The sequence below is a fragment of the Paenibacillus sp. RC73 genome, from assembly GCF_044908085.1.
Taxonomy (GTDB): Bacteria; Bacillota; Bacilli; order Paenibacillales; family Paenibacillaceae; genus Paenibacillus; species Paenibacillus terrae_A.
Genome location: NZ_JBIYCV010000008.1, coordinates 1 through 57,671 on the forward strand (window position 1 = coordinate 1; position 57,671 = coordinate 57,671).

The following is a 57,671-nucleotide window of genomic DNA, read 5'->3' on the forward strand; positions in this document are numbered from 1 at the left end:
CGTTGTTTTGGCATTGTAGAGATTCGCTCCTTAACATGATAGGTTTATTCTACAAGCCCTTATTTTTTCTGTCCAACTTAGTGTATCTGATCCAGAAACGATGAAGCTAAAAATAGGGGCATGTCATGAGAAGATGAAAGGCATTTTCGGCTATCGGAGGATGCAGGTTTGGCTAGAACGAACCTATTGCATACACGTGAACCATAAGCGTGTACAGAGGCTGATGGGCGAACTTGGAATTCGGGCTGTCATTCGGAGAAAAAGATCGTATTACGGCAAGAAAGAAGCTTATGTCCTCTCGGGAAATCATCTCAACAGAGAATTTATAGCGAACCAGACGAACCAAAAGTGGGTAACATGGATTGTCAACACTAAACTAGACAACTTTTTTATGGTGCCTCTGCTTGAATTCAGTAGGACTCAAGTAATCCAGAGAACCGTGAATCCGAATATGGTTAAACCAGTGCACATAGTCATGTAATTCTGTGGTTAGCTCAACAAGACTTTCAAAATGACGTTTCTTCACAAACTCCGTTTTGAACATTTTAAACGTGGCTTCCGCAACGGCGTTGTCATAGGGGCAGCCTTTCATGCTTAAGGAACGCTCAATCTGAAAAGCCTCCAGCGCATCGTCGATGAGCTTATTCTTGAATTCATTGCCTCGGTCGGTGTGGAAGAGCTGAATGTCATTCAGATTGACCTTAATCGAAGCCAAAGCACGGTAAACCAGCTTGGCATCCTTGTGTGGCCCCGCACTGTAACCGATAATTTCGCGGTTAAACAGATCCACAAAGAAGCATACGTAATTCCAATATGAACCTACTCCAACGTACGTCAAATCGCTTACGACGGCAGATAACGCCTGCTCTTGCTCAAATTTCCGGTCCAATACATTCGCTTGCTTGGCTTCATTGCATCTCGTGGGATGAGGCTTGTACTGAGCGACTGTATACGTGGAAACTAACCCGAGTTCCTTCATAATTCGTCCAATTCTCCGTCTGGATACCGTAAAGCCTTGCTGGTACAGCTCTTTTTTAATCTTACGCGTACCGTAGTTGTGGCGGCTGCTTTGAAAGATGTCCATAATCATGGAGGTAAGCTCATCCTCCGATGTCACTTCCACTTTGTTTTCTTCATAATAATAGGTGCTTCTAGGGAGCTTTAGGACGTCGCACATTGCTGATACCGAGTATTTATGTTTATTCTGGCGAATGACATTTACTTTCGTCCCATGATCAGCGCGGCTTGCTTTAAAATATCATTCTCCATGAGCAGTTGCTTGTTCTGTTTTCGAAGCTCGATCAGTTCTAATTCCTCTGGAGTTCGGTTGTCTTTCTCTTTGAAGGATCCAGATGTAGAACTCTGTTTCACCCATTTATCCAGCGATGAAGGATTCAAATCATACTCTTGAATGATATCCTTTCGCGGTTTACCACTCTGATAGAGTTGAACCATTTGTGTTTTAAATTCAGCGCTAAAGGTACGTCTTTCTTTTTTAGTCATCGTCCGTCTGCTCCTTCTAGGTTGGTCTGTAGTCTACTATATTAGACCACAATTTTTCTGTCTAGAAGAGTGTAGCCGATCCAACAGATATTACCTATCTCATGTTCAACGGACAAAAGCTCTATCTCTCCGCCATCAAAGATCTCTACAATAACGAAATCGTGGCCTATCATGTCAGTCGCAGAAACGACTTAAAGCTGGTGTTGGATACGTTGAAAAAGGCAAGAAAACGGCAAAATATCTCTGGGATTCTCCTGCACAGCGACCAAGGATTCCAATATACCTCTCGCCAATATCATAACCTGCTCAAACGATACGATATCCGAGCCAGCATGTCCCAAAAAGGAAACTGTTGGGACGATGCATGTATGGAAAACTTCTTCAGCCATTTTAAAACAGAGTGTTTTATCTTCACTCCTTTCATTCGTCAAAGCAAGTGAAGCACGCTGTACAACAGTACATACATTTCTACAACCATGAACGTTTTCAAAAGAGACTAAACAACCTAAGTTCCTACGAATACAGGACTCAGGCTGTTTAAATATGACTTTTTAATAACTGGCTACTTGACGGGGGTCAATTCATAATACCGAGGGCCTAATATTTCTAAATCTAAAGTAGGACTGAGTTTATGAGTTTATGAATTTTTGATCGCCTGATACTTTTTGAACATTCAGCTTAGTAAATCCCCATTACCGATGATATATTTGTATTAGAGCTACTAGTTTTTCAGGGGTGATCTTATATTTAAAACCATCACGTATTTAAAATCCGGTAACGAAATTCAGCACCGAGCGTTCAATGTAATTAATGATTTGGGAATCCCAAATGATTTGGCTCAATATAATCCTGTCCTATGTGGAACCATACCAATTTCAATTGATGTGGATGGTTCCGACTTAGATATTATAATGGAGATTCACAAATTTGAAGCTTTTAAACACCAGATTCACTCTCTATACTGTAAGCATGATAAATTTGTTTTAAAAGAAAAGAGGATACGAAATACACTAACAATCAAAGCGAATTTTGAATTTGAATTATTTGGTCAGCCTAGGGCAGTTGAACAACAAAATGCCTATCTCCACATGATGGTTGAGCATCACCTATTAACAAGTTACCCTCGCATAAGAAGTGAGATAATTCGTCTAAAAGAACAGGGAATTAAAACTGAACCTGCCTTTGCCCAAATTTTTGGATTAGAAGGCGATCCCTATGATGAGCTTCTTGTTTTAGGAAGAAAGCTAGGGATAATAGATATACCAACAGTACAGTAACAGCCAACAACAAAAAGAGGGGTTCGTCATCCCTCCTTACTATTTCCGCCAATATATCTCTAATAATCTTCCGCACTGACAGCACGTTCGATTCACATGCCTTGTGAATGAAAATAATATATATACCTCACTCAACTCTAATGCAATTTTTTGAATGCAGGAACATATTCAAATTCCCCTCAAACCCTCGTACATCAATACTTCTAATCTCGATATATTACTACCACGCACTCCACATGTGTCGAGACGGTGGAAAGGATATAGTTAGATCAACAGATAGTATGTTTATTTAAAAATTGAAGAATAGAATCATTTATGAATTGGGGTCTCTTTCTAAGCATATGCGGTCAATGACTACAATCCGGTGCAATCAGATAACGTGAGTCTCAGACAAGCAAGCATAAATCCTTTATCTGCCCTTCTGTAGCGAAATCATCATGTTCACCAGCAAAGATGAATACCAACTTCTACAAGAAAGGTTATTTTCATTTACACATAATTCTTGACGCTACCGTCTAAACTTATTGAGAAGGAAATTCCTAATCAAAACAATTATAACTTCTGGTAGAAACACAATAAACATAAATAGGGGTATGATGAGTGGTAAATTTGCAATGAAAACTTCTGCCCCCTGCCCCCCCTCAATCCAAAACCAAATTGGTACTGATAAAATCCATAATAATGCATTAGAAATGATTAAATATCGAAGGTTTTTCCAAAGAAAACAAAACAATACTGCAATGACTGCTGGTATCCCCCATGAAACTATCTTAGCACCATTACTTAATACCACAAATGCCGTAATAGGATAGAGTATTACTATTAATATCTGAACCAATCTATTATTATAAAAACTCAATTTTTCATCTCCCTCCTCTTATTTCAACAAACTCTCTTTTAGGATAATCATACATTATTATTCTATTTACTTCCAGTATTCTTCGTGTATAATAAGTATTGTATTTAAATTTATGGAAAATGGCGGTGTATTATGAAAAATTTAAAGATTTTTTTACCTGCTCTACTAATACTTCTCTTCTTTACTTCTTTTCTTGGTGTAACTTCTGTAAGTGCCTCTGAAGTTAATCCTTCTGTAAGTGCCTCTGAAGTTGATCCTTCTGTAAGTGCTCCCGAAGTTGATCCTTCTGTAAGTGCTCCCGAAGTTGATCCTTCTGTAAGTGTTCCCGAAGTTGATCCTTCTGTAAGTGCTTCTGAGGCCACATATGGCTTTGCGCCATCAGCGTTAGAGCCAGATTCAACCTACCCAGGAACCAATATCAGAGTTAGGGTAGGAGATGTGCTTTATTCATCAAAAGCATTAGGCGGAAGTGCAATGATTGTCGGACATGTTGGAATTATTGGACCTGATTATATGGTTTATCATGTAAATGCCGTAAATGATAATCAAGGGGAAGGTGGAAAAAGGGATACCATTTCTTATTACCAATCGAGGCATAATGCTAATGAATCAATCGCTGTCTATAGAGCGACTCACGGCCTTAACGCAGCTTATTGGGCAAAAAACAATTACTCTTCAGTAACAAGTTACTATATACCTTGGGCTTCTTGGGATAACTTTCAACTTAAAACTATAAACCCTAATTACTGCTCTAAATTTATTTGGCAAGCCTTCTATTATGGAAACTATAACACAGACTTTATTATGGGGCATTATACTCCAAATAAAGAGGCTTTTGTAACTCCAGGTCAAGTCATTAACAGTAATGATCTTACATATGTGGGTTCATTCAAAAGTCGTAACTAAAACATAAATATGCATTTTCAAAGCAAACGAAAAAACGTATTTTGTCGAGTAAACTTAAATACGTTTTTTTGTTTACACAGCTATTCGATCAGGTGAGTAATGAAAGTATTGATAATGACCGCCACTGTCCACAACTTAACCCCCTTCCATACCTCCTGTTTCCAGATATACACATTGAAAATAACCCAACGAATGGGGCATTCTGTAAACTAAATCTCTCTTTTAACCGATAAATACATATGCTGGACTGTTATTTAAATATCACATCTCGTAACTTTGTACCCAACTAACTCAGTGATACATATGGGTCTTAAAATGCTGCACTTTACTTTTGTAATCAGCCATCACATCTAGAAAGGAGTTATGAACTCACTTGAGCCTATTATCAGATGGGATCGGGTATGAAAGCCTACGCTTTTATGGTCCCTTTCAGCCGCAACACATCGATCAACTTCAAATCACACGTACCGTCAACGATCATAGCTTTTTACATATTAGTGGTATGCTCTCCGAAGAACAAGGAGCCGCATGTATCGGTCAAAATATGGAGCAAGAGCCGATTGTGATTCGTCAGTTGGATGATCAGGGACAATCACTGAGAAGATTATTCCATGGGATCGTTACGCAAATGTCTATGAATTGTACGCGGGGAGTATATACCTTTGAACTGAAGGCTGCTTCGCATTCCTATCAAATGGATATCAAGCTGAAAAAACGTTCCTATCAAGATATTCACCGCACTTATGATGATCTGGTCACCTCGATGGTTCGTAAATATGAGTATGGAGACGCCATTGATACCGTAACTAATTATGCCAAACTGGATACTTTTGTTTTACAATATGAGGAGACCGATTGGGCATTTTTAAAACGTCTCGCTTCCCGCTTTGGCTCCGTGCTTGTGCCAGAGGTAACCGCAGCTTCACCAAAGGTCTTCTTTGGGATGCCAGAAGGCAAGCAGTATAAGGTGGAACGAGATGTATTTTATCGGGTACGAAAAACGTTTCATGAGCTGGATACAGAAAAGCCCGGAGAACAACGTGCTGGCTCGTATGTCACCTATACAATTGAAAGTCTGCAATACTACGCGCTAGGTGATCTCATCACGATAGCCATTGGACAAGGTAAAGAACTGGTCGTCGTTCGGGCAGTGACACGGTTAGAGGATGGCTTACTGCGTACCCGTTATGATCTTCAAGCGGAACAGAATATTCGCTATGCCCGGTATGAAAACGATCAAGCCACCGGGATTTCGCTGACAGGAACGGTGCTCAAGGTACAGCAGGATTTCGTACAGCTTCAACTGGATATCGACCCGAAGCAAGATCCTGCCAAAGCCTGCTGGTTTCCCGTGGCGACAAGATATGTAGCCGAAGAACATAGTGGTTGGTACGATATGCCTGAAATCGGGGAACAGGTGGAGTTGTATCTACCTACACACCGCGAACAAGATGCCTATGTAACGGATTCGCTCCGACAACAACGCCACGCAAATGGACAGCCGAATGTGAAGGTATGGCAACATGTGCAAGGTAGCGGCGTAAAAATGTCTGAGCAAGAATTGACCCTTTCTACCTCGGATGGATTTTCAATTACACTAAATGAAGATGGTGGAATTACCGTTAGCAGTCTGGGGAATGTGCAGATTCAGGGTGGTCACGTGAAGCTCGATGCAGGTGAGGAACTGTCGCTGGAAGCTGGAACGGCGCTGTATCTCAAAGGTGGAGAAAGTAGCATGGTGCTGGATGGTGAGACAGATACCAAAGCTCCAGTGATATATCAGGAAGGGACGGTGAAAGCTCCCATTTTTGTAGCTGACCTCCCTCCTGTGCCTGAGCCACCATTGATGAGTATCAAAGCATATGAGGCCGCACAAACTGCAACAGCCAAGAGCAGCCAAGCCCCTACTCCTAAAGCAAAAATTACGACTCCAGCAGCACTTCAACAGGCCAATGCTTTGATGGGGACGATATCCAAACTGTTAGGTTCTATTCCCGTAGTTGGAAACATAGCCAGTGTGATGTTGAATGCTGTTGGTGGGCCAGCAGGTAAAGTAGCAGCAACGGTGTTACAAGCAACTGGAGCCATCCCTATTCGTAGTAAAGGAACGCCAACGGTTGGAGGCAGTAAAGAAACGGGGTTGCACCCGCTCAAACACTTGGCTGGTTTAGCCATGCAGGGGTTGATTAGTGAGTATGAGCATGAGCGAGCGAGACAAGCCTACTATAGCAAGTGGATTTTAGGAAAAGCATATACAAGTGCGCGTCATGTAGCGAATTCTGGAGGCCCACTGGAGCTGATTCAGAACCTGCTGAAAGAGTCGAATGCTATGGCTCATGCCTATCAGCAAGTTCCTGTAGATCTGAGACAACGCTGGAGAGCAAATTATGACAGCTACATGGCACAACAACCGAAACCACAAGTTGAGGAGCCTAAGTCCTTATGGGATCGCTATCTAGATCATACGGGTAGCAGTGCGATGATAAAAGGCCAAATAGCAATGGAACAGGCACATACAGTACAAAATGCGTCTACAAAATCAGCAAACAGCCTAGTTGAATTATACAAAGGCATAGAGCAGGCTAATAACGTAAGGTATCAAAATGCAGGAAACTCATTTGGTGAATTTTTAGATTATTGGTCATTTGGAATACCTAAAGGATTGTATCAGGCTTATATGGAGCGTGCACGTAATCAAGGTAAATCTGGTAGTGACGCTATCAATTTTGCTACATTCGGAATAACAGAGACTATACGTGGAGCGTTGACACCTAAAGATCCTTTGTCATCAGAGCATTGGTCCAATATCATTGGTGTAGCAGGGATCGTTGAGGGAGCCGGTTCATTTTTCAAGCCCAAACCTACACTAAAATTACCAGGTAAAGAGCCGGTTCATTCAAGTCCTAAAATCATAAATGAAAAAACAGAGTCACCCCAACTTCCAAACACAAAGCCCAATAAAGAGATAGAGATTGAGAGGACGGGACAAGGTGGTAAGCCTGTTGTAGAGAAAGAGAAATGGCTTGAAAGTCTACAAAACACAGAAAACTTTAAACAAGGGACTAAAGAAAATGGATTAAACCATATTTTTGATGGTGAAATACTCAAAAATGGAAATGCCAATGGTTTTCATTATGAAGGGATGCCGAATAGTAACGGTAAAATTGTCGGAAATATTGACCCACCTAATGAGTTTGGTGTCTATCAAGCCAATATTGAAATTAATGGAGTATTAAAAGGACCTAAATCCACATTTTTTCCAAAGGAATGGACACCACAACAGGTGATAGAATCAGTAAATGAAGCTTTTAAAAATAAAGTAATTATAAAAAACAATAAATATATAGGGAAAACAAGCACTGGAATGGGAATAGAGTTTATTTTAAGAAATGATAAGATAATTTCAGCTTATCCAGTATATTGAATTGGAGGGTGTTCGAATAATGATTAAATATAAATATAAATTGAACTATATGGACGAATTCAATATAGTTGTATTGGATTTTGACGAAGAAAAATCACTGGAGTTCGCAAATATGATAAGTGATCCCTTAGGATCTGATATACCTTGGAGATTTAAAGATTTGAAAATTGATATTGATAATTATGTTGATTTATTAAGGGGAAATATACCCGAATATAGACATGGAGGAAATGCATCAAGCGTTATATCCTATAGAGACTATACAATAATTGAAGATCCATTTTATGACGAGGAAGAAGATGAAATTGAACCGATCTGTAAATTAGAGACAGTTGAATTTGTGAAAATTATATTAGTATGGGCTTATGAAACTTATAAATATAAAAAAGAGAAAAAAGTGATTACTCAAGAAGAGGCAGAAATGGTTATGAATTGGATTGAACTAAAAATGGTAGAAGTTAAGAGTATTGAAAGTAACGGATAGACATAATAAATAACTGAAAAGCTTATTCGGGATTGTCAAGTATTTTGTGTGAACTCGTTTACAGACCCAACAACAAGATCGTACAATACAATCAGCAAACCAAACACAAAATGATTCAAACACTTGATAAACTTTCAAAGCTTATTCCAAACTTGAACCTTAAGCGAGGAATGAGCTTTTTGGCATGCCCAAGCTCAAAGGAGGAAGAAATAACCCCAATACTCTAAAACAATGACTTGCCATCCCTCTCCATCAGAGTTAACATACACACACTCAAACAACGGGAGGGAAATGTACCATGTCAAATTGGCCAGATTGGTTTCAGGAAGCATTACGCCAACGTTTTTATCAATTAGAACTAGCCAGTGAACAACAGGCTTCATGTTTATCTGAGGACAAAAATCTATTCACTCAAATGGATCAATTCAAAACCAACCAAAACGAAGATATCCAACGTCTGTTATCTGAATGGGAAGAAGCCATAGGCTATCAGCTAAGTCAGGACAAACAGTCCATCTATATGGAAGGAGTTAAAGACGGGATTCGATTGATCCTTCCCGTCATACAACCCACAGCTACTCGTTAGCCTACTGATAATGTTATCCTATGGTTTCGTTAGTCCAGTATTTCGTCTATGTCCATTCCACTTTTCAAGGTAAAAACAAAATGCGCTGGTGAGAGAATGGTTATCTTCTCCACCAACGCATTAAATAGGTTATCATCAAATTGTTCCAGTACATCCTGCTGTGTGCTTAGTACTTGGATGATTTCATCTACACGCTCCTTGATTTTCGCTTGCTGCTCATGCTCCTGCTCCAGTGTCAGCATCTGTTGCCGTAGCTCATTTAGCTCACTGGAAAGTCTGTTCGTTTCTTCATCATATACCGTTTCATCAATCTGATTCCGTAGCTTGAGATTCACTAATTCCTTCAAGTCGGATTTCAATTGTTGCATCTGTCCTTCGATGTCCAATAGCGGTTCTTGCCCTACTTTGCTGGAATGCACCGATTCAATATTGGCTTTCAACGTCTTCATGAATACTTTCTTATTCTCATACATCCGGTTGAACAATCGTACAAACGCGGAATGTAAAATGGGTTCATCGACTGATTTGGCATCACAGGCTACTTTACCTTTATTGACATACGTTTTGCATTGCCATACTACTTTTTTGGATGGATTATTGCTGTTCCAGGTTCGGCGTTTAAAAATGGCCCCACAGCATCCACAATATACTTTGCTACTGAGTGCATATTTACTGGAGTATCTTTTACTCTCCCCCATCACACTCCCTTTCAGCTTGGCCCTCCGTTCCTTTTCCTTTTGCACCGCTTCAAATAGTTCCTTCGAGACAATCGGTTCATGGTTGTCCTCAATTAAATATTGCTGCTCCTGTCCTTTATTCCTGATTCGTTTGTGGGTTAGAAAATCTACCGTTACCGTCTTTTGCTGAAGCAAAGCTCCGTAATATTTCTCGTTGGTCAGAATTAAGGTAATGGAGGAATCCCACCACGTATCGCCACCCGTGACTGTTTTAATGTGATCTCGCATCAATCCTCTGGCTATCGCCTGATAGCTTTTTCCATCCAAATACTCCTCGTATATTCTGCGTACAATCTCGGCTTCTGACTCGTTAATCACCAGTTCCCCCTGCTCGTCCTTATCGTAGCCGAGAAAGCGAGTGGTGTTGCAGAAGACTTTACCGTTTTGGAAGCCACGCAATATTCCCCATCGGCTGTTTTCAGAAATATTCCGACTCTCGTCTTGGGCAAGGGAACTCAGGATGGTCAGCAATACCTCACCTGTGGTATCTAGCGTATTAATATTCTCCCGTTCAAAGAATACAGCAACTCCGAGACTTTTCAGTTCCCGTACATATTTCAATAAATCCAGTGTATTTCTCGCAAATCTCGAAATCGACTTGACCAGTATGAGATCCAGTTTACCGTTTCGGGCATCCTGTATCATGCGATTAAATTGTGTTCTATTTTTAGTGGTGGTTCCGGTGATGCCTTCATCTGCGTAAATATCAGCCATTTCCCATTCCAAGTTGTTTTGAATGTATTGGGTATAATGATTGACCTGATTGGTATAGCTTTCCTTTTGCTCCTCGGAATCGGTACTAACCCGGCAATAGGCAGCGACTTTCTTCTTTTGAATCGATTGAATTCCTTCTACGATGTCCATCGTTTTAATGGGAACAACGACGACTTTTTTTGCGGTTGCGGCTTGTGCCATAGGTGTTTCTCCCTTCGATATCTTCTTTATACGGTCACATGGTATAATGCTTGCGGCACATCATCAAGTCCATTTCTGCCCATGTTATAGCTACTTGAAAGATTTTTTATTACGCTGGTCAATCGCTATAAATTCTTCTTCTGTAATGACATGTTGTGATCTCAATTGCTTCAACAGGCTCAGACTGAGCAAGTAATCAATAGATTTTCGTTGCATATGTATATGGCTCCTTTGAAATAAAATGGCTCACCTCTAGGGCAAGCCGATAGATATAATGCTTAGAATAAATTTTTAAGGCTAATGGTCTTTTCTATGGTCATGCTAGGATCGCTTACTAAGGTGGCTGTCAATGTTAAAGCTTTGTTGATCGTTCCACTACTGCTTCCTGCCTTTATGGTTACGCTATTTCCTGTGCTGGCTGTTATGCTTCCCATGATCGGAATTGAATCATCTTGATTCCTTAGGCTCCACTCTACAGACTGGTCAAACACTTCTGTTCCATGATCATAGATATGACTGACGTATGAGGCGCTTTGGCCTGTTTTGAGGATGGGATTACCAGTAATGGCTATCGAATAGATATGCGTTCCCGTTTCGACGACTCTCATTTCAATCGTACTCAGTATCGTAGGGTGATATGTTAATTTTACGGTGATACTTGCTTGGCCCAAAGCGATGCCCATAACCCGACCTTGCTGATCTACACTAATCACACTCGGATCACTGGATGTATAGGTAATCAGCGGATTGGCTATCTCATCCCCATTATCCGTAGCCGTTACTTCCAAAGATAACGTTTCGTTGAGCAGCACCTGAGCTATCGTTCCCTGATGAATATGTAATGCATATGTATGAGTAATCTCGTACTTCCATCTGTCAGCGATGTTATGTTCCACGTCATCATTAGCTGTATTTATGCTATCCAATGTGCAGCTTAACTGGATGATGCCATTCATCGTACGGTCAATTCCAACTATTTTAAACGGCTGATGAGTCATATAGAATCGTTGGTTCAATGCGATGTTTCGCGTGTCTGCATTGTCTTGTACAGTAACCAGGATGTTTCCCTCTGGCATGGAGATAACTTTACCTGTTTCCGTTGAAAACGTTCTGGCTTCTACCACAGCATCAAACCATTTCACCTCTCCATTCCAGTTCAAAGCCAGCCGTTGATTACACTTTCTCATTCTACCTCGACAAGACTGTTCATTTTGATCCACCTGACTGGTGATCAGATACCGTTCATCACGATAGTCCACAATATTACCTGTGTGTAAGGGTGTTGCTGCACGGATTATTTTTTCATCGGTCATTTGAATGGTATTTGTCGCATCCTGAATTAGAGCAAGCTGTCGCATACCATTCATATGTACAAGCTCGCCCTTCTCTCGCAGAAAGAAATCTATCATCGGCTCTAGGCTCCTCGTCACTCCTCCACCTCCAAACCAAAATCCTGCTTGCAGCGATACAGGTACAACTCCACATAATCACTCCATTCCTTCATATCCAAAATAATAAAGACATTCTTACTAATTCGAACATATCCATATAATTGCAATAAGGTTTCCAGTGGACAGAAAGCTCGATATGTTGTCTCTAGTATGTAACCATCTTCAAATGAAAAGCTTTTGCGATAAGGTTGTACATCTGCCATGATCAACTGGACAGGTTTCAAATCAGCATCATTCAAAATTTCCAGCTTCGTATCATAGAACATTAATCTGTCCCGACCTTGATTTTAGGTAAAGGAAGAGCAAGCCGGATACTTGTCGGAATGCCTGTTTCATAGGTGGCTGAGCGTTCACCTTCCTGCTTATTCATTAGGCCAATCGAATCCCTATTTTTATATAGATACACGGCATAATCGACCATGACATGATCGTATTCCACAGACAGTGTCGCCGCATTGCAATACCCAAGAATATTACCCTTGGCTTTATTCAAATAGTGGATCAGGATATCATCCTTAGATATGTCTGTTGGTTCCATGCCTAATAACCGTTTAAGTAAAATCAATGAATCACTCATGTGCCGATTCCTGCCCCTCCTTTACCTGTGCCTTCTTATTACGCTTCATGTTCTTGGCAGCTTGAACTTTCGTTACAGGTTCATCTTCCTTAGTCTCATCTTGTTGAGGTTCCTTCACTTGCTCATAATGCCCACTGACCTGTAACCGCAGCATTAACTCCTGATCTGTGACTTCCCATATACATCCTGTTTCCTGATTCAAAAACCACATCTTATTACCCTCCAAAAAAATAAAATAGGGCATCCAAAACGGACACCCCGAACGTGTTTCTTCTATTATAATGTGTTCTCATATCATCTACTTTCAATTAAGACTTATTCGCTGTAAGTACAGTGATGGCTTCGGGCTTAATACATTTGGCTCCGAATACTTGCAACCCTTTCACTGCATCCTTGTTTCTCTGGTCTGAATGCTTCCACCGAATCCACTTGCCCGGCAAACGAAATGGCACTTTTATGACCTGCGATGATTTTATACTTGGCTCCTTCTGTATTTGGCACATTGTTGGATTTATAAACGGTCATGCCATCGATATCCCCTACATAACCTGTGCGAATGATATTTGGGTCTTTCGTGAAACGAGCATCTTTCAGCAGCAAGCCATAATACCATGCAGGAACCACCACAAATCGTTCCGTTTCAGGCACATTATTTTCGTCCAGCAAAACGCCCAAATCAATCAGCATATCATAGGCTGTATCTTTTGTAGGAATTATCGGCGTTGCATCGTTACCCATCGTATTTTCAGCTTTGACCTCCGTATAAAATCCAGCCAGATACTGATCCACCACATTAGCAAGCCCATACGAAGCTTCCACGATCCCACCATCGAGTAGATTTACATTCGCTTGAGCAGCATCTACATCATCCACCTGAAAGTTGAAATACTTCGCCTGATCGATCACCAATGTTTTTTGTGTAGCATCCAATTCCTGTGGATTCCCGATTCCAGCTACCTTGTCATAATTTCCAATCGTCACCGCTCCAATCGAATTGATTTTTACTGTGGAGCCTTGACCTTGAATCTCACCTTCATAATCGGTGTTGACCACATTGCCATACACCAAATTCTTTTTCAGACTTTCATTTAAACGTGCGCTCCAAATGGTAGGAATAAAATGTTGTACTGACATATCTAATCACCTTGTCCTTTTCGTTTATTATTGTTTGTTTTGTAATGCTTGCTTGACTTGATCCCAATGCTGATTAATTTCGTTTGGCGACATGCTTTTAATCGTATCCAATGTGAATGTGCTACTCGTTGAACTAGCTGGGGGTGTATATCCATCCCCTTTGAGCCGTTGCTCCACTTGCTGTTGAATTGCCAATTGTAACGATTGTTCCAACATAGCCAAATTCGCTGTCGTCGCTTCTTCATCTGCACCAACAAAAAAATCCACTAACGGGAGTGGAAGTTTCTTTTCACTGGCAATTTTAATTGCTTGGCTGGTTAACCGTTCACGCTGCTTCTCTAACTTCATGTGCTCTACTTCAGCACGTAGCTTCTCAACTTCAATTTCTTTTTCATCCTTAGCCGGGAATCGCTTCTTGATCTCAGCATCCACTACACTTTCCAAATGATTGGCTTTCCACGTTTCCAGTGATTTAGCGGATCGTTTGTCCACAGTGCTATCGAACCAACTTTTTGCTTGCTGATTAGATTGAATAAATTGCTCCATCCCTTCTACGTTATACGGATTCAAACCCTGAAGATACGTTTGCCATTCCTCGTTTGTTTGGTTTTCTTCAATCAACTGCTTCATTTGTTCCAATTGCATTTTCATTTAATCTCCTTTATTGCCCATTCGACTCTGTAGAACCGAACACGCTTATGTATGTATGGAGCCGTTTAATGTCATGCTCAGGACAGTGTTGTTACGCTTTAGGAATCACAAAAACGAGGAAAAGGTACAAACATACCCACTCCCCACTTCTAGGTATTTTTAACCCTTATTTCATTTGGATTTTTGACAGCCTAAAGCGTAACACCGAGTCTGTTTGGGTTCGAGCTTTCGAACACGCATATGTATGTTGAATTCGTTTAATGTCATATCTGATACAATAATGTTACGCATTAGAAAACGTAAAAACGAGAAATAGATACAAACATACCAACTCCTCATTTTGGGTTGTTTTTCACCCTTAGTTTATTGGGCTTTTTAAACCTCTAAAGCGTAACATCAAGCCTGTTTTTTCCTCATCTGACGCATCCGTAATTTCGTCTTTTCGTTTGCATTCTTGTCCCTGCATTTATCACAATATTTCTGCCGATTCGAATTTGCTGAAAAAGTAGCCTTACATTTCTGGCAGTTCACCCTCGGTTGCACTGTTTTAAATTCAGATTCTATATTCCGCTCAGACTTATATTCTCGTTCTAACTTTTCATCTATGGGTAAAACCCCATTTTCAAAATAGCTACAACGGGGAAAAGAATCATCTTGAGCAAAAAATACACATGGGCCATCTTGTAAACAGCAATAGTTTGGGATACCATACTTCGCTCCCAAATAGCATGCACAATTATTCTTCACGAGCCGCTTAATCCTATTTTTATTCTGCATTTGATACCTCCTTATCCGTACCAACTAATCGTTGCTGCTCCGCATGAAACTTATTGAATTCCAGCTTTGGATTCTCAACAAACGGAAGCAACGTCAGCAACGTTTCCTGAGATACCACTTGCTGCAATTTAACGATTACATCTGCCATCCCAACCAAGTCTGTTGGCAAGTTTCTTGTGAATTTTACGGCGATATCCCGGTAATCATATTGCACGCCTTCTTTAATGTGCAGAAAGGTAAAGAAGTTGCGCAGACGTTGCTTGATTGCCTTTTCCATTAAGGCTTCACGCATAGCTACTCGATTCTCCAAATTCAGCAGCTTATTTCTCAGCGCCAAGGAAGACGTATTGCTGGCCCAGTTTTCATTGAAGTTGACCTGATCCATCATGTCGAAGATTTTGCGTTCAATATTGTCCAGCTCGTTCTTTACAAAAGAATCATTAATCTCCTTCGTAAGCCAACTCACCTTTCCCCCAGTTGGAACTTGAATAATGCCCATCTTCTTCATATTCAACAAGTCTTCAGCTTCCAGCTTGGCATTCTCAATCACGAGATAGGCATTGCGATGATCTGCGATTTCATTGACCAAATCAGAGTTCAAAGCGTTATAGGCATCAAATAAAGAAATCACATCATGGAAGCCACTTTTTCTCTCCGTATTGGCTGGACAGGAGATAAGCGGGACTCTTCCAAAGATGTGATTATGTTTGCCGATATATTTTAATTCAGGTGCTTGATTTTGCTTCATTTGATTACTTTTATCATCGTTGCCCATTGTATAGTGTAGGATTTCATGATCGGTATACACGTCCAAATATATTTGCTTATCAAATCGTCTCGTGAATTTATGTAGTCCTAATAGTACATTTCTTTCTGCCGTACCGTCCTCCAACACATAGGCATTCAATGGGGATAATACAGTGGCTGAAAACTGACCATCCGAGTCGATATAGTTCAATTCAATACTTTCACCGAATATTTCAGATTGTTTCCGAAGCTGTAGATTATGCTCTTTGTCCCAATGACTCATATGTACGTCTATATTATGTATGGCTTCATCCTGATCCGACTTGGACACATAATTTACTGGCTTGCCGAGCAGATAGCCCACTTCGTTATCTACAAACTTACGTGGAAAGTTGAAAATGAGCTTTTGGTTGCTGCGGCTTTCTTGCATCGCATAGTTCTTCAGAATGGCATGCTGACCATTATAGTAATCTGAATATTTTTGTTTGGCTATTGCAGCCGATTGGAGTTCGTTTAGACATTCTATAATGATCTGTTCGGTTATTTGCAAATAGGTTCTTCCTTTCAAAATAGCAAACTTCGATCATAAAATTTTAAACTTTTCACAGACTGAATCAATTGAACAGCCCCATATAAACTATCTGGTGCATCATCATATGTACAATTTCGATTATAATCCTTTATCTGATTATTATATCTAAGGTTATCTGCATTGAATAGAATATACCCCTTCTTCACTTCCGGCTCCAAGCTAATAATACGTTCATGCTTCTGCCCCTTGGATTGCACACTTTCTACGGGTGTATGTATATTCGCCTTCCATAACTCTTCTTCAAATTTCTGCTTCATATAACTCTGTGCCTGATTGACTTCAAATCCTAGCTTATCTACAGGATAAAGCTTTAATTTTTCAATCGCTACTTGAAACAAACTATCCGGCAACAGCTTATAAATATTACCGTCAACCACATACATCTGCTTTGTCTTCCTGTGTTGCCCAATAATTGAAATAGCCGAATAGTCATTTTTCTTCCCAGCTTTAATGGCTGGATCAATGTACATCGCCATTTCCATTTCCTCAAACTCAGGCAACCTATCCCAATACATGAGATTCTGAAATATGTATTCGTCTGTTGAACGCGGATCATTTTGTAATTCTTTATAGAAGCTTTTTTCTCCCATCGCTTGCTTCTTGCACATCAAATAATAATAGCCCAAATACTCGCTCCACAGGATTTTCGTACCCTCCAGCATTTCTTTTTCGTGAGCTATAAAAAAAGACAAGGCCGTATTGATCCTGTCCTCATCCTGCAAGTTATTATATTGTCGCTCCCACTCTGACCATAGATCATCACGCTCTGAAAATTGAAGCACTGCTGCTTTACGAACACTTCGCACACCTGGGATTTTACCCTTGAGCAAATCGGCCATAATATCTTCTTCATTCAAAATGGTTCCACAGATCAGAATATTCGTATCCCTTGTGCCAATAGGAAGAATGACATCTGTAAAGGTATTTTTAATCTGTTCTCGTTTGGCTTCGGATCGTGCTGTATCTTCCTTGAGCAAATCATCCATCAATACCAGCGTAGGACGATGATGCTTATAATGGATACCTCGCAAACTACCGTCAATCCCACGAATCATAATGCAGGAATCCAGTCCACCTTTACTCTTAAGCCATATTTCATTGTTGTTCCAGCGGCTCCCCTTATGAATCCCAAAATCCTCAATCAGCATCTGATTGGTTTCCAGCTCATCTTTGATCATATCCAAAAACGGCAATGCAATTTGTTCTGTCGCTGATATGATTAATGTAAACTGTGATTTATCATATAAAGTCGCATACAGCGGAAATAAAAAGGAACTAATCGTTGACTTTCCATGCTCCCTTGGGAGTCCAAAAGCCGTAATCAGTCCAGTATGGGCAAGCATATGCCTTAATTCCGTGAATAGCTCTTTGTGGAACTGTCCGAATGCTCGATCAAAATATTTAGGGAAATAGGCTAAGGCAAAAAATTCAATGTCCATCTCACCGATTAATTTACGAAGCTCAGAGAAAGAGAACGTTTCGATCAGTTGTTTCATTTTGGGCGGCTTGAAATGCTTCTCCATATACTGCTTAAGCAGTTCAGCTTGTCGTTGCTCTTCTTGCTTTATTGTTTCAATCGGTATAACTCCTTTCTCATATGTACCGTAAAATCATCACAAAAATTTCTGCACCCTTTGCTGGCGGCTCTTTTTCTACAAATAGAAGAACCCCTCCATCCGCAACAAAAAGAGTGGCTCATTACCACTCGATATTTGCCAAAGCTTCAGCCATATCCTGCTGCGTTGTTAGCGTATAGATATTCGTTGTCGCTACGTGATCATGCCCAAGGATTTGCTGGATGGTCGTCAAAGGAGTCGTTTTCACCAGCTTATAGCCAAGCGTATGTCTGAGCATATGGGGTGTCACCTTTACATTGACCCGATTTCCGTATTTGTTCAGGATCAGGTTAATCCCATTCCGTTCCAAAGACCCTCGCTGGCCAATACATAAATATTCTGAATCAACCTGTGGTCTGACTTCAAGATATCGGGTAATGGCTTTTCGTACATCCTTATTCAATGGTATGGTACGGAAGGAGTTGCCTTTTCCGAATACCTTCAGTATTCCCTTTCGTTCGCTTATTTTAATATCCTTCAATTGGATGCCAACCAATTCGCTTACTCTTATCCCCGTTCCCAGTAATAATTCAATCATACAGATATGCATTCGATTACCCATACGGTGAATTTCATTTCTCAGCTTCCACAAATCCTTTTCCGCTAACCCTTTGTATTGCCGAACAACCTTATTCCTGACCGCTTCGATATGTATTTCTTCCTTAATATAGCCTTGCCAGTGCATCCACTGTGCAAATACGTTGATACTGGCAATCTTGCGGTTGATGGTGAGTATCGCTTGGTTAGTGCTTTGCAGATATTTCTTGTATTCTACGCCATCCAACTCAATCCACTTGTCCAGTCCATATTCCGTTTTCCTTTGATACCAGACTATGAATTGCAATACGTCCCTAATGTAACAGGAAATAGTGTTCTTGCTTCGATCCTTGCTCCGTAAATATGCTTCAAACCCTTGAATATACTTCATATTCGCCCCCACCCTTCGCTTGTGTGTCACATCATACCGTTGATGTGGGGCAAAGTCCACTCCATACATAACCTATCTTATGCACTGATTCTGGCTACTTTTGGGGCTAATTCAGGGCTGAAACTGGCGTTTATCTATACAAATACTGACGGCATAACGTTATGACTGCGAATCATCCGGCTCTATGTATCCTTCCTCAATCTCTACAGATTCCTCAATAGCTTCATATTCGGCATCCACTACATCGGCTTCGATCATATCCAGAAATAGCTGCTTCCGTTCCTGTTCCAGTGCCTTCGTATTCACCACCAACTCACGGCGATCATTCCACTCGTTAGGTGCGCGGTTCTTCAAATAGAAGATCATCGCTGTTGGATTCGGGGGCTGATATCGTTTTACTTTTTCGATGCGTGTCTTCTTTTTTCCATTTTTGTCCTCTTCAATAATCGTTTTTATTTCTTCATATTCATACCCTGTAGCAGCTTTCAAAAGTGAATTTTCCACGTGTGAAATAGGGACAGATCTGCTCCATTTGACTAGTTCAGCCAGCATCGGATGTTTATCAATGTACTCGTACCAAGTCGTTTTACCTATGTCTAGTTTCCTAATAATGTCCTCTGCATTCATGCCTTCTTCGAACCATTGCTGAATCTCCGCTAGTCTAGGATATACATGGGTCTCCCACTTGGTTGGACGTTCCAATGCTTCAGCAAATTTGGGATGTTTCCTTCTATAATCGCCTAATGTCCAAATGTGGATATTTAATCGCTTCGCAATTTCCTCGTCTGTGGCTCCTTCACGTACCCAAACGGGAATATCCCTGAGTCTTGGCACAACAAATTGATCATACTTGGTTAGTATCTTTGGCTTGTTTCTTTTGGGATTGTCACTATTTTTGCTCATTCTGTTCACCTCCAGCACGAAAAAAAGGAACAGCCAACTATCGACCATTCCCCATATGTATTCTAGCTTACCCTTCTAACTCAGCCTCGTAAAACAACTTGATATCCTCAATCACCTTCAGAATCAGCCTATTGTCCTCCATAGCTTCCTCAGTTCCCAGCACATTTACCTTTTCGGCTTGCATGCCCTTTAGGAATCGAATCACCATATTCACTTTTGCCTTACCCAATTCAATCACCCTTTCGGTTTAGTCAGCACATGATACCTCTGACCTTGCCGACTCAGCAACAACTTCTTGATAGCCATATTGGTTACCATTTCTAAACTAAATAGTTGTATAATATTGTATAATGGGGTTACATCGAATAATACGATATATGAAGTGGAGGAATTTACCTATGCCTAAGAAAATGGATATGTATAGAATCCTTAGTCTAATACTTGCTTTAGCTGTTGTTATCTTATCCTTATGGTCTCTCGTTTATCCCGATGAAAATCATAGTCCATACAAACTCGCACAATTTTTCCTCGGTCTCATGTTTTTATTTACTGGCTTCTCTGAACTTAAGGCAAATCGAAAAACTTACGCAATAGTTTGCTTCAGTGTCTCCTTGTTTTCTATTTTGGTATTTATAACTACACTTCTTTTCAGAAAAGGTTAACTACGCGTTCTCTAATTCTGTCTCAGTAACAATTTCTGAATAGCCCACCTTCACTCCATCCCGAATTAAATACACGCCGCTATTATCGCCAACATGGGCAATATATCGCTTCATAATCACATCTACATACTTAGGATCAAGCTCACTGGTATAGCAAATCCGATCCGTTTCCTCACAAGCAATCAATGTTGAACCTGAACCACCAAATGGATCAAATACGATATCACCAAGCTTGCTCGAATTTTTAATTGGGTAGCTAATCAAGGGAATAGGCTTCATCGTGGGATGAAACTCATTCCGGAAGGGACGATCAAATTGCCATAATGTCGTTTGCTTCCGATCACTGTTCCAGTAGTGTCCACCTGTCGGTTTCCAACCGTATAATACGGGTTCATGCATCCAGTGATAATCTTGTCTACCCATTACCATCACTTGCTTTGCCCATATACAACATTGTGCCAGTTTGAATCCAGCTTCGATAAATGCCTTTCTAAAATTCAAGCCTTCACTATCTGCGTGGAACACATAAATACTTGCTCCGTCATCTGCTGCTTCATACATTCGAGTATAAGCTGCCAATAGGAAATTATAAAACTCGTGATTGTCCATTTTATCGTTCTCTATTTTCAATGCATCCTTGGTTTTACCTGTATAGTCCACATTATAAGGTGGATCGGTCACAATAAGCTGAGCCTTCTTACCATTCATCAATGTTGCGATATCCTGTGGATTAGTCGAGTCACCGCAGATTAGCCTATGCTTCCCAAGTAGCCAAATGTCACCTTTACGAGTGATCGGATGTTCAGGTAATGCTTCTTCTAGATTAAAATCATCTTCCTCATCCACGGATTCTTCATGCAATGTATCCAGCAACTTCTCCGCTTCAGACCAATCAAAGCCGGTTAGCTCAATATTATAATCTGCTTCTTTCAACTCATCTAATAATGCAGCCAATGCTTCAAAGTCCCATTCCCCTGTAATTTTGTTGAGTGCTATGTTCAGGGCTTTCTCTTTTGATTTGTTCACATCGACTATGACGCAATCGACTTCATCGTATCCGAGTGCCTTCAACACTTTAGCCCGTTGATGGCCTCCTACAATGGTATAATCGCTATTACAAATAATTGGTTCACAATAACCGAATTCTACTACACTATTCCTGATCTTTTCAAACTCTGGATCACCCGCTTTTAAATCCTTCCTTGGATTATATTCAGCATGTACCAGTTGATCGATCTTCAATTTCATCCATTTCATTTATATCACTTGCTCCTTTATGTCTACAGCTTTCTCATTATTTCTGGCGTTTTTTATGTACGGAATTAACGTTTCTACGTTTACGAATTTGATTTCCGATCCACTTGATCCCCCTTTCTACCTTCATTTTTAAAAAGACTGCAATCCAAATCCAGATGCAAAACACAACAACTGCTGTGACAACTCGTGATATTTCTATGATTATTGCTTGTAACATTAATAGCATTCATATTTCTCCTCTCTAAAATGAAAAGGAACCCTAGCCAGCAGCCAGAATTCCCGTGTAGCCTAATTTGTAATTGTAAAACTGCTCATTGTGTCACGTGACACATTTCAAACTTTGAAGGTTCAAGTCCTCAATTCGTGTAGTTTAAAATTTTGCAAATAATAGTCCAATTCAGCAAGATTAATTTGAATATGTAAATTGAAAATTTTTAAGTGGTAATCCTAGTCAATAACATGATTCTGATTATGTATATAATATTTGCTGAATCTATAAATAATCTATTTGTGGGATAGGGGAAACTCTCCAAATATTTTCCTTCGTTTCGCTTGAGCTGCACTTCGGACAAATATTTGCTGCCGCCGTTTCCCCTCCCACACCCAACCCCATTGCGGCTTATTAAGTTTACTTTTGCAATTCCAATCATCCCTTTACTCTCAAATTCATAGCTGGACAAATGTATCTAATTCCATCACTTCCTCTCTACGGGCTGACAAGCCCACCATATAAACTCGTATACAAACATGTTTCCTATTCTCCGTCCGTTTGTTTCCAATTTTATAATGCCGAATTCCTATCTTCGCTTCAATTTCTCCAATATAATAGCGGATTTTTAAAAGCTGTTTCCATGTTTCCAGTTTTGAGCACTCCTTATCACATATACACTCTTCACCAGCACATAATATTCGATCAAATATTATTTATATGTATTTCTCTCAAGAGTTAAAAAAACAGGAAACATGGAAACAAACTCAATATTCTCTATGTAAACAAACTATTTTTCCGTTTCCAATTGTACTCAAAACAGAAAACGGATAGGAAACAGGTGCATCAAACAGGAAACATTTATATTTTGATACCAAACCAACACGGAACTGAATTTCCACTTATTATTTTGGCCTTCTTCCGGTAAATCTTATCCTTAAGTTTTGCATCGAGATGCTTATTAAATTTAGTCGTCGTTTCAGATTTAAATCCACCTTGTTTACACCATGCAGCATACTTGGCATACAACCTTTTGCATTCGATTCGGCTTTCATGTTGTTTTGAAGCTTCACTTTCAATTTCACATTCCTCATCTATGAACAGCATAATGGTATCCGATTCCATTTGATACGTTTTAACTTGATCCTTAATCGTTTGTGAATATGAAAATCCACCTTGTTGTTCGAGTCGTCTTAAGCCTTCAAGTGCATAATTCAATAATGTCGATAAAGCGGATGGAGTCGTCAGTTTATGAATTAATTTCGTATCCTTTTGTTGATCCGTAAATTTTCGAGTAAAAGGAAACACCGTCAGCCTTCTAAAAAATCCGTCACTGTTATCACTACTTTTCGGCAACTCATTGGCGCTGAACAACAATTTACAAAATGGCTCAAAGTTAAAGGGATCTTTCCCCTTTTTCTCTGCGTTTAATCCTTCACCACTGGCAAGCACCTTGAGGTTCCCTGTAGAGTTCAATGCATCCGCAGGGATATCTGTAAAGCAATTCAGCACTTTTCCATACAACTCGGCAATCTTGAACCTTGATCTGTCTCCTTCTAAATCTTGAATTTTAACTTTGGATATATTCGCTTTGCCTATCATCGCTTCAATCGTTTTAATCAATACCGATTTCCCGTTGCTTCCCGTACCTGTGAATAAAAATATTTTTTCATACTCCAAGGTAGGAATCAGAAAATAGCCGATCATTTCAAACAATGTTGTATGCGTATCCTGTTCCAGCACAGATTCGATAAACTGAAGCATGACAGGGTCATTGGCCATAGGATCATATAGGACAGGAAATTGAATAGTGCTCCGTCTATCAGGCGTATGCTCCCTTAACTCTCCCGTTTTCCAATTCAACAGACCGTTTTTAACATTAATATAGTCGTCCAACAGATTTATTTCTGTTCCTGCAATATAACTTTGGGCCTCTATGTAATAACGTGCTTCCTTAATCCGACTATAGCGAAACTCATTGTCTAGCAGGGTAACGGATAATTGCTCCAGGTGACGCTCACCATCATTGACATATACCCCCTGATCATACCGATACAAAAACGTACCATCAAAAAAACATTTCATATGCTGATCTATAATATCTTTACCATACCAGATAGGCTGGAATTTCTTCTGATTCCCATTCATCTCAAAGTATTTCCTATAGTTAGGCTCAATCGAAGGTGGATTCTCCTCTGCCGACTTTTCGTCACCTTTGAACACATCTGAAATATCCAAATAAGATGTAGGCTTAGAATTACTTTGACTCCGGTGATATTCTTCCTCATGAGCTAACCAATCTATATATTGTTGGGTAATCCACTCTTGATACTCAGGATCATTCGCTTTCCGTTCTTCCTCTTCAATACGTTGTTCAAGTTCCCAATTCTCAAAAAACGCGATCTCCTTCTTGAAATACGCTCGTTCCGAATCGGTCATATATTTATCGTCCGTATATGTCCACCACGTTTTACCACCATTATACGAAAACTCCAACTCATATGGAGAATATTCAAACTGTATCCGATACTGCTTATCCACATCTTCCTTGGTGATCGGCTTCCAAATGCCATCCATCCAAGCTTCTACTTGCTTGCTATTCCTATTTTTCCGTACATCTACTCGTTTCCCGTTGATAGTGAATTGATCGGTATAACACATGTGCTTATCATCGTGCATTTGTAAAGCTGTTGTCATATTGTTATGATCCCCCTTATTAATAGATGTTATCGACTACATGTTTAAATTCGTTATATTGCTCCATGGCTTTCCTCAACGGAGGCGAATCCTTGAATATAAATACTTTCCGATTCGAATCCTTTAAATCTACTTTTTCATCCATTTTATGAAACCGATTAAACATCAACCATCCTGCCATTCGAGACTGGGTAATGACAATTGTATAGCTATCCATATCTGACCTCCAAATATATTAATGATTGGAATGTGAAAGGTAAATCTCCCACATCCCTCTCTACCGGCTGACAAGCCGCATAGTTAAGCTTGAAGCACCTTTTAACAGGTGTCACCCAAGCGCCAGTGTTAACAGGCGCCTATCATGACAGACTTATGAATCAATTTATTCGATATGGACTATCGCCTTAAAGCTTGATTTGTTTACTTTCTCAATCCTGATAAATTCAATTGTCGCTCCGTCAAAATCCAGTAAGGATAACCCCTCATCTCGACGAATGGCCTGATCTCTCGGAATTATACATTTCCTTTCTCCATGCTCATCTATAATATGAACATAGCAATGCTCGACCACCTGAATCCGCAATTTCTTGCCTAATATCTGGTCAGCAACCAACTGCGATTCTTCCTCCGACTTTTTTAAAGTGCTGAAACCAAGCGAGTAATTCCTCAATGTTCGTCTTGTACTTTTCCCATCCAGTAGAGAAGACGTATTACTGGTTTGTACTACGCTTTCCCGCTCAGCTTCATATCCAATAAAGAATTGTCCCATGATCTCAAATAATGAATAAACACCGTCCGGCACATGGAATTCGTCGCATTGAGAATAGAATCAACTTTTATTTTCGTAATGTCCTGTATCACTATAGTAAATGGCTTATTTAAAATACCTCTAATGAATTGATAATCGTCAATGATGGCTAATGTTTATTACTCGGAAGACGCTGAGATATACCTGCATCTTCTAATCTCTTGTTCCACTGATATAAGGTTTCATCCGAATGTGAAGCCAATAACCATCTATATAACATGTGGTCTGGCGTCATTTTCCATTGATGCCCAGCCTTTGAAATAAAGTCATCCGCATAAAACTGATGTAAATTCAATCCAATACATAATGCCATAACCGTTGGTAATTCTTTTGTTAACGCTTCGTTATTCCTATACTCACTAATAATCCTCGAACTTAATCCAGAACGTTCAGCTAGAATCTCATTGGTTATGCTTCTTCTTTTAATATGGTATCCCAGTGTTTTTGAAAAGCTCCCCGGCATATTCATTAGTTCATCCGAAACTTCTTTGGAGAAAGCACTTATTTTTGCGGTCTCCTCTGCACGCTCTTGTGCAGTTTGATTATCTATATAATTTGGATTGTACGTTGCCTCAACAAAATTGACAGCATTAACATCCCTACAGAGAAAGCACCTCCTATAAAAGGAATCATCGTACAATTTGCTGATTCGATTTGTTCTATCAAAGATCAAACAGCACTCATCAACATGCTCTAATGCATACTCAGTCAACTCAATTGAGCCATCTTCGTACCGTATTACGTAATGGGGATCGTTAATGCAAAACATGGCATTTACATAAACAACTTTATCTGAGAACACCATTTTCGAAAGCTCTTGCGACATTTTTGCTTCATTAAAAGCATTCATCTCATCAATTACAAATGTTTGATTCTTTCCTAATGCGCCACTTCGGAAGGAATATGGCGGATAGTATCTACCATCGACATATACAAAAGTCCCTGCTGCCTGCTCAAACCCAACGTCAATCGCTCGTAGTTTTGCTGCTAATTTGGATACGCCAAAAAAACTAGCGAGTTCCTCAATTGCAAGCTGCAGATTCTCAGCATTTCGCAGATTTTGCTTTTCATTGTGTAACCGTACCAATATTTCATTCAGTTTCTGTTTTGTAGTTTTTAAAGGCATTAAGATTCTTGGTGTTAGAACGTTTGCCTGCCATTCCATCCAGTGTAAAGCTTTATCAATCCCTACCGTATCCTTTCCGTATTCCTCAACTACTTCGCAACTTATTGAAATTACGTCATTATTCAGCAACTTCTGTAATTCGAAAAAGTTTGCATGGAGATCGTGATGAACACACTCATGAACAATTGTATTATTTTCAGAACCAATATTTCTCATAAAAAATACTTTGGGATTTACCAATATGGTTCCAACATCAATATTTTCTGTTCGCGTGTGTCTCATATCCTCCTCGAATACTTCCACCTGAGCCTCACCAAAGTATGACCTACCGAAAACGTTATCCGGCAAAGGTGCATAATGCATAGTTAGACACATATTGTCCATCAGCTCGGCCATGTCTAATGGCATAGGATTCTCCAGTGCTTCTGGATAATACTTTTGCAAGAATTTTTCAGCTTCATTATCCAGGTCTTCCGAATATAAATAAGGGACCAGGTACTTTGTTAGTGCGTTTTCTTTGCTAAATCTCTCTTTGCTGTAATCCCTAACATCAATTATCATGACTTTTCGAAGGCCTGATATTAGATGTCCGTAGAAGGATAGAATAAACCATTTAGACTGCCTATCAGCTTCATAGTCACGTTTACCCATCCCTTTTAAAACAATTTCAGCATTGATAGTAGCATTGAAAAAAATTTGACGGTGTTCGATACCATAGAATGTTATGCTTCTTACACGGATGTTCTCTACCTCAAGGTATGAGGGATCTAATACAGTATAAGAATTAAAATCAATCGATCTTCCTTTTTGAAGGATGGAGTTTGTTATTGCTCGATGCATTTCATCATAATAAATGTCTTCGAGGTAAGCTTCGAATGAATTATAGTTATTATGCACCTTATCCCCCCTACCGGATTCTCATCACATCTGGTCTCCGAATTAGTAATATTGCTCAATGTACTGATAGGCTTTATCAAAGACTTCTTTGTCTTTAATTTTGTATTTGACCCAGACAACACTCCGAAGAGCTTTCTTCACTTCCTGTTTTCCTGCAGTTGTACCCTGCCAACCATCGAATCGTACAATCTTAACGATATCATCTATATCGCCAACAATTCGTTCGACGATAATTGGTGTCTTTGAATTCCTCAACCCATCAAAAAGCTCTGTTAATGCCGCCTTGCCTTTATCCACTTCTTCCTCGGGAACTACTTCTTGTTCAGCTTCTGCAGCTTCCCGCGCAAGCTCTAATAGCAGTTTTAGAAACTCAATACTGGTTATTAATCCTTGTTCATGTTTCTCGCGGAGATTCTCAAGTTTTTCTCCTAATTTTACGAATTTGATATCATTACTATGTTTTCGAATTCTTGCGACCAAGTCAATTTCAACTTTGATCGTTGTCTTTCTCAAATCTTTTTGTTTTTCAATAAATTCATCGATTAAATCTGCATCCATCGTAAGAATTTCCATATCATCATGTACTTCTCCGACTTGCAGATTCTCGTGAACTAGTTCCAGTGTTTTCGCCCCAAGAGAAGCCCAAATCAACCCGCCTCTTCCATCAGTAGGTTTCACTGATTCGAATACTCTTGTCAGCCATTGATAATCGAATTTCATTGAATTCAGAAATGGATCTGGCGATAGCGCATCCCACGCTCGGTTGAGCACTTTATAATCGGCTCCAAATTCGTCTTTGATTTTATTGTTTGGCAAACATTCTTGTGCAGCAATTAAACCTTCCCAACCATCTATTGTACGGTCTACTCCCATGAAATAACTCAAACACTTACGCATTAGTGCAGGGATCTGCTTTTTGACTTCTTCAATATTCGAGATGACCTTTTTCATACTCGATTCATCAAAGTCCAAAGCTGTTGCTACATTATCAAAGATACCTATATAGTCAACAATCAAACCATGAGTCTTACCTTCATCATAGGTTCTGTTAGTACGGCAGATGGCCTGCAGCAAATTATGATCTTTCATTGGCTTATCAAGGTACATAGCCTGCATTATAGGTGCATCGAAACCAGTGAGAAGCTTTGACGTTACAATAACAAGCTTCAGTGGGTCGTTAGGTTCTCTAAATCTATCTAAAACCTTTCCTTCTGCGTCCCTATCACGTTTATACGCTTTATACTTATCCTCTTTGTCATTATTGGTGTCCATCACAATGGTAGTTGCTTCCGGACCTAGCAACTTATCAAGTTCTTCTTTATACATAAGACAGCATGCTCTGTCATAACAAACAACCTGACCTTTATATCCATTCGGTTCAATTTTCTCCTGGTAATGCTTCGCTATATGCTCACAAATCTTTCTGATACGCTTGCGGTCATACATAATAGCTTTCATGTTGACCCTTCGAGACAACTCTGCTTTATCTTCGTTAGATAAATTCTCTGTTAATGATTCAAATTCAGCATCGAGCTTCTCTCTATCCACATGCAGGTCCACTGGTACCGGTTCGAAATTCAATGGTAGCGTCGCATTGTCACGAATTGAATCAGAGAAGGAATACTTGCTCATATATCCACTCTTATCCTCAATTGCACCAAATGTATTGAAAGTATTTTTATCAATACGATTAATCGGTGTACCTGTAAGGCCAAAGAAAAACGCATTCGGAAGAGCAAGACGCATCTTACTACCTAGATCTCCTTCCTGAGTTCTATGAGCTTCATCCACCATAAGTATGATATTGTCTCTTGGGTTAAGTTCCTTTTTAACATCACCAAATTTAAAGATTGTTGTAATTGCAATCTTTCTCTGGTCCCCTAAGAAGAAGGATTCTAAGTCGTCCTTTGAGCCAAGGCTGACAAGATTAGGGATATCAGATGCATTAAACGTTGCAGTTATCTGCGTCTCTAAATCTATTCGGTCGTCAACTATAACTATTGTCGGATTGTTTAGTTCAGGTATCATTCTAAGTTTCTGTGCTGCAAAAACCATAAGTAACGATTTACCCGAGCCCTGAAAGTGCCAGATAAGACCTTGTTTTGGATATCCAGCCTTTACTCGTTCCACAATAAGATTCGCACCCTCATATTGTTGATAACGACATATGACTTTATATTTACGATACTTTTTATCGGTTGCAAATAATGTAAAGAACTGAAAAATGTCCATGATCTTCTCAGGTATAATCATATCTTCAACACTGATTTTCACATCGGCAAGACTTCCTTCACTTTTATGATCCGGAGTATGCCATGGACCCCACATTCCAACCGGCATGCAAACTGAACCATATCTGTAACATTTGCCTTCTGTAGCGAAATTAAATATGTTAGTTACAAACATGCCCGGTATGCTTTTTTCATATGCAGCTATATCACCAGCAGCATCCAACCATGTAATAGAATTACGAACAGGCGTTTTCAACTCACCAATCGCCACAGGGAATCCATTAATCAATAGAACAATATCTAGTCTCTTACCGTTCTCTTTTTGTGGATATACCCATTGATTGCTGACAACATATTCGTTCAACACTAGGTCTTCTTTAGTCATTGTTCCAAAGAATCGAATGGGAATCATTCGTCCATCTTTGCCGAATGGGTAGGAATTCTCTTCAAAAACCATCTTTTTAAACATTTCATTCTGCGTTACTAGGTTGTGCGGCTGAACCGTCAATATTAACGTACGCAGTTTATAGATAACTTCATCTGCACGAGATGGTTCTTCAGCAATTTCAGGGTTAAGGCGGATAAGCGCCTCTTTAATCATAGTCTCAACCATTACGTCTGAATATTCACGTGGCAATTCTTCGGCAGGGATATACTTCCAACCATTGTTTTTGAGCGATGTAAGAACCATATTCTCAATCGTATTGTCTTCATTAAACATCAGGTGGTCCTCCAATCTATATAAATATATCGATATAGATTACATGAAAAATCTTTGCTTTCGTAGTAAACGTCTCCTACGAGCTGATTAAAAGAAAATCAAATAGCATTACATGTCAGCCAAGATTCTCGGAAATAATTTTCTTGTAAGTGGAATCCAGCTCTTTAAGCGCCTGTTCCAGTTCAAATTTTGATTTGTCGCTCTGTGTAATAAATTCAGAAAATCTCTTTTGAACAGTCAAATTCTTTGGTAGAAGCATTTTCATATGTTTTAAATGAGACGGCCCAAAATGCATTTGAGCGATACCATGCATATTTGTCATTACCTGTGACTTAAAGAAATCTGATTTGAGAAATTCTCTAAAATAACACAAAGTTAAAAATTCTCTATTTGGCTTAAATCTGATTATTCCTGTATTCAAGCAGTACTTGTTATCTTCTTGAACAACAACTACTTTTTTGTCAAATTTAGCAGGTTCTATGGCAGATGTTACGGCCAAAATATCATTTTCATTACAAATAAAATGTTGATATTTCCCAAGTGAAAGTTCAGTGGATATAAATCGGTCACTATTATATCCGAATGATATTTGATTATCATTGATATTCGAACCAGTAAGAAGAATTGTACCACTTGCAGCAAAATCAACACTTCTTACTCCAGGACCTTCTTGAAACCAAACATAATCACTTAGCAGAACGTTTTCACTTGAACCCACAAACATCTCGATAAATTGAGACTTCACTAGCTGCTCGGTTGCAGTTATTAATTTCCTGTAGCTCTCCAGCGTAACGTTTACTGCCCAGAGGACCTTAGCTAGTTTTCTTTGTTCTGCTAAATGTGGAAGCTCGAATTCAAGAATTTTTAGATCACGCCAATTTATAGTTGGCGAAAGAGAGCCCACAGAAATCTTTATAGCTGCATCCAAGAAGTAATCCGAGCTTATAAACAAAGGGAAAAAATCTTTATCGATGACATCCTCTCTAGGTCTCAAAACCATGCCATGAGCAGAAAATATTCCAGCAAAAGGAGAAATAGCTACTTTCTTTTGATAAGCTCTACGCTTTCCGAAAAGAACATCTCCTTCTTTCATAACTAGCTTTTCACCTGTTGGAGCAACATCAGATCCGTAGCGTGTTACTTTCAAACTTCCTGGGTCGAGATGTTCAAGACCAATATAGCTAAAGCGATCTTCTTCAACAGGTTTTTTCTTTTCGGTGCTGTTGTATGCAATCTCTTCAAAGCGATATTTTGCCATTACGCATACCTCCATTTATCTGAGATACGAGTGGGAAAATCCAACCATTAAAGAGCTCGATAAATTGAGATTTTACCAACTCATCTGTCTTCTGCAGCAATTTTTGGTAAGTCTTTTTAGTTGTATCTATAGCCCATAGGATTTTCGCCAACTCACGTTGCTTGTCCATACCTGGCAGCTCAAATTCAGAATTTTTAAGGTTCTCCCATTTGACGCGCGGCGGAAGAGAACCAGCTGACTTTCCAACTGCAAAGTCGAACAAAGCATCGTTCTGAATTATGAAAGGAAGCAATTCCGGATGTATCCTTTCAGGTATTGACTCGATAACTGTGATATCTCCTGAACAATTGCCATCAAACGGGGCAACCGCAGCTTTTTTTAGATAAGCTCTACGACGTCCAAATAGAATGTCACCTTCACGAAACAATTTCGAAAAAGTATTCTCTTTTCCTTCATCCCACGCTGTCAATGCAATCTCTTCTGGTGTCAGATGTTCAAGGCCTACAATCGGGTATCCATCTTTACTGCTCTTGCAAGTTTCTCTGCGTTCTTTAGCAACATCACCTAAGAGTACCCTACTCATTGCCTTCGCCCCCCTTCCCAATCATTTCATTCAATTTCATGTATCGAAGTTTCATAATCTCTGAAGCGGTTCTCCAGCCTTCATAGTGTTCCTGTAAATTTCGCTCATCAACTTCAACACCCTGTCCTGGGTGCTTTACATATAGTGGAATACTCAATGAAAAGTTGTTTTCTTCCAAATCCTGAATTGTTACAACACGAGCAAAATCGCTATCCGTATTATAATCGTCGTAAATTTTAGCAATTTTTCGGATGTGCTTTTCCTCCAAAAAACTCTGTGCGTTTTTGCGTTCAACTTCTTTGACTGCATTGATGAAAAGAACTTTGCCGCGACGCTCAGGGCGCTTATTCATTCGACAAATGATGATACAAGCCTCCATTGGAGAGTTATAGAACAGATTAGGTCCTAACCCTATAATGCATTCAAGCATATCATTGCAAACGAGATTTTCTCGCATCGAGCTCTCTTCATTTCTAAATAGCACCCCGTGAGGGAACAGAATTGCACAGCGACCGGTTTCTTCATTAAGGCTCTTGATTATATGCTGCAAGAAAGCATAATCAGCGCGTCCTTGTGGAGGTACACCAAGGAAATTTCGACCGTATTTATCGCTAGCGAATGCTTCACGATCCCATTGACTGATAGAGTAAGGTGGATTGGCAAGGATCAAATCAAATTGTCTCAGCTGTCCCTTTTCAATAAAAGCAGGTGTTTTTAACGTATCACCGTTGACAATGTCAAAGTCTTTCACGCCATGAAGAAAAAGATTCATCTTGCCAATGGCGGATGTAAGTGCGTTAATTTCTTGTCCAAAGACTGATACATTACGCCATTCTTTCTTCTGATCCTTTAAGTACGCAATTGCTGAAATCAACATCCCAGCACTGCCGCAAGTAGGATCATATATGGATTCGCCAGACTCAGGTTTTAGCATTTCCGTCATCAAGTGTACTACCGTACGGTTCGTATAAAATTCCTGCGCGGTATGGCCGCTGTCATCAGCAAATTTTTTTATCAAATACTCATATCCCTGTCCGAGTTCGTCCTCCGGACAATTCTTAATAGAGAGTGTTTTAGTACTGAAATGTTCAATCAACTCTTTCAGTAATCGATCAGGAAGACGATTTTTATTCGTCCAGGCACCATCACCAAAGATGCCTTGCAGTTTGTTAGCATTTGCATTTTCTATTTTTCGAAAAGCATTCACAATTGCAACTCCAACATTCTCTGTTACTGCTCGAACATCACGCCAATGAGCACCTTCCGGCACGATGAAACGGTGATTCTCCTCCCACGTTAAAGCTTCTTCGTCCCCATTGTATTCTTTAAGAATTTGTTCGCATTCCTCATCATAAACATCGCTGATACGCTTGAAGAACAACAGCGGGAATATATACTGCTTATATGCTCCGGCATCGATATTTGTACGTAATAAAACAGCAGAACTCCAAAGGTAGGACTGCAATTCTTCAATTGTAATACGCTTACTCATTGATATATCCTCCTTCCAGGAGTAGTTTCATCATTTCTGCTTCGGCTTCAACCATCTCGTCAAAAGCTTTAAAATACTCTCTTCGAACCTCTACGGGAGATACAGTTTCTTGTTCTTTCTTTTCAATATAATTGTTGATTGCCAGTGTATAGCCCTTACCGCGAATATCATCTATATTGACGATCTTTACATATTCAATTACATCCTCGTAATCAGTGTAGTAATCAAACACCTTCCGAATGTCGTTTTCAGTCATAATGTTCTGTGCTCGCTGTGGAGTATAAATGCTTGAAGCATCAATCATGCATATACGACCTTTATGTTTCTTCGGCTTTTTATTATTCAGAAGCAGGATACAGGCTGAGACACCCGTTGAGTAGAAAACGCCTCCTACTAATGTAATAATGCATTCCAACTTATCAGATTCAACAAGTTCTTTTCTTATCTCGCCTTCTTTACCGCCACGAAACAATACACCTTGAGGAAGTACAACTGCACATCTCCCGTTATCTGTATCCATAGATTTTACCATGTGCTGCAACCAAGCAAAGTCTGCATTAGAGTCCGTAGGGCATCCCCATAAATTGCGACCATATATATCCGAACTAAACTGTTCAGCACCCCAATTCTTCAAAGAAAATGGCGGGTTCGCTATGACACAATCGAAGGTTCTCAGCTTGCCGTCTTCCAGGTAATTTGGCGATCGAAGCGTGTCACCTTGAGAGACCTTAAAATCATGCGCTCCATGAAGGAAAAGGTTCATTCTGGCAATGGCAGAAGTGGCGAGGTTCTTCTCTTGACCATAGATACGCCCATAAGTAAGTTTGTCACCCTTCATATATTGGATAGCTTCAATCAGCATCCCACCAGTGCCCGCCGCGGGATCGTATACGGACTCACCAACTTGAGGAGCCAAGAGCATAACTAGAAGCTTTACAATTGAGCGAGGGGTGTAAAATTCTCCAGCATTCTTCTTTGATAAGTCCGCGAATTTTTTAATTAAAAACTCATAGCTGTCTCCCATAACATCAGCAGAATAATTGCTATTTCCGACCTTTATTTTCGACATATGTTCTACAAGGTCCTTCAATCTTTCATCCGACAACTTTGTCTTGTCTGTCCAGTTTGCGTCATCAAAACTAGAAAAAACTCCATAGAGTGTATCCGGATTAGCACGTTCAATGCCATTCATAGCATTGATTATTGCAACTCCAACATTTTCGCTTACTTCACGAACGTCCTGCCAATGACATCCATCGGGAATGATGAATCGATGGTTTTCGGGAAAACTAGCAAATTCTTCATCACCGCCAGATTCCTCTAATGCGGCTTGTGTTTCCTCGTCATAAACGTCAGATAGACGTTTGAAAAATAGGATTGGCGTTACATAGCTTTTATACTCATCCTGATTAATTGGGCCGCGCAATATATTGCAAGCTTCAAAAAGGTGAGAAAAGAGTTTTTGACTTGTTGTTTCCTCAGTCTCTGAAGTACTGTTTTTTAATGCTTCATCAGCAGCATCCATTGCTGAATGGATCATTTCTTCTCTACCTCCCGTTTTTATTTTGGCTCCTACAGACTCTTCTTTAATGCTGACGCTCCCTGAAGACTGTACCTTTTCCATCTTTGCTGGATATATGTTTTCAAACTCAAGCAGTATCTTCAGAAGCCGCTCATCAAGAAATGTCAGTGCGTGCTTTCTGATATGTGTCGGCACTCCGTAGTAGGCCTCTGCCACACCTCCCGTAATTGCAGCCAACGTATCACTATCTCCACCAATAGAGACAGCGTTCCGAATTGCGTCTTCAAAATTGAATGACTCGAAGAATGCAACAAGTGCTTGCGGAACTGTTTCTTGGCAAGTCTCGTTAAATTGGTATGTTTCCCGAATTCCGTCAATCGTGAAATTCATGGGGTAGTAGTGCTTATCAATGTAATCGCGAATTTCTAAGATATTTTTTCCGCTACGAGCGAGATAGACTGCAACAGCAATAGCCTCGGCGCCTTTTATTCCCTCCGGATGGTTATGTGTTACAGCTGTCACTTTGTGCGAAAGCAATTTTGCTTCTTCGATAGAATTAGCAACATAACCGCAGGCGCTTACTCTCATTGCAGCACCGTTACCAAAACTGTTGTATGGTTCAGGAGAATCACTATATATCCATTTATAGAACATTCCTCCATACCCGCTACTCGGGTAGGGTCTTCCAATAACTTGCATGGATTTAACAGTTTGATCACTCAAGTCACTAAAATCACGTTTACAGATCATAAGTGCTTCACATATCGCTAATGACATTATCGAGTCATCAGTGAAAAAACACTTATATGTTAAAAAATCAAAATTTTTCGAGCGATGATTATCCCATTCAAATCTGGAACCGACAATATCGCCAATGATAGCCCCGATCATGCAATTTCCTCCCTGGTGCCGGGCCAATACTTTTAGTGAAGCCTCAGCATGCATACAAACTTTTTAAATAAATCCCCATTACAACACAGTTATTTATGTCAACATTTTATTGTTTCACATTCATAATAGTTTTTTGAAGACGTTCCATAACTTCATTCCATCTACCCTCAGCAAGACGAATATTTTCTACATATCTGGAACGTTCCTGCTCATATTCTTCTGCGATCACCTTTTGTTCATCAACCCTGAGCAACGGGATTTCTAGCGTCTTCAAGTCTTTATAGCTAATATTAATGACGACTGTTCCCTGCTGTTTGCCTGCTAAAACTTTGTTCCCCATCGGGCTATCCAAGAAAACTTTTAGGTACGTCCCTAAAAGCAGCTTTTCATTCGGTCTTATTACAATAATGTTTGATGACGCGATGCAAGAATACTTCTGTTCTTTAAAAACCGCTATTCTGATCACTGTCCCCCGTGCTGGCAATAATAAATCCCCATCTCTTAGTAAGTAATTCGCTACTTTACGCTCTTCCTCTTCGATGTGATCAAGACCCGCATAATCAATATCATAATCATTAAGGTTCGATATATTTACGACTCCAATGCTACCATTAGCATCTTTTTTGTTGATCGCCTTACCACGAAAAACTTCAGCAACATTACCTAATTCTTCTTTTTTAATACTTGAGTTCTGATAACGCTGCCAATCTTCATCCACCATCCCAAAGATATGATCAACATTCCAGTAACCCATTTCCATTAACTCTTCCAGCATAACAAATGTATCATCTATGAGAACCAGTTCATTGATTCCATTTTTTTTAATGTTGCTTGTAGCAGCATCGTACCTCTTAATCATTACATCTTCTGTTCGGCCAGTTGTGATCGTAAACATATACGTCTTAATAGCGGTAGATGCAAATATCCCAGTTGGCAGCTCAGCTATTTCCTCCAATTTATACATGCCTTGTATAAATTCTCTTAAATCTTTAATCGAGCCCGCAGCAAAAGTTATCCGAGCTGGAAGTACAATTACCAATACTCCCGAACTATTCAAGTGTAAGAGCAAGTTTTCTACAGCTATCATTTCATATTCCCTACAAATGAAATCTCCGTTGTCTTCTCGCCGTTCTCTTGCCCCAAATATAGGTACCGCCAGAATTAAATCAAACTTCCTTGCTGAGAACTCGTAATCATAAATACTTGTCTGCTCGATATTTACATTGATATGCTCTTTAAACATTTCATCGAGAAGAACTTTACTCACGCTATTCATGGTAGTTATGAAGAATTCACAATCAGAATGTCGGCTTACTAATTCAGTAAGGTACGGTACAAATTTTTCAGCTTCAGGAATCAATACCGTCTTAGTGTTTGGATTAAAATGTTTTTCAAATTCGGTAATTAGCACTTTCGGTATATAAAACATCTCTTTATGATCTGCAGATGCCAGTACCATTTCCCAATCAATATCTTCATCATCCATAGCCATAAAAGCACCAAAAAACACCTTTGAATCCGGGTATGGATTTTTCATTCCGTAACTATTCGATATTGAAATCATTACCTCATAAGCTTTCTGCTCAGTAGGTTTTTTTGAATTTGATGCAAACTCATCTTTTGTCTTCTTCAAAAGGAACAATGCACTAGGCAACTCTGACTGAGCAGTATATCCCCTCAATGCATTATATCGACTCCAAATATGGTTCATCCGCTTGTCGTTACGCACCTTTATCCCCCCTTTGCAAAACAACTCACCGTTATTATTATACATAAAATATAGCATCGCACATGAGTCGCGTCAAATGATATTCCATTTTGGTATGCGCATACCAAAATGTAATGCACTATTATATTATCTGATTTTTATTGTTTCATACGCCACAATCAAATAAATTTCGAGAAAACATGAAGTCTGACTTCGTGTTTCTTTTCGAGCATTATCAAAGCTCTTTCAAATAAACAGTATTTTGTTTATTTGAAAGGGCTCATTTTTTGTCCAAATACCATGAAGTCCGACTTCCTGTTGGGACAATTATGACTGAATTACTATTAATACATAGATTGAAACCTTCACACGACAGCCACCTGCAGGGTATTCCGGTGTTGTGTGAACTACAACTAAATATTTGCAATCGACCACCGGAAGTGAGGTTGCAATTCGAAATGGAGAAATCCTATTGAATTGCTACCGACCATCTGTGGTCTGGCTTGTAGTATCAAAAAAGCTCTCCATTTCGGCTCAAACCGAAGGAGGGCTTTTTATATGTCAATCAAAGAAAATCAGAGTAAACCAAAGAACAGTAATTATTACGAAGGTGAGTGGCACGTATTTATCGACGGCCAGCAAATCCCCGCTTCCGAAGAAGTCTATCGAGCCTACAAACGTCCGGCGTGGGCAGAACATAAGCGCAAGGAGCGAGAAATGCGCTGCCTAGATGAAAAAGGCAATCGTTGCACCAAAAGCTGTCGTGAATGCGATTTAGAGCGTGCGGAAAAAGGACTCCCGCCAATAGAACGGACAAGCAGTGTCCTTTCATTGGACAAGTTCACCGAGGATGGCTTCGAAGTATCCACCACAGTCGATATCGCTGAATTCGTAGCGAACAAGCTTCTGCTCGAAGAATTGTTCGCAGCCCTGGAGGAATTGGACCCTGAAAACCGCAGGATTATGGAACTCTTCAGTAATGGTAAATCCGAGCGGGATATCGCCGCTGATATTGAGCTTTCACAGAAAGCGATTAATAAGAGGAAAACGAAGCTGTTCGCCCAACTGAGAGAACGCTTAAAAAATCTTCGCTAGTTCCGGTACTCAAAACGACCTCTTCTGTCCTGTGGATAGTGAGGGGAGCAATCCCTACCATTCATTTTCAGAAGGTTCAATATGAATAGTGAAGATTATATGAAGACTCAGATCGCCCTAGGAAAGGAGGAATACCCAAATGAATATACTTCTTGATATCATCCATTGGATCACAAATAACGTAGATACACTTCAGCAAGTTCATGATAATACAGTGGACGAGTTGATAAGATACTACGAATTATATGTAGCGTACCGTCAAGTCCGCGAAACCCATCAAGAACCCAGTCCATCCGACCAAGAACAAGTGGATTCTTCCGAGAATGACGTCAACAAGAATGACAAGGCTTAAGTAAGCAGCTGCAATCTGTGAAGTCACTCAGCTGAACCTTAAAACTATTCGGTGGCTTGTAGAACTGTTAATTCCACGAGTCACCGATTCCCCTTTGTCTTTATTATGAGCTTTACCCTAGCAGCAATCTAAATAATTACGCCCCTGCTTGTGGGACTGGTCTACTCACTACAGTGCACCTGGTAGTAGGGGGCTGTCTGTAAAACTGGAATGTAAAAATAACTTCGACGCATTCCTATTAAAATGCTATTTCCACGCTCATCATAAATTATAGAGTGACAATGATATTTCTAGCTATAATCAATGCGCGTCAAGGTCTACATATCAAGGGAAATGGAAAATATCCCCTAACTGAAGGGGGACTAACACCGATGTATCTTGTATTAATTTTCCCTCACAAGCAGTGAACAACACTCCACATGCCTTATATATGTAAATAAAATATGTTCCCACACTCAGCCGTAAAGCGTTTTTTGAATGCAGGAACATATTCAAATTGCTCTTAAACCCTCGTACATCAATGCTTCTCATCTCGATATATCACTACCACGCACTCCACATGTGTCGAGACGGAGAAAGGATATACTCCCTCTTACCACCTATTATATGCTTTTTTCTACTCTACATTTCCCTCCCATATCACCTGCTTCCAAAAATACACATAGTAAATACCCCAATCAATGGGTCATTCTGTAAAGTTAATCTCTCTTTTAACCGATAAATACATATGTTGGATTTATCAATAACAACATTACTAGCTGGGGATCTCATAATAACATTTACCAAAAACAACTATAGAAGGAGACACCTATGGAAAACATCGTGACGTACGGTCATATCGAAATCATGCCTTATGAATTCGTTCGCCTTCATGAGCTTAAAATCTTAAAAACAGTCAATGATCATGCCCGAATGATCTGTACAGGCATCATCTCGGAGAAAAAGCGCGAGTTGTATGTACGTGCTTCAGATGAAGAAACTCAGGTCAAAGCTTTTGTTACAGACAAAAATGGCAATCGAAAGCCCCTTTTTCGAGGTATTGCCTTGGATGTGGAGGAAAAAGTCGTTCACGGCGTTCATTACCTGACCGTCGAAGCCATATCTCATACCTATGAGCTAGATATTAAGCGGCATCAACGCTCTTTCCAGAACCCCAAGCTCACCTATACGGGTCTGATCGAAAGTATTGTATCGGACTACTCCAAAGCCGAAGCCATGGATGTTGTGTCCCATAAAAAGCCCATCGGCACCTTTATCATGCAATATGATGAAACCGACTGGCAATTTTTGAAACGGATGGCTTCCCACTTCTACTCTCCACTCATTCCTGCGGTGGGCTATGGAGTGCCGAAGTTTTATTTTGGCTTGCCTATGGGCCTGAGCAAAGGAGAAATACAATCCACCAATTATAAGGTCACCAAACGGGTTGCGGATTTTCAAACCGCCTCTGAAAACCATATCCCCGGCGTGCGTGATGCTGATTTTATCCAGTATGAAGTCGAAACAGAGAAGCTGCTAGAGCCAGGCTATGAAGTAACCTTTCAAGGTCATAAGCTGATCGTAGCTGAGGTGCTAACAGAGATGAAAGACGGGGTGCTGACCCATACTGCCAAGCTGTCGCCACGAAGCGGCTTACGTCCTATTAAAGACTACAATCGCTCCATTATCGGTGCTTCCATTCATGGCAAGGTACGGAGCGTTCGTCGGGACAAGGTTCGCGCCCAGCTCGATATGGACGATCAGCAAGATCCGAACACGGATTACTGGTTTCCCTACTCTACCATTTATGCATCTGCGGATAACACGGGCTGGTATTGTATGCCTGAGGACGGAGACAGCATCCGTATCTATTTCCCCAGCTATAAGGAAGAAGAAGGCTACGCGATCAGCTCGGTTAAAAGAGAACCGCAGCCTTCCGCGGGAAAATCTTCTGCCGCTTCTGGACATGCGACTGCTTCTGCTTCGTCTGCCGGAGCAAAGTCTTCTTCGGCAATGTCCGCAGCAACTCCTGCGCCAGATCGAATGGCTGACCCTGCCATTAAGACACTGCGAACCAAATATGGAAAAGAAATCATGCTCGCCCCGGATCAAATCGTCATCTCCGGAAACGGCATGTCCATTGTCATTAACGATAAAACGGGCATTGATATTGTAAGCGGAAAAAATGTGAGTATTAGCGCGGCCTCCGATATCGTTATGAGTTCCGGCAACATCCAGCTTTCCGCCGGAAAAATTGAGCTGTCTGGTAAAGGCAACACGATTACGCTGGATGACAAAACCACCTTCTCCGGCACGGAAATTAAGATGAACTAACGGAAGGTGAGAACTAGCAGATGGATAAACAAGCGGCGTTACACCATTTTAAAGAGCATCACTTTACACCTTTGCTGGACATTCAGTTGGACATGCTGGAAGCCAAGTTTCATCGCTGCCAAGCTCAACTGATCTCCGACTTTAAAGAATCGTTTAGGGATTTGTGTATACACATTCTAGGCATGCAACAACAAGGTCAAAAAGAAGCGATTGGATATATCCACTATTCTTTCTTGCGCACTCAAATTCTTGAACAATCCTACCTATATATGGTCGAGGCTTATTCTGCTGAATGGTACGAAGATGATTCCGATTGCAAGCTAACCTATGACGCATCATGGGCCTACGCACCGATGAGTGCCATGTTGGAAGCCTTGGAGCAGGAGCGAAAAATATATATGGGGACGATCACTTCTGTGGACGTTGAACGATTGATGCTGGAATCCGCTCCTTTTTTCCACCAGTTTGTGAACTCCCTCCTGCGCTTAGGGTTGGCAGAAGCCATTCTAATGCCTGAGTATCTCGCTATTCATAAAACTGATCGTTTAGCCATCCGAACGGGCGAGTACAAGGATATCAGCGAGAATCTATATGTCGAAGATCAGGAAGCGCTTGTTCCAGATGATGTGAGCGAACAATTGATGCAATCCAGTGAAGAGGAACCCTATGTTTACGAAAACCTAAAGCAGCTCTCTCTTCCCCACCTCCACCTGATCCAAAAGGATTTGCGCTATAACGATTTTAGCCACAGTGACTTACGAGAAAGCCAGTTTCACACCTGCATATTGATCGGGAGCATCTGGCAACGAGCGAATCTGGAAGGAGGCAGCTTTCAGGGATGCCTACTGACCGACACGGATTTTAGATATAGCGATTTGAGAGGTGCTAACTTCAGCAGTGCTAGTGGACAGCCACATCGGGAACATGGAGTTCGGGTGCCAGGGCTATGTGGACTGCGTTTTGAACACGCCAATCTGGATGGGGCCGATTTTACGGATGTACATTCGTTTGAACATGCGTATTTTGAGGGGGCTTCGATGCAAGGAACTCTTGTCCCGCGAAAGTACCAACAACATTGGAAGCTGAATGAAGTACAGCGTCAATCCATCGTGTGGACAGAGTAAGGAGGAATGTGTATGCGCCATTATTATGTGCTGGTCGATGACAACCGGATTTCGCGCCATATCGAACCTATAAATACGGTTCTTTTTAAAACACCATTTGTTGGCATGCCCCCGGCTCAGGTTTTAGATGTTCATGCGACAGAAGATGCCGAGTATACAGACTGGCTACCATTTTCAACCTCACAACCGCTATTTTCCGATCCGATGAAACGGATTCTAGAGCTATATAATCCACAAGCCCGTTTTAAACAGTTGTATCTCGTGAACCGGGAACCTAGCCGCCAGGAGTTATATTGGATTCCATCTATTCCCTCCGTGGATGGTATTTCGGAGCAGACTGAATTTTATCCGCATGATCAAACGCTGAAGCGCCTTGTGCTGGATAGTCAAAAGGTGAAAGAACACCATTTTTTTCGACTATCCAACGTGAAGGAACCTTATTTCATCGTTAGCTTGGAGGCCGCTGAAAGCTTGCTTCGTCGGAGTTTGAGTGGTTTTCGGCTACAAAAGCTAGAACTCTTATAAGGAGGTTCAACCTTGACGGAGCATTGGGATGAATTTTTTTTGAAGCTGCATTATCAACAAACGTTGAAAGAGCAGTTAAGCGGGGCGGAGAACGATGAAAGCTGGATGCTGGTATCTATTGAAGAAGCGATAAAGGGAATTTTGAAAGGCTCACTAGCCCTTCCGGATGAACAGGAAATCCGGTTTCAAACCCTTCCTGTCTTCGAGGATCAACTCACCATATCCCTGCCGGATTCTCTTATTCCAGAAATTCGGGCGGGACAGACGGTAGATCCGTCGAAAAGCTTCGTTGTTCAGGACAAGCTGGGTGGAATTCTGTTTGGTCTGCACCAAAGTGGGCAAGAACTGAACCCCACGCAAATAGAACTCTATCAACAACAGATGATTGAACAAACGAGTCGGGCACAACCAAATATGAAGCTAGTGGATGAAAAGGCACTTTCTATTCAAGACACCATCATTGGCTGTTATGAAGCTATTTTTCTAGTTTCCCCGTCTCCCTATTATCAGATCGTCTTTGTTCATTCCTGGCGTGGCAAGGCTGTGATCGGGAGTTGCCAATTTAAGCTGGAGGATGCTCCCCTCTGGGTCCCCTTGACCTATGCCATGCTGCACACCGCGACATGGTCGGAGCTTTCTTAAATGTTTACCTGTTATCCAAGGAGGTACTTATATGTTTTTACCTTTACTTATTAAAGCTCTGGCCCAAGGTGCACTCAGCGGAGAACATTCCTATGTGGTGAGAGGAGCCAAGTTACAGTGCAGTCAAGGTACAGACCCTGGTGTGCTCAATATGATGTACAGCCACGGTGTCTTCATTAAAAATAAGCCTGTCCTGAGCGTGGACGATGCCGTTTGTGGAGCCAATATTAGCAAAATCAATGCTTTTGGTCTGTGTAAATTGAAGCATGGTCTTCCCTGTGAGCCGGAGATTGCGTTTGGGTCCAAGTGGACAGGCGGGAAAGAAGACGTATTGATTGAGGGGGCACCTGCCCTACTTAACAATTCGACCTTAATGTGTAGCTGTCAAGGTATACAAGAGACGATATCCTCCTTTTTTGGTGCAGACAGCGCGGGATCGGGTGGTGGAGGCATCATCTCCATTACAGATGACGGACAAGATGGCTGATTTTATCAAGCAAGGAGAGTAAGGGATGAACATCGTAGCGAAAGATCGCTTTACCTATCAGCACTTACATGTCACTTGGCCCTACGGCAAGCTGCACCTTCGTCATATCCATATGAGTCACGAGTTGGGGGAGCATGCCAGACTGACGATCACGGGCAGCTTAGAAGCCGATCAGGCAGATACAATCATTACCAAAGCAAGCAGCGACGATAAAGTCGAACTTTGGTATTCGGATACCAAAGACCAGAAGCATCCCTTATTCATGGGACAACTGTACTGCGTAGATGTACAGCACTTGCATCAAGAGGTCGTGGTGAATCTCGACGTCATTTCTCATAGTTTTAAACTGGATACGCAGCTCAAAAACCGCTCCTTTCAGCACATAAACCAAAAATATGTTGAAATCGTCGACGCAGTGCTGACCGATTATAAAGGCTCAGACAAGATCGATGAAGCTTTTGAGAAAAAAGAGACTGGTCAGTTCATCATGCAGTATCAGGAGACAGATTGGACTTTTTTAAAACGTCTGGCTTCGCATGTGGGAGCCCTTCTCGTTCCTAATATCGTTTCACACCATGCGCAAATTTGGATCGGTATTCCTCAGGGCAGACAGCATATTCAATTGAAAGAGGTTCCTTTTACGTTACAGCGCAAGATCGCTCCCTATCTGGATCAGGAGGCGAACGGCTGGAAATCGGCCACGATTGGAGATTACACCCGCTATACCTTTGAGTGGGATCACATGCTGCAACTGGGAGATGAAGTCGAGCGCAATCACGAAACCTACGTCATCACCAAACGTGAAGGCCAACTGATTCGTGGCTTGATGACTTGGTCGTATGAATGCGCGTTGTCGGCGGGCTTGAAGGTCCCTAAAATATATAATCGAACCATCATTGGTGCGGCTATTGAAGGAAAAATACTGGAGGTCAGCCGAAATCAGGTTCGATTGCATTTGGATATGGACGATCAGCAAAGTCCTCATGAGGCTCAGTGGTTCCCCTATTCTGCCGAAGGTAATCAGGTCTGGTATCTGATGCCGGAAAAAAACGCACAGGTGAAGCTGTATTTTCCAAGTGCAGACGAAGATGATGCGATGGTCATTCAATCCGTGCGGACGAAACCATCGGGTGCTGCGGCCCCTTCCTCTCACACCGCTCAAGGCGCCGTGGTCGAATCACCTGCAGAACGCCACCAGCGTAAAACAGCCGATCCCGGGGTCAAATCCTTTGCGAATCCGCAGGGAAAAGAAATTTCCTTGGGCAACTCCGAGCTGTCGATGAGTGCGCAGGAAGGATCGCTGTACATCTCCATGAATGCCCATCATGGCGTGAGCCTGAACAGTACCCAACGTATACAAATTCAAGCTACCGGCAGCCTTAGTCTTTCAGCAGGAAGCATCCTCCTGAAAGGAACCAACGGCTTACACCTGAATACAACCACCGATACGCTGGATTTGGAACAGGAAGTCAACAGCGTGAGCGCTGAAATCCAGCTCAAAGCTTCCCTCCATCAATACTACCCTGAGCCGCTGTTGTCTGATTTTGAGAAGCAGGTCGCTGAAAAAGGTATCCAAAGTGTGATGGGAGCACGCGTGAAGGAGAATGTAGGCTCCACGCTCAAGGGAGAATGGGATGCGGGTGTAGAATTTGTAACAGGCGTATGGGATATGGTTGTCGATGTAGCAGATATGGGAGTCATGGTGGCTACTCCTTTCGTCATGCCGGGTAACGTCACCGGGAAAGGTTTTCTGGAGCGTAATGAGACACTTGAAGGTATTAAGCATGCAGGAGGATATATTGCGGAAACGGTCACCTTTCAAAAATCAGGGAACGAACTTCTCAATGACGGGAAAAAGGCTTGGGATGGTTTTACAGAACCTCTTGTGAAAAAGTGGAACAATTTTATTCCAAACCCGCTGACAGACACGAAGCAAGAAAGTTATGATGCAGGGTATGACAGCATAAAAGCTGTGGAGCGTGGAGTGGATGTCATTACAATCGTCAAGGGAGGAGCCAAACTCACTAAAAATTTAGGAAAGCTAGGCAAAGAAGAAGCCTCTTTATCTAAAGGACTCAAAGATGTTGAAGAAAAGAACGGTGGAAAAGGTGGAACGCCGGGATTATTCGGGGATACAGCGAAAGCCGACTCTGCTCTAGCGAAGGCCGGAGATGGAAAATTCAAAACGAACGCCCTCCGCCTCCCGACCAATTTCGAATCCTTGGGGAGTTACTTGCAGAGTGTAGCCCGAAAGATGAATATCCGTATAACTAAAAAATCACCGATCCTCGCAACTAATGCAGGTCATTATAAGTTTCATGATCTGGGTCCCGATGTCCCGCGTTCCAAAGCGGGTGCGAAGGTTTCGCCTGAGAGACAAAAACAGATTGATGCGTTAGAATCAGGAGAGTACACAGGTAAGAGCACTAAAACGCTGGAGAAACACGATTACATTCCTGACGATGTAAAAGACATAGTTAAACAAGTTAAAACTAAAGGTACTTTAAGAGAAGGAATTGATTCCAACGGTAAAGTAGTTAAAAGGTGGATAGTTCCAAACGGATTTGAAAGTGTTGAGGATTTACTTAAAAAAGCGAGGGATGGGAAAGTGGATGTTACAAAATGGGGCTATACTAATGTGCAAAAATTAGAAGAATCAGTGAACAATCTTCAAAGTAATTATCTTAACAACCCTAAGTATAAACGTCCTAATGTTTTAAATTCAGGCAATGCAGGAGCAATATTTAAAGGCGTGGAATTCGATCCATTAGGTTTCCCTATATTCGACAAAAAATATATCAAATTTGAAATATCCTTACTAGAGAGTCACACATCAAAACATCTACTGAATATGTCTCGACCTAACCATTTACAAGCTTCAACAAAGTTATACTGTGAAAAGCTAAAACTGGAGGCAAAAGCAGCGAATTTGGATTTAAACACATATTTAGAAGATGTATTAAAATATGATAAGAAACAAATACGTGCCATTATAAAAGGGGATGATAAAATACCTGGCTTTACTTGGCATCACCATCAAGAAACAGGAAGAATGCAGTTGGTAGATGAGAATGTTCATGGTAAAGTAAATCATACGGGTGGAAATAAAATATGGGGTAATGGCGATTAACCTCTAATAAATTAGAAGGGAGAACTACAATGGGATATGAGCTAAAATGGTCTGATAATATAAATTTAAATGAAAGCAAATTGAGAGGTCTTGAGGAGCGATGGAATATCAACTTTCCTAAAGAGTACGTAGAAATTGTGCTAAATCATGATGGATCAGTACCATATATAATAGATCAAAATGGTGAAGAGATGACGGGCGTTGTAGAAGTACCTGGGAAATTCACATGGTCTATACAACTATTATCTTTAATAGAAAAAGAAGTTCTTGGAGAAGTAATTTCTCCAATTGAACTAGCGTACGATACTTTAAGTGAGGCGTTACCGAAAAATATATTTCCCTTTGCTATTAATGGATCTGGTGATAAATTTTTATTTGATTACCGGAAAGATAAAAATGAACCGGAAATTTTGTTTCAAAACCATGAGGATTTAATCTTGGAAAGTGAAATAACCGAAGAGGAATTAGAAGAAAAATCACTTGAAGACTGGCAGGACGAAACATTAGATTTTGTATGTGAATCATTCGCAGCTTTTCTTAAATTAATTTCTCCTAGAGACTAAAAGGATAACTCTTTAAAGCTACTGCCTAAACATAGCTATAAATAATTGAACTCAGTATTAGATTCGGGAGTGAATTATCAGAGAAATCATTATTAAATATTATTTATTAGATTCATTTACTTCTTTATTTAATACGAGTCACTCTAAAATTTTGAAATTCCATTCCAATTTGAATTATTAGAGGAATGGAATTTTTTTCAATTTAAAGAAATAAAAAAAAGCCCCCACCAATCTACCTACCAAAAACAATCACTTGCCCCTCCCCATTAGAGTTAACACGGGAGGGGAAGCACTCAATGTCAAATTGGCCAAATTGGTTTTAAGAAGCATTACGCCAACGTCTTTATCAGTTAGAATTAGCCAGTGAGCAACAGGCTATCAGCTAAGTCAGAACAAACAGAGTCCATGTATACCACAGATATCTACAAAATCCACTTTTTCATTTAAACCTGCTTTAATATTTAAATCAGGACAGAATCATTTATGTATTTCCTTCAACTCAAACTAGACTCGTATAAAAATGCACCCCCTAGCATTCATCGGACAAACCAGGAGGTTTATTCCAAAGTCTACTCTAGAGGGTGCTCTTCAAATCCAACAAGGGAATTTGTGTCCTGGTAGCCCTTTACCCCTTACTCTTTACCCTTTTACCGACCCGGCTGCGATCCCTTCAACAATTCGGTCACTCATGATGAGGAACACCAGCAAAATGGGCAAAATGCTGATCATTAACGTAGCTCCGATAGCTCCCCAGTCGGTCGTATATTGTCCGATAAAGTTCTGGACACCAACGGTTAGCGTTTTGTTTTCGTCCGAGCTAATGAACGTATTGACGAAAATAAACTCATTCCAGTTATAGATCATGTTAATGATGGCTGTCGTTGCCATGACCGGGGTCGTCATGGGCAGCACAATCCGGAAGAACATCCGGTTGACAGTGCAGCCGTCCATAACGGCCGCTTCTTCCACTTCCCGGGGCAATGCGTAATAGAATCCCAGCAAGATCATCATCGTTGTAGGCAGATTAAAAGCGATATACGACAGGATGATGGACAGCGGCGTGTCTGTCAGATGCAGCTTGAGAAACATACTGAACAACGGAATCAAGGTGGCATGGACCGGAATCATCAGTCCGACCATAAAGAGTCCGAGGACCAACTGGCTTCCTTTCCAGCGCATACGTGTAATCGCAAACGTTACAAAGCTGGCCAAAAGCACCGTCAGCGCCACGGATATTACCGTAATCCACACACTATTGATAAAATACCTCCCAATATTGCCGCTGGTCCACACATTCATATAATTTTCCCAATGCGGCTGGGGCGGGAGTGCAAACGGTGGAAGATTAAACACTTCCTGATTATTTTTAAGCGAGAAAAGCATCAGCCACAGCAGCGGTAAAAGCTGCGTCACCGCCAAGATGATCAAAAGTGTATACAAAGCGGCATAACCGACCCGAGTTAACATTCTGTCACGGGTAGCGACTCCAAGCGGATAGCTGGCGGCTGCCTGGGTTTTCATATCCGTTCCTCCCTCTTCCTGTCCTTTGTTACCCATGATCTATTTGCATGACCGTATTATGAATACTGGATGGTGTCACTCGAAGCCGTAACCTTGCGGATCAGCCACGTAGCGACCAGACAGATGAACAACAGGGCAAAGGCTGTAGCGCTGCCATATCCGAAATCAAAGCTGCGGAACGCCTGGTGGTACATGTAAGAAGCCATCACTTCACTGGCTCCGTTCGGCCCACCGTCAGTCATGACGTAGATCAGGTCAAAATATTTGAGCGAGCCAACAATGGACAATATGATCGTGACGTTAAGCACCTCGCGCAGCAGGGGCAATTTGATACGAGTCGCAATCTGCCAGGCACTGGCTCCGTCGATCCGGGCAGCCTCCACCAGCGTTTCGGGGATGTTTTTCAGCCCGGCATAATAGATCAGAATATAAAAGCCTGCATATTGCCAAATGATCGGGATGAACAGGGCAGGCAGCACCAGAGACGGATTAGCCAGCCATTCGGGCAGATTGTGGACTCCGACCGACGTCAGTAAGGAATTCAGCACTCCATTCGTCGGATGATATATTTTGAGCCACAATTGCGCGATAGCTACAGAAGACAATAGCATGGGGATCAGATAAATTTTCCGCAGCAGATTCGCTCCCTTGATTTTTCCTGACAAAATCATCGCAATGACCAGATAACCGATCAGACTGACACCTGAAAACAAAGCCAGCAGCAGCGAGTGCCAAGCACTTTGCCAGAACGCCGTGTCTGTGAACAAACGTTGATAGTTGTCCAGCCCTACGAAAGTCATAGAGCCTATTCCATTCCATTGATTCAGGCCGTAATAGGCAGTGAGCACAATGGGCACATAAATCACAGTGAGTAACAGCAGCAGGGAAGGCAACACATACAGAGCAATGACAAGCTTATTGGACATGACCTTTTCCACGGCCCAACCTCCTTATGTGCTCAATTTCAATTTCCTTTCTGAATGGCAGCCTTATGCTGATCGGCAAATTGTTGTGGTGTCACGGCTTTACCAAACAACGCCTGAATCATATTCAAATGTACCTGCGCCGCATTCGGCTTCATCTGTACATCGGCGAACAATGTAATGCTGCTGGCTTGATTCAGCTCATTCAGCAAATCGACATACAGCTTAGGCAAATTTCCTTTGGAGGTGTCCACCTTCGTCGCCGGAATAACTCCCGCCTGCGTTACCGATTGCTCACCCCATTTGACCACGAAATACTCAACAAAAGCTTTGGCCTCTTCCTTCACCTTGGAATTTTCCGAAACGAACAAGCCTACTCCCGGACCTCCTACCCAGCTGTCCACGTTGCCCTTGCCGCCTGCAACCATCGGAAATTTAAAGAAGCCCATTTGGTCTTTAAATGTTTGCGGGATTGCGGGATTGGTCGTAAAATTCGGTAATTCCCAAGTACCCATTAAATACATTGCCGCCTTGTCGTTCATAAATTCGGATTTTCCTTCATCATTAGACAAGCCGTTAAATCCTTTGTTAAAGGCATTCATATCCACGAGCGTCTGGATTTCGGATGCCGCCTGAATTAAACCAGGGTCATCGAACGATCCTGAGCCGTCAATTGCTTTTTTCAGCGTCTCGTTACCTGCTATACGATCCGCCAGATACATATACCAGAGCGAGCCGGTCCAGCGGTCTTTATTGCCCAGTGCAATCGGTGCAACTCCATGATCTGCAAGTGTTTTCACTACTTGCTTAAATTCGTCAAATGTTGCAGGTACTTTCAGGCTGTATTTTTGGAATATGGATTTGTTGTAGTAAATGGGTGAAATATTTAATTCGATCGGAAGCGCATACGTTTTTCCATTCAGCGCATAGGCTTCGGTCGTTCCCGGTACGAATTTGTCCTTTAGCTTGGAGCCATTCAACAGGTCATCCATTGGCGTAAATAATCCGCCTTTAACGTAAGGCTCCATAAAGCCCGCTGCCCAGGTAATACCGATATCCGGCAATTCATTGGAAGCCGACAGCACTTTGAGCTTATTTTTGTATTGTTCATTTTCCAGCACTTCCTGCTGAATGACGACATTCGGATGATCCTTTTGGTATTGATCTATAATCTGGGTCACAAGCTTGCTCTGCTGTGCCGAGCTTCCCTCTGGCCACAGGTGCATCATTTTGAGCGTAATCTTCCCGCCTTCTCCATTGGAACCCCCTTTGCCATCCTTACCAACACCACAACCGGATAGCACCAGCATCAAGGATAGCATCAGGGTCAACCCAGCAACCCATTTTCGATGTGAGCGCTTACGTAAACCATACTCGTTGGACATCGTTAGACCTCCGTTGTTGTAATTTTATTTTTTGTAACCGTTATCATTTGTAAGTTTAGCACTCCATTCCAGCTTCCAACAGGGTACACTGATTGGGTATAATTCCACTTTTATTGGGTTATGAGCTGCCTATGCTGTCAGTGAATATCCTGTGGCCCTTTACGCATCTGCTGCCTGTAGCGGCTGGGACTTACCCCCTCGGTCGCTTTGAACACTTTAATAAAATATTTATCTGTCCGGTAGCCTGAACGCTCTCCGATTTGCGCAATCGTCAACTGGCTATGAAGCAGCAGCTCCTTGGCCCGTTGGATCCGCAGTCGATGCAGATATTCGCTGAAGGACAAACCGATTTGCTCCTTGAACAAAACACTGAAATAGCTGGCATTCAGGTGTACATGCGCGGCAGTCTGCGCCATCGTAACGGATTCGTGAAGATGCTCCGCCATATAGATGAAGGCACGCCGTATCGGATCACTAAGAGTAGCCGCTTGGAGGTCAAGCTCCAGCAGAACAGGGTCAGCCAGCTTTTCGAGCTTCTCATACCGCTGTCTTTCCTCCTCCAGCCGGAGCGCCTCATCTACCGCTTTCAGCAGCTCCTGCTTATCAATCGGCTTGAGCAAATAATTGACAGCTCCCAGACGAAGAGCCTGCTGGACATAATCAAATTCTGCATATCCCGAGATGACAATGATCGCCGGCCGACGTGAATCCCGTTCCAGGGAACGGATTAAATCCAGTCCGCTGAATTCCGGCAACCGGACATCCGTAATCAGCAAATGAACCGTTTCCGCCCGCAGCATTTGTAATGCTTGCAAACCATCTGCCGCTGTCACAATCCGGTATTTTCCGGCGGCCCATTGCTCCAGTGTCTGGTGTATCCCCTGACGTGTTCTCTGTTCATCGTCTACAATGACAATGGTTTTGGATGAAACACTCATTCCTACCGCCCTCCGTATTCATCAGGAATTTCAAAAGCCACCACAGTTCCTTCCTGCACAGCACTATGTATCAGCAAACCATTCGTTGGATCAGATGCACTCTCATAATAGAGGGCAAGCCTGCGCTGCACATTAACCAGCCCCATACCAGTCCCCTTGCTCTGGCAGGCCGATCCCCCCGTCAGCGCTGCACGCACAGCCGCAAGTTCCTCCGGTGTCATGCCAGGTCCGTCATCTATGACCGCGATCTTGGTCCAGCCCGGTTTTACCGCAGGAGTGACACGGATTTCAACACAGCCGTTGCCGATACGATTTTCGATGCCATGCAAAATGGCATTCTCCAGAATGGGTTGGATCAGCAGCTTAGGAAGCGGAATTTGGGCCGCCTCCAGAGGCATATGAATTTGCCAGCTCAGACGTTCACCCAGACGCATCTCCATCAGTTCCAGATAACGGCGGACTTGTGCCATTTCTCCCCCGAGTGTCACCCAAGAGTCATGGTGAGCCGGTTCGATAATATAACGAAACAGCCGTGACATGGACACCATTAGCCCGGCAAGCTCCTCCTCTCCTTTTTCCTGTAGCGACCAGTTAAAAGCATCCAGCGTATTAAAAAGAAAATGCGGGTTGATCTGTGCCTGCAGCGCTTTAAGCTCGGTTTGGCTTTGCAAAACCTCCTTCTCGCAAATGACACGGATCAATTCATTAATGTCGACAATCATCGTGTTGTACTCTACATTCAATTCCCGCAGTTCGACCGCTGATGCCGGTTCTGGATTCAGGGTCAATGCCCCTTGCCGTGAACGACGCATCGCCTGAATCAAATGACCTATCGGTCTGGTAATCAACGTAGACAGCATAAAAGACATGAATAGGAATAACACTGCACCAAGAGACGCGGAGATGATAAGTGTAGTCCGTAAAACCGTAATTCCGTCTGTGACGACGCTAACCGGAATCAGGATCAGCAGCGACCATCCGGTTCGCTCCGATTGCTGGACCGCCTTCACATATTCCCGCTCTCCAATATGAACCGTCTGTGTCTTGCTGTGCAGTACACCTGACAAATCCGTCTGGTTCAAAGGTTCACCCGACAGCAGTTGGCCCTGACGATCTACAAGCAACATGGTTTCATCCGCTTCTTCATTGACCGCTGACGCATCATTCAGCCTGAAATAACTGCGCTCCATGCGGGTAATCAGATATCCTCCGCGTGAAAACCAGCGATCCACCAGGCTCACCTGCCGAATCGCCAGCAGCGACCGGGAGTCCTCGGGATCAATGCCGATCCAGACTAATCTTCCTTTCATCTGATTCGCTTCCCGGATGTCCGCTTGTCCGATGCGGTCCTCCAAACTGCCCTCCCTAATCGGAAACAACATCTTCCCTTCGGCGGTATACAGCTCCAGCGAGCCGACACTCGGCATATAAGCCTGATAGCTATGCATCATTTGCAGTAGTGATTGACGCTGCCGAAAAGACACCTTCCCCCCGTTGCGCTCCTCCAGCAAAATATGCTGAACAGACGGATGATTTGCCACCTGTTCCGTCAGGCTGTCCATTTGGCCGATTAATGCATCCAGCCTGCCGCTCGCTTGTACCGCGGTCTGACCAATATGCCGCTCGGCACTGTTTTTCAACAGGTGAGAGACATTGAGATAAATGAATGCCCCCGCCACACTCATCATAATGAGCATTACCAATATAAAGCCGATAAAAATCTGATTACGCAATGTGTTTAATGGTTGGAACCTTGAACGCATATGCCTTCTCCCCCTGGACCATCGCAGCAAAATGGATAATGATAACGCTTTCTATTTTCTATTCTATCGCATCGTTCCCCTATGTTGGCGTATTTTTAGTAGAGATTAATTAAAATGGCAGGAATGATAGGAAATAGAAAGTCACAGGGTAATCAACAACATGAGGGTACTCTCTGAATAGATTACGTTCGATAAACACACAAATTTGCAATATGGTTATTCTTATTTGCCACAGGCAGTTATACGTATTAAATAATTCCATATTTTGCTGGGTTTATTTATTACACTGTAGTAACATGGAGTTATAAAATTGTGGGAGGTTTTATATGCCAGATTTTTTGCTTGTGCTATTCTTGCTTAACTTATCTTTATTTCTTTTGCACGAAATGGATGCGATAAGACATTCTGAGTGGAGATTGTTTATCGTACTTAAAGATATGGAAGATTCTAAAGCCTATAAAGTCTTCACATTTATTCACCTCCCTCTTTACACAATAATACTCTCTTTACTTTTCAGCCAATATCAGACAATTATTTTTTGGTTCCTAGATTTATTTTTATTCATCCATGCAATCCTGCACCTATTTTTTGAAAAGCACCCCCGTAATGGATTTAAGAATACGTTCTCTAGATCAATTATTTATCCAATGGGAATTCTTGCGGTAATTCATTTATTATTACTATTTATAAGATGAGTGAATGCGAACACAAAATGTTTGAAGTTATACTCTAACGGGAAACGTTAAGATTAGTTTAATAATCACGTGATCACCTATACCTAATGGCGGTCATATTTTTGTTCAAGAATCAACAAAGTACGATAACAAACCCAATAACAAAAAATAGGGGCTCGCTGCCCCTATTTACCATTCGATACCGGATCCGCTTCCACTACAGCTTCTTATTGAACTATCCTGCCCGTTCGTATTATGAGGTCAACCATTTCTTTCTGGTTGATCCTTAGCTGAACTCCGCCTCTACCTGAAATTTGCTGCATGCTCATGCAGAAAAGCGTCTAGCTTGCGGGGCTCTCTACCGAGCAAACGCTTTACAATGTCCGTTGGTCTTTCCGGAACCACCGTAGACATAGTTTGAATTTCCACAACGTGATTCGCAAGCCAAGGAGGCATATGCCCGTGCTCGATGAGATTGCGGAGTAGTGCTTGGGGCTCCATGTTGATGTAGCGTATCGGCCGATCGAGCAGGGTGGATAGTTTACTCGCGATCTGAGGATAGCTGAAAATATCCGAACCGGTAAGCGTATAGATTTGGCCAGATACCTCTCGATTGGTCAGAACTTCTGCGGCGACATCTGCGATATCGCGACAGTCAATGAAGTTACAGGGTGAATCGCCCATGGAGCCGAAGAAAGCATTTTGGGTTGTGACCGTTGGTGCAAAGCGTAATAAGTTTTGCATGAACGCATAGGGGCGTAACACGGTGTGGGTGACACCCGATTCGCTAAGGGTTTTCTCGATTTCGTGATGCCAGCCCGCCACTGCTACTGGAGAGCTCTGCTCAAAGGCAGGACTGGATATCTTTACGATGTGCTTGATGCCAGCTTTGGCGGCAATCTGAATAATCGAAGTTTCCAATTCAATTTGTCTTGGACTATTGGATATTGCAAGGAAAAGTTGGCTAGCTCCTGTAAACGCGCGGCGCAGTGATTTGGGGTCGGAAGCATCAGCCGATGCGATCTCGATAGTCGACCAGACTTTTTCTCCAATCTGATCACGCAACTTCTCAGGCTCTCTGCTCAGCGCCCTGGCGGGTACTCCAAGATCAACCAAACGTTCCAAAAGCGCACTGCCTATCGTACCTGTTGCTCCAATAATAACTATCATTCTTATCTTCTCCTTTTGGATGAAAAATTTGTAGTGACGGCAAGACGCCACCGCCATGTCACTATCGTGCTTGCTATGAATCCGGACAACGGGAAATCGATCCAGACACGACCGACCCAGGCCAAGTGATTGCTCGGAATCATAATTTCTAGTAAACCAGATGTCGCCCATGCGGCGAATAGACCAAATGTTGCTCCCACCAACGCGAACAGCCCAACCACAACCAAGTGAGGTGCGCCGATGATCCACCCTTTATGGCCTCCTCTACTGCGCAGCCAAAGGCCAAGCATCAAAGCCAAGAAGGCCGATGTTCCGCCGATTGTGGTCAAGGCCCCTAATTGAAGCCCCTTGTCGGCAGTGACCAATCCCCCGATACCTGCCATAATGGCAGGAGACGCATAGGCCATTACGACTTCACGCCACAGTACAAAAGTCTTTGTGCCAGAACCAGCAGACTTGATTTCGTAAACACCATCTGTCTGATTGGGATACTCCGTCGTCTTGTTCATTTAATTGCTCCTTTATTCTTTTTAATCGTTCAGCGGCTGCTTTCAGTGACATATAATTAGGATCCTAACTATATAAGAGTGAAAATGGGCTAGCTTCACTAGCCCATTCTACTCATTACTGATGTGTTTCTTTAGTTCGTTTTGGTTCGTCCGTAAGTGCCGATATACCTTGTGTAACTCGGCCTAACAGATCGAGGAATACGCTGCGCTCCTCGATATCCAGTAATCCCACCATGGCTTCCAGCCGAGCGAAATGCTCAGGAGCCATTTCACGAAGTTTCTTCGCTCCTTGCTCTGTCAATATGACCGCTTTCTGACGTCCATCCTCTGAACTTGATCGCCGGGATACTAGCCCATCTCGCTCAAGAGTATCGATAAGACCAGTCACTGTAGCACGTGTCACACCTAGATGCTCAGATAATTGCGAGG

General features: G+C 41.7%; 52 protein-coding genes and 1 pseudogene (1 of these 53 running past the window's edge). 19 read left to right on the plus strand and 34 right to left on the minus strand.

The annotated features are described in order from the left end of the window. Positions 1 to 100: 100 nt before the first annotated feature. Entirely contained in the window at positions 101 to 481 is a 381-nt protein-coding gene (locus tag ABH897_RS19075) for an IS3 family transposase (RefSeq protein WP_404592560.1), read from the plus strand. On the opposite strand, the gene ABH897_RS19080 is transcribed toward ABH897_RS19075, so the two are convergent. Continuing rightward, positions 377 to 1,503 (minus strand): IS3 family transposase gene (locus ABH897_RS19080; protein ID WP_404592561.1). Its coding sequence is split into 2 segments (ribosomal slippage): positions 377 to 1,254 and positions 1,254 to 1,503, totalling 1,128 coding nucleotides; the frame shifts between segments, so codons are not numbered across the junction. The two genes, ABH897_RS19075 and ABH897_RS19080, sit on opposite strands and share 105 nt — an antisense overlap. Positions 1,504 to 1,592: 89 nt before the next feature. Between ABH897_RS19080 and ABH897_RS19085 the strand changes: the two genes are divergently transcribed. From ABH897_RS19085 to ABH897_RS19095, 3 genes are all read left to right on the plus strand, one after another. Further along, on the plus strand, positions 1,593 to 1,943 hold the full coding sequence (locus tag ABH897_RS19085) for a DDE-type integrase/transposase/recombinase (RefSeq protein ID WP_404592611.1): 351 nt from the start codon (positions 1,593 to 1,595) through the stop codon (positions 1,941 to 1,943). Then, the gene (locus tag ABH897_RS19090; protein WP_404592562.1) at positions 1,940 to 2,044 is read left to right on the plus strand and encodes an IS3 family transposase; all 105 of its coding nucleotides are present in this window, start codon (positions 1,940 to 1,942) and stop codon (positions 2,042 to 2,044) included. The genes ABH897_RS19085 and ABH897_RS19090 overlap by 4 nt, the downstream gene beginning before the upstream one ends. A gap of 202 nt (positions 2,045 to 2,246) precedes the next feature. Further along, positions 2,247 to 2,780 (plus strand): DUF4269 domain-containing protein, encoded by a 534-nt coding sequence (locus ABH897_RS19095; protein ID WP_404592612.1) that lies wholly within the window; start codon positions 2,247 to 2,249, stop codon positions 2,778 to 2,780. Positions 2,781 to 3,288: 508 nt separating this feature from the next. Here ABH897_RS19095 and ABH897_RS19100 read toward each other — a convergent pair. After that, positions 3,289 to 3,639 carry a hypothetical protein gene (locus tag ABH897_RS19100; RefSeq protein WP_404521730.1) on the minus strand — a complete coding sequence of 117 codons (351 nt, stop codon included), beginning with the start codon at positions 3,637 to 3,639 and terminating at the stop codon, positions 3,289 to 3,291. A gap of 132 nt (positions 3,640 to 3,771) precedes the next feature. On the opposite strand from ABH897_RS19100, the gene ABH897_RS19105 reads away from it, so the two are divergent. The 4 genes from ABH897_RS19105 (at position 3,772) to ABH897_RS19120 (ending at position 9,039) form a co-directional block, all read left to right on the plus strand. After that, positions 3,772 to 4,545, plus strand: coding sequence for a hypothetical protein (locus tag ABH897_RS19105; RefSeq protein WP_404521728.1), 774 nt, complete (start codon positions 3,772 to 3,774; stop codon positions 4,543 to 4,545). A 373-nt stretch (positions 4,546 to 4,918) separates the two neighbouring features. Beyond that, the gene (locus tag ABH897_RS19110) at positions 4,919 to 7,969 is read left to right on the plus strand and encodes an EndoU domain-containing protein (protein WP_404592563.1); all 3,051 of its coding nucleotides are present in this window, start codon (positions 4,919 to 4,921) and stop codon (positions 7,967 to 7,969) included. 19 nt (positions 7,970 to 7,988) lie between these two features. Further along, a complete protein-coding gene (locus ABH897_RS19115) occupies positions 7,989 to 8,453 on the plus strand; it encodes a hypothetical protein (protein WP_404521913.1) in 465 nt (154 codons plus the stop codon). A 298-nt stretch (positions 8,454 to 8,751) separates the two neighbouring features. After that, positions 8,752 to 9,039 carry a hypothetical protein gene (locus tag ABH897_RS19120; protein WP_404592564.1) on the plus strand — a complete coding sequence of 96 codons (288 nt, stop codon included), beginning with the start codon at positions 8,752 to 8,754 and terminating at the stop codon, positions 9,037 to 9,039. A 29-nt stretch (positions 9,040 to 9,068) separates the two neighbouring features. Here ABH897_RS19120 and ABH897_RS19125 read toward each other — a convergent pair whose 3' ends face one another. The 13 genes and pseudogenes from ABH897_RS19125 to ABH897_RS19185 form a co-directional block, all read right to left on the minus strand. Beyond that, the gene (locus ABH897_RS19125) at positions 9,069 to 10,691 is read right to left on the minus strand and encodes a recombinase family protein (protein WP_404592565.1); all 1,623 of its coding nucleotides are present in this window, start codon (positions 10,689 to 10,691) and stop codon (positions 9,069 to 9,071) included. A gap of 90 nt (positions 10,692 to 10,781) precedes the next feature. Continuing rightward, entirely contained in the window at positions 10,782 to 10,907 is a 126-nt protein-coding gene (locus ABH897_RS19130) for an SHOCT domain-containing protein (protein ID WP_404581402.1), read from the minus strand. 62 nt (positions 10,908 to 10,969) lie between these two features. Continuing rightward, a complete protein-coding gene (locus tag ABH897_RS19135; RefSeq protein WP_404592566.1) occupies positions 10,970 to 12,100 on the minus strand; it encodes an Ig-like domain-containing protein in 1,131 nt (376 codons plus the stop codon). A gap of 17 nt (positions 12,101 to 12,117) precedes the next feature. Then, positions 12,118 to 12,408, minus strand: a complete 291-nt coding sequence (locus ABH897_RS19140) for a hypothetical protein (RefSeq protein WP_025715524.1) — start codon at positions 12,406 to 12,408, stop codon at positions 12,118 to 12,120. After that, entirely contained in the window at positions 12,408 to 12,719 is a 312-nt protein-coding gene (locus ABH897_RS19145) for a phage head-tail connector protein (RefSeq protein ID WP_404592567.1), read from the minus strand. Before ABH897_RS19145 ends, ABH897_RS19140 begins: the two co-directional genes overlap by 1 nt. Then, complete coding sequence (locus ABH897_RS19150; RefSeq protein WP_404592568.1) at positions 12,712 to 12,930, minus strand: hypothetical protein; 219 nt, start codon at positions 12,928 to 12,930, stop codon at positions 12,712 to 12,714. The genes ABH897_RS19145 and ABH897_RS19150 overlap by 8 nt, the downstream gene beginning before the upstream one ends. A gap of 97 nt (positions 12,931 to 13,027) precedes the next feature. Beyond that, positions 13,028 to 13,853 (minus strand): annotated as a pseudogene (locus ABH897_RS19155) (phage major capsid protein). Between the two features lie 27 nt (positions 13,854 to 13,880). Beyond that, positions 13,881 to 14,498, minus strand: a complete 618-nt coding sequence (locus ABH897_RS19160) for a DUF4355 domain-containing protein (RefSeq protein WP_404592569.1) — start codon at positions 14,496 to 14,498, stop codon at positions 13,881 to 13,883. 772 nt (positions 14,499 to 15,270) lie between these two features. Beyond that, positions 15,271 to 16,578, minus strand: coding sequence for a phage portal protein (locus ABH897_RS19165; protein WP_404592570.1), 1,308 nt, complete (start codon positions 16,576 to 16,578; stop codon positions 15,271 to 15,273). Positions 16,579 to 16,592: 14 nt separating this feature from the next. Then, the gene (gene terL, locus ABH897_RS19170; RefSeq protein WP_404592571.1) at positions 16,593 to 18,143 is read right to left on the minus strand and encodes a phage terminase large subunit; all 1,551 of its coding nucleotides are present in this window, start codon (positions 18,141 to 18,143) and stop codon (positions 16,593 to 16,595) included. A 175-nt stretch (positions 18,144 to 18,318) separates the two neighbouring features. Next, on the minus strand, positions 18,319 to 19,164 hold the full coding sequence (locus ABH897_RS19175) for a tyrosine-type recombinase/integrase (RefSeq protein ID WP_404592572.1): 846 nt from the start codon (positions 19,162 to 19,164) through the stop codon (positions 18,319 to 18,321). 159 nt (positions 19,165 to 19,323) lie between these two features. After that, on the minus strand, positions 19,324 to 20,067 hold the full coding sequence (locus ABH897_RS19180; RefSeq protein ID WP_404592573.1) for a transposase: 744 nt from the start codon (positions 20,065 to 20,067) through the stop codon (positions 19,324 to 19,326). 67 nt (positions 20,068 to 20,134) lie between these two features. Continuing rightward, entirely contained in the window at positions 20,135 to 20,296 is a 162-nt protein-coding gene (locus ABH897_RS19185) for a hypothetical protein (RefSeq protein ID WP_404592574.1), read from the minus strand. 187 nt (positions 20,297 to 20,483) lie between these two features. On the opposite strand from ABH897_RS19185, the gene ABH897_RS19190 reads away from it, so the two are divergent. After that, positions 20,484 to 20,729 carry a DUF3953 domain-containing protein gene (locus ABH897_RS19190; protein ID WP_404592613.1) on the plus strand — a complete coding sequence of 82 codons (246 nt, stop codon included), beginning with the start codon at positions 20,484 to 20,486 and terminating at the stop codon, positions 20,727 to 20,729. On the opposite strand, the gene ABH897_RS19195 is transcribed toward ABH897_RS19190, so the two are convergent. The 11 genes from ABH897_RS19195 to ABH897_RS19245 form a co-directional block, all read right to left on the minus strand. Further along, on the minus strand, positions 20,730 to 21,986 hold the full coding sequence (locus tag ABH897_RS19195; protein WP_404592575.1) for a site-specific DNA-methyltransferase: 1,257 nt from the start codon (positions 21,984 to 21,986) through the stop codon (positions 20,730 to 20,732). Between the two features lie 1,069 nt (positions 21,987 to 23,055). Further along, the gene (locus ABH897_RS19200) at positions 23,056 to 24,633 is read right to left on the minus strand and encodes a DNA primase family protein (RefSeq protein ID WP_404592576.1); all 1,578 of its coding nucleotides are present in this window, start codon (positions 24,631 to 24,633) and stop codon (positions 23,056 to 23,058) included. A 277-nt stretch (positions 24,634 to 24,910) separates the two neighbouring features. Further along, positions 24,911 to 25,108: a DUF5659 domain-containing protein gene (locus tag ABH897_RS19205; protein ID WP_404592577.1), complete on the minus strand. Its 198-nt coding sequence runs from the start codon at positions 25,106 to 25,108 to the stop codon at positions 24,911 to 24,913. A 165-nt stretch (positions 25,109 to 25,273) separates the two neighbouring features. After that, entirely contained in the window at positions 25,274 to 25,660 is a 387-nt protein-coding gene (locus tag ABH897_RS19210) for a hypothetical protein (RefSeq protein ID WP_404592578.1), read from the minus strand. A gap of 148 nt (positions 25,661 to 25,808) precedes the next feature. After that, positions 25,809 to 27,722: a hypothetical protein gene (locus tag ABH897_RS19215; RefSeq protein WP_404592579.1), complete on the minus strand. Its 1,914-nt coding sequence runs from the start codon at positions 27,720 to 27,722 to the stop codon at positions 25,809 to 25,811. A 42-nt stretch (positions 27,723 to 27,764) separates the two neighbouring features. Further along, positions 27,765 to 30,674 (minus strand): type I restriction endonuclease subunit R, encoded by a 2,910-nt coding sequence (locus ABH897_RS19220; protein WP_404592580.1) that lies wholly within the window; start codon positions 30,672 to 30,674, stop codon positions 27,765 to 27,767. Positions 30,675 to 30,789: 115 nt separating this feature from the next. Beyond that, complete coding sequence (locus ABH897_RS19225; RefSeq protein ID WP_404592581.1) at positions 30,790 to 31,932, minus strand: restriction endonuclease subunit S; 1,143 nt, start codon at positions 31,930 to 31,932, stop codon at positions 30,790 to 30,792. Next, positions 31,913 to 32,515, minus strand: a complete 603-nt coding sequence (locus tag ABH897_RS19230) for a restriction endonuclease subunit S (RefSeq protein WP_404592582.1) — start codon at positions 32,513 to 32,515, stop codon at positions 31,913 to 31,915. Before ABH897_RS19230 ends, ABH897_RS19225 begins: the two co-directional genes overlap by 20 nt. Continuing rightward, the gene (locus ABH897_RS19235) at positions 32,508 to 34,007 is read right to left on the minus strand and encodes a type I restriction-modification system subunit M (protein WP_404592583.1); all 1,500 of its coding nucleotides are present in this window, start codon (positions 34,005 to 34,007) and stop codon (positions 32,508 to 32,510) included. Before ABH897_RS19235 ends, ABH897_RS19230 begins: the two co-directional genes overlap by 8 nt. Then, positions 34,000 to 36,420 carry an N-6 DNA methylase gene (locus tag ABH897_RS19240; RefSeq protein ID WP_404592584.1) on the minus strand — a complete coding sequence of 807 codons (2,421 nt, stop codon included), beginning with the start codon at positions 36,418 to 36,420 and terminating at the stop codon, positions 34,000 to 34,002. Before ABH897_RS19240 ends, ABH897_RS19235 begins: the two co-directional genes overlap by 8 nt. 106 nt (positions 36,421 to 36,526) lie before the next feature. Next, the gene (locus ABH897_RS19245; RefSeq protein ID WP_404592585.1) at positions 36,527 to 38,149 is read right to left on the minus strand and encodes a restriction endonuclease subunit S; all 1,623 of its coding nucleotides are present in this window, start codon (positions 38,147 to 38,149) and stop codon (positions 36,527 to 36,529) included. Between the two features lie 537 nt (positions 38,150 to 38,686). Between ABH897_RS19245 and ABH897_RS19250 the strand changes: the two genes are divergently transcribed. From ABH897_RS19250 to ABH897_RS19290, 9 genes are all read left to right on the plus strand, one after another. Beyond that, positions 38,687 to 39,223 (plus strand): hypothetical protein, encoded by a 537-nt coding sequence (locus tag ABH897_RS19250; protein WP_404592586.1) that lies wholly within the window; start codon positions 38,687 to 38,689, stop codon positions 39,221 to 39,223. 139 nt (positions 39,224 to 39,362) lie between these two features. Further along, on the plus strand, positions 39,363 to 39,575 hold the full coding sequence (locus ABH897_RS19255) for a hypothetical protein (RefSeq protein WP_404592587.1): 213 nt from the start codon (positions 39,363 to 39,365) through the stop codon (positions 39,573 to 39,575). A gap of 810 nt (positions 39,576 to 40,385) precedes the next feature. Beyond that, a complete protein-coding gene (locus ABH897_RS19260; RefSeq protein ID WP_404592588.1) occupies positions 40,386 to 41,888 on the plus strand; it encodes a hypothetical protein in 1,503 nt (500 codons plus the stop codon). 20 nt (positions 41,889 to 41,908) lie between these two features. After that, positions 41,909 to 43,012 (plus strand): pentapeptide repeat-containing protein, encoded by a 1,104-nt coding sequence (locus ABH897_RS19265; RefSeq protein WP_404592589.1) that lies wholly within the window; start codon positions 41,909 to 41,911, stop codon positions 43,010 to 43,012. A 12-nt stretch (positions 43,013 to 43,024) separates the two neighbouring features. Then, a complete protein-coding gene (locus ABH897_RS19270) occupies positions 43,025 to 43,537 on the plus strand; it encodes an imm11 family protein (RefSeq protein ID WP_283652849.1) in 513 nt (170 codons plus the stop codon). Between the two features lie 12 nt (positions 43,538 to 43,549). After that, complete coding sequence (locus ABH897_RS19275) at positions 43,550 to 44,179, plus strand: hypothetical protein (RefSeq protein WP_283652850.1); 630 nt, start codon at positions 43,550 to 43,552, stop codon at positions 44,177 to 44,179. Positions 44,180 to 44,210: 31 nt separating this feature from the next. Further along, positions 44,211 to 44,666: a DUF4280 domain-containing protein gene (locus ABH897_RS19280; RefSeq protein ID WP_283652851.1), complete on the plus strand. Its 456-nt coding sequence runs from the start codon at positions 44,211 to 44,213 to the stop codon at positions 44,664 to 44,666. A 25-nt stretch (positions 44,667 to 44,691) separates the two neighbouring features. Continuing rightward, positions 44,692 to 47,796, plus strand: coding sequence for an HNH endonuclease (locus tag ABH897_RS19285; RefSeq protein ID WP_283652852.1), 3,105 nt, complete (start codon positions 44,692 to 44,694; stop codon positions 47,794 to 47,796). A gap of 29 nt (positions 47,797 to 47,825) precedes the next feature. After that, positions 47,826 to 48,359, plus strand: a complete 534-nt coding sequence (locus ABH897_RS19290) for an SMI1/KNR4 family protein (protein WP_283652853.1) — start codon at positions 47,826 to 47,828, stop codon at positions 48,357 to 48,359. Positions 48,360 to 48,998: 639 nt separating this feature from the next. Here ABH897_RS19290 and ABH897_RS19295 read toward each other — a convergent pair. The 5 genes from ABH897_RS19295 to ABH897_RS19315 form a co-directional block, all read right to left on the minus strand. After that, positions 48,999 to 49,880, minus strand: coding sequence for a carbohydrate ABC transporter permease (locus ABH897_RS19295; RefSeq protein ID WP_283652854.1), 882 nt, complete (start codon positions 49,878 to 49,880; stop codon positions 48,999 to 49,001). A gap of 56 nt (positions 49,881 to 49,936) precedes the next feature. Further along, on the minus strand, positions 49,937 to 50,818 hold the full coding sequence (locus ABH897_RS19300) for a carbohydrate ABC transporter permease (protein ID WP_283652855.1): 882 nt from the start codon (positions 50,816 to 50,818) through the stop codon (positions 49,937 to 49,939). A 26-nt stretch (positions 50,819 to 50,844) separates the two neighbouring features. After that, a complete protein-coding gene (locus ABH897_RS19305; protein ID WP_283652856.1) occupies positions 50,845 to 52,188 on the minus strand; it encodes an extracellular solute-binding protein in 1,344 nt (447 codons plus the stop codon). A gap of 137 nt (positions 52,189 to 52,325) precedes the next feature. Further along, positions 52,326 to 53,126 carry a response regulator gene (locus ABH897_RS19310; RefSeq protein ID WP_283652857.1) on the minus strand — a complete coding sequence of 267 codons (801 nt, stop codon included), beginning with the start codon at positions 53,124 to 53,126 and terminating at the stop codon, positions 52,326 to 52,328. A 2-nt stretch (positions 53,127 to 53,128) separates the two neighbouring features. Further along, positions 53,129 to 54,889, minus strand: coding sequence for a cache domain-containing sensor histidine kinase (locus ABH897_RS19315; protein ID WP_404521701.1), 1,761 nt, complete (start codon positions 54,887 to 54,889; stop codon positions 53,129 to 53,131). Positions 54,890 to 55,215: 326 nt separating this feature from the next. On the opposite strand from ABH897_RS19315, the gene ABH897_RS19320 reads away from it, so the two are divergent. Next, positions 55,216 to 55,584 carry a DUF6713 family protein gene (locus ABH897_RS19320; RefSeq protein ID WP_349362243.1) on the plus strand — a complete coding sequence of 123 codons (369 nt, stop codon included), beginning with the start codon at positions 55,216 to 55,218 and terminating at the stop codon, positions 55,582 to 55,584. Positions 55,585 to 55,866: 282 nt separating this feature from the next. Here the strand turns inward: ABH897_RS19320 and ABH897_RS19325 are convergent, their stop codons facing one another. From ABH897_RS19325 to ABH897_RS19335, 3 genes are all read right to left on the minus strand, one after another. Next, positions 55,867 to 56,733, minus strand: coding sequence for an SDR family oxidoreductase (locus ABH897_RS19325; RefSeq protein ID WP_404592590.1), 867 nt, complete (start codon positions 56,731 to 56,733; stop codon positions 55,867 to 55,869). A 2-nt stretch (positions 56,734 to 56,735) separates the two neighbouring features. Then, the gene (locus tag ABH897_RS19330) at positions 56,736 to 57,242 is read right to left on the minus strand and encodes a hypothetical protein (protein ID WP_044648858.1); all 507 of its coding nucleotides are present in this window, start codon (positions 57,240 to 57,242) and stop codon (positions 56,736 to 56,738) included. Between the two features lie 115 nt (positions 57,243 to 57,357). Next, positions 57,358 to 57,671 carry the 3' portion of a MarR family winged helix-turn-helix transcriptional regulator gene (locus ABH897_RS19335; protein WP_283652861.1) on the minus strand. It continues 244 nt past the right edge of the window, so the window shows 314 of its 558 coding nt (coding positions 245-558); its start codon lies beyond the right edge, outside the window — the gene reads right to left on this strand; its stop codon occupies positions 57,358 to 57,360.

Coding starts and splice junctions, on each gene's coding strand:
- ABH897_RS19295 (WP_283652854.1), bottom strand. CDS start 49,880: ATGAAAACCCAGGCAGCCGCCAGCTATCCGCTTGGAGTCGCTACCCGT.
- ABH897_RS19305 (WP_283652856.1), bottom strand. CDS start 52,188: ATGTCCAACGAGTATGGTTTACGTAAGCGCTCACATCGAAAATGGGTT.
- ABH897_RS19180 (WP_404592573.1), bottom strand. CDS start 20,067: ATGAGCAAAAATAGTGACAATCCCAAAAGAAACAAGCCAAAGATACTA.
- ABH897_RS19260 (WP_404592588.1), top strand. CDS start 40,386: ATGGAAAACATCGTGACGTACGGTCATATCGAAATCATGCCTTATGAA.
- ABH897_RS19220 (WP_404592580.1), bottom strand. CDS start 30,674: ATGTTTAATGAAGACAATACGATTGAGAATATGGTTCTTACATCGCTC.
- ABH897_RS19125 (WP_404592565.1), bottom strand. CDS start 10,691: ATGGCACAAGCCGCAACCGCAAAAAAAGTCGTCGTTGTTCCCATTAAA.
- ABH897_RS19270 (WP_283652849.1), top strand. CDS start 43,025: ATGCGCCATTATTATGTGCTGGTCGATGACAACCGGATTTCGCGCCAT.
- ABH897_RS19310 (WP_283652857.1), bottom strand. CDS start 53,126: ATGAGTGTTTCATCCAAAACCATTGTCATTGTAGACGATGAACAGAGA.
- ABH897_RS19280 (WP_283652851.1), top strand. CDS start 44,211: ATGTTTTTACCTTTACTTATTAAAGCTCTGGCCCAAGGTGCACTCAGC.
- ABH897_RS19265 (WP_404592589.1), top strand. CDS start 41,909: ATGGATAAACAAGCGGCGTTACACCATTTTAAAGAGCATCACTTTACA.
- ABH897_RS19190 (WP_404592613.1), top strand. CDS start 20,484: ATGTATAGAATCCTTAGTCTAATACTTGCTTTAGCTGTTGTTATCTTA.
- ABH897_RS19195 (WP_404592575.1), bottom strand. CDS start 21,986: ATGAAATGGATGAAATTGAAGATCGATCAACTGGTACATGCTGAATAT.
- terL (WP_404592571.1), bottom strand. CDS start 18,143: ATGGAGAAGCATTTCAAGCCGCCCAAAATGAAACAACTGATCGAAACG.
- ABH897_RS19120 (WP_404592564.1), top strand. CDS start 8,752: ATGTCAAATTGGCCAGATTGGTTTCAGGAAGCATTACGCCAACGTTTT.
- ABH897_RS19075 (WP_404592560.1), top strand. CDS start 101: ATGAAGCTAAAAATAGGGGCATGTCATGAGAAGATGAAAGGCATTTTC.
- ABH897_RS19325 (WP_404592590.1), bottom strand. CDS start 56,733: ATGATAGTTATTATTGGAGCAACAGGTACGATAGGCAGTGCGCTTTTG.
- ABH897_RS19135 (WP_404592566.1), bottom strand. CDS start 12,100: ATGATAGATTTCTTTCTGCGAGAGAAGGGCGAGCTTGTACATATGAAT.
- ABH897_RS19175 (WP_404592572.1), bottom strand. CDS start 19,164: ATGAAGTATATTCAAGGGTTTGAAGCATATTTACGGAGCAAGGATCGA.
- ABH897_RS19255 (WP_404592587.1), top strand. CDS start 39,363: ATGAATATACTTCTTGATATCATCCATTGGATCACAAATAACGTAGAT.
- ABH897_RS19225 (WP_404592581.1), bottom strand. CDS start 31,932: ATGGCAAAATATCGCTTTGAAGAGATTGCATACAACAGCACCGAAAAG.
- ABH897_RS19330 (WP_044648858.1), bottom strand. CDS start 57,242: ATGAACAAGACGACGGAGTATCCCAATCAGACAGATGGTGTTTACGAA.
- ABH897_RS19285 (WP_283652852.1), top strand. CDS start 44,692: ATGAACATCGTAGCGAAAGATCGCTTTACCTATCAGCACTTACATGTC.
- ABH897_RS19315 (WP_404521701.1), bottom strand. CDS start 54,889: ATGCGTTCAAGGTTCCAACCATTAAACACATTGCGTAATCAGATTTTT.
- ABH897_RS19115 (WP_404521913.1), top strand. CDS start 7,989: ATGATTAAATATAAATATAAATTGAACTATATGGACGAATTCAATATA.
- ABH897_RS19250 (WP_404592586.1), top strand. CDS start 38,687: ATGTCAATCAAAGAAAATCAGAGTAAACCAAAGAACAGTAATTATTAC.
- ABH897_RS19240 (WP_404592584.1), bottom strand. CDS start 36,420: ATGATCGGGGCTATCATTGGCGATATTGTCGGTTCCAGATTTGAATGG.
- ABH897_RS19320 (WP_349362243.1), top strand. CDS start 55,216: ATGCCAGATTTTTTGCTTGTGCTATTCTTGCTTAACTTATCTTTATTT.
- ABH897_RS19200 (WP_404592576.1), bottom strand. CDS start 24,633: ATGACCGATTCGGAACGAGCGTATTTCAAGAAGGAGATCGCGTTTTTT.
- ABH897_RS19205 (WP_404592577.1), bottom strand. CDS start 25,108: ATGGATAGCTATACAATTGTCATTACCCAGTCTCGAATGGCAGGATGG.
- ABH897_RS19230 (WP_404592582.1), bottom strand. CDS start 32,515: ATGAGTAGGGTACTCTTAGGTGATGTTGCTAAAGAACGCAGAGAAACT.
- ABH897_RS19145 (WP_404592567.1), bottom strand. CDS start 12,719: ATGAGTGATTCATTGATTTTACTTAAACGGTTATTAGGCATGGAACCA.
- ABH897_RS19130 (WP_404581402.1), bottom strand. CDS start 10,907: ATGCAACGAAAATCTATTGATTACTTGCTCAGTCTGAGCCTGTTGAAG.
- ABH897_RS19210 (WP_404592578.1), bottom strand. CDS start 25,660: ATGGGACAATTCTTTATTGGATATGAAGCTGAGCGGGAAAGCGTAGTA.
- ABH897_RS19150 (WP_404592568.1), bottom strand. CDS start 12,930: ATGTGGTTTTTGAATCAGGAAACAGGATGTATATGGGAAGTCACAGAT.
- ABH897_RS19290 (WP_283652853.1), top strand. CDS start 47,826: ATGGGATATGAGCTAAAATGGTCTGATAATATAAATTTAAATGAAAGC.
- ABH897_RS19105 (WP_404521728.1), top strand. CDS start 3,772: ATGAAAAATTTAAAGATTTTTTTACCTGCTCTACTAATACTTCTCTTC.
- ABH897_RS19160 (WP_404592569.1), bottom strand. CDS start 14,498: ATGCAATTGGAACAAATGAAGCAGTTGATTGAAGAAAACCAAACAAAC.
- ABH897_RS19140 (WP_025715524.1), bottom strand. CDS start 12,408: ATGTTCTATGATACGAAGCTGGAAATTTTGAATGATGCTGATTTGAAA.
- ABH897_RS19235 (WP_404592583.1), bottom strand. CDS start 34,007: ATGAGTAAGCGTATTACAATTGAAGAATTGCAGTCCTACCTTTGGAGT.